The organism is Aliiruegeria lutimaris (assembly GCF_900099935.1).
Classification (GTDB): domain Bacteria; phylum Pseudomonadota; class Alphaproteobacteria; order Rhodobacterales; family Rhodobacteraceae; genus Tropicimonas; species Tropicimonas lutimaris.
This window is the reverse complement of record NZ_FNEK01000003.1, coordinates 1-56,723: the sequence shown is the minus strand read 5'-3', so window position 1 is coordinate 56,723 and position 56,723 is coordinate 1. Positions and strand designations below refer to the sequence as shown.

Genomic DNA, 56,723 nt, shown 5'->3' with positions numbered 1-56,723 from the left:
AACAACAGCCCTGCCCCCACCAGCATTGCGACCTCGCGCGGGGTAACCTTCGGCAGGGCCGGCGCCGCGGGCGCGTCAACCTCCAGCCGCGCCCCTTCGAGGCGCGCGGTTTCCACCTTGCCGCTGTCGGTATTGAACCAGTCGAGGGCGATCGCCTGCAGATCCACCGCCCCGCCATATTGCGCGACATAGGTTTCCACCTCGGTCCGGCTGCCGGACAGCACGCCGCGCTCCTCCGTCTCCCGCACGACGGGATCCCTGGGATAGGCTTTGACTGCATCGCTCTGCACACCCGGTAACAGGGGCGGAATGAACAGCGGCGAGGTGCCCTCGATCCGGGCAGTAACGGTGCGGGTTGCCGCCTCTCCCTGCCCCAGCGGACCATCCGCGCCCTCGATGCTCTGCTCCAGCGTGAAGCCGCTGGCCAGGATCAGCGGGTCCAGCCCCTCCGCGCCCTCCGGCACACGCACCTGGAAGCGGATCGGCTCCAGCGGCGCCTCATATGTCACGGGCTGGGTGGTGTCGGGGTCGGCATAGGTCACGGTGATGCTTTGCGCCGGAAGGCTCACCTCGCCCGGCAGCATCGGGTAGAGGCGATAGGCGCGGCTGACGCCCGACCACGTCTCGCCATTTACGCTTTCGCTGATCGGCCCCGAGGCGCGTTCGGGCAAGCGGGTGATGACATTGGGCGCCTCCATGCTCGGGAAGGCGGGCGGCTGCGGCAGCCAGGTCGGCACGAGGATCGAGATACGCAGCACCATCGGTTGGCCCACCACGCCGGTTTCCGGCTCCAGCGAAACCCGGACGAGCGGTTCGACCGCCGATTGCGTGGCTGCGTTCTCTGTCTGGGCAAGGAGACCGAGAGGGAGCAGCAGAAGGCTAAGAGCGAGGACGAACACTCTCATGGCTGCCCCCCGTTCGCATTCTCCTGCAGGAAGCGCGTGCGCAGGAAATCCCCCATATCGGTATCAACCGAGCGCATCCATTGCTCGGCGGTCTGGAAGCCCTGCCCCTCCTCCTGCTCCGAGTAGTCTTTCTGCGTCTCCGCGCCCCGCTCCGCCTCGTTGTCGAAGACGACATCGTCGGCCCCGATCCCCTGTTCCTCGCCGGTATCGCCCGCCTCCCGCGCGTCCTCGACATAGGTCAGGATCGCCTTGGTGACTTCCAGGTTCCACTCCGCCTCCGGGAAATCCGGCTGCAATTCAAGCGCCTTTTCATAGGCCGCGATGGCGGGGCGGTATTCGCGGTTGCGCGTCCGCGCCATGCCCTCGCCAAAGGCGGCCTCGGGCGTGTCCAGCCGGGAATAGAGGTCCACCGCATCCGGGTACTGCCCCGAGCGGAACAGTGCGAGGCCGCGCCACATCGGGTCCTGGAAATGCTCTGCGGCGCGGGCAAAGTCCTTTTGCCGATAGGCGCGCATCCCTTGCTGATCGGGGGTAAAGAACCAGTCCACCACATCGGCGCGTGCTGTCCCCGGTGCGGAGACCCCAAGTCCAAGCGTCAGCAGCACAGCCCATCGCATCGTCCAGCCACGGCGGAACCACATCAGCAGAAGCGGCAGGGCGAGCCAGCCGAGCAGCCAGCCGCGATCATCCCAGTCGAGCCGTTCATCGCCCAGAAGTGCGGCGCGATAGGCCGAGGCGGCGGCGCGGTCGATGGCGCGGATGTCGGTGTCGTCCGCCGTGAGTTGGATCACCTGCGCGCCGGGCAGCGCATCCAGCGCCCCGCGCGGGCTGCCTTCGGGGGCGGCAAGAAGGAAGATCATCGGGATCTCGCCCAGATCGGCAAACGCCGCGACATCGGACTGGTTCAACGCGTCCAGCACGAAGAGGATCGCACCGGGCGTCTCCGATTTCGCCAGTTCTTCCTTTGCCAGTTCCAGCGCGGCGGTGGCATTGTCGCCTGTCTGAGGCATGACGGCGGGTGTGAGCGCCTCCAGCATGGAGCGCAGGATATTCGGGTCCTCGGTCAGCGGGGCGACGCGGTGGGCGGTGCCAGCATAGGCGATGAGCGCAGTGCGCGCGCCGGCGCGGTCCTCCACGAGGTCGAGGATCTTGAACTTCGCCCGGTCGAGCCGGTTCGGCGGCAGGTCCGGCGCCTCAATGCTCTCGGAGACCTCCAGCGCCACCACGAGCGGCGCGCTCTGCGCAAGGAGCGGGTTGGGCACGCGGCTCCATGTCGGCCCGGACGCGGCCAGCACCAGCAGGATCACCGTTGCCATCACCAGGTCGATGGGTTGCAGGCGACGCTCCCCCCCCTGCCCGACTGTCAGGGCCTCGGCCAGATGCGGCGCGATGCCGGTGGCAGGTTTGCCGTAATCACCGCGCAAGGCCCGGATGCGCCACCACAGCAACGCCAGCGGGAGCAGCGCCAGCAAAGCCCACGGCCTGAGCAGGTGGAATGCACCGAGCGCGTCGAGGAAGCCGCCCATCATGCTTCCCTCCTGCGGCTTGTCATCTGCATCCATCCGCTCGCCAGTATCATGATCACCGCGGCCAGCGCGAAGGGGATCCAGGCCAGCGGCTGTTTTGGCTGGAAGCTGACGGTTTCGGTGATGCGCGGATTGAGCCGTTCGATCTCGGCATAGATCGCCTGCAAGCCCTCGCCATCGGTTGCGTAGTAGAACTGGCCACCCGCACGGTTGGCGATGTCTTCGAGCGCCTTGAGATCGACCTTGTCATCGCCTGCCCCCGTCGGGTCGCCCACGCCGATGGTGTAGATCGTGACGCCTTCCTGCGCGGCGATCTCGGCGGCGTTGACGGGAGACATGCGGCTCGACGTGTCCGCGCCATCGGAGAGCAGCACGAGCAGCCGCTGCTCCACCTCCGAGGTTTCGAATGTGCGAATGGCCAGCCCGATGGCGTCGCCAATGGCAGTATCCGGCCCGGCCATGCCGACCTGCGTGCCGTCGAGCAATTCGCGCACGGAGTCGAGATCCTCGGTAAAGGGCGTCTGCACGAAGGCGCGGGTGCCAAAGACGATGAGCGCGATGCGGTCGCCGTCGCGCGCCTCGATGAAGCCGCCCACGACGTCCTTGACCAATTGCAGGCGCTGCTGGCGCTCGCCCGCCTCGTCCTGCATATCGCGCGCATCCATCGAGCCGGAAATATCGACCGCCAGCACCATGTCGCGCGCGGCCTTTTCCACCACCACTTTTTGGCCGAGCAGTTCCGGCCGCGCGAGGCCCAGCACCAGCAACAGCCAGCACAGAATAGCGGCAAGCATCTGTACCTTTCGGCGTTGAAGGATGACGGAACCGGGGCGTGGCTCCAGCCCGGCAGCCTCCGTGATCTGGCGGAAGAAAGGAATGCGCAGCGCGCGGGTGCGGTCGCGATGGGGCGACGCGAAACGCCAGACCAGCAGCGGTGCGGGCAGCAGCAGGAGCGCCCAGGGGAAGGCCAGCGACAGCGTCATGTCACGCGCCTCGCCGGTTTGTGGCTCTTGAGCCAGCGCCGTGCCAGTGCGGTCACGGCCGGATCCGTCGGCACCTCCCGCCACGGGGCGCGGGTGAGCGCGGCGCCGAGGTCGCCCGAGAACCCGTCCCCGCCGTAGCTCTTGTCGAGAAAGGCGCACCAGTCCGGGCCAGTCAGGCTGGCCACATCGGCACGCGGATAGGCCACGAGCGCGGCACGGCGCAGGATGGCGGCAATCGCCTCCGGCTTGTCGCCCGCCCGTGCCAGCTCGGCAAGTGCGGCGCGTCGATAGGCATTCGCGTTCCAATACCGCCGCGCGCGGTAGCCGGCAAAACACAGCAGGCCGATCACCGCGAGGCCGAGCCAGATCCAGCCCGACGTGGCTGGGATCATCGAGATCGGCTCGGGTTCCGGGATCGGCTTGAGCATGTCGAGCATCTCGACGAGGTTCTTGCCATCCGTCTCGGGAAGGTCCGCCATCAGCGCCCTCCCCGCAGGCCCATCAGCTCCATCAGCTGCGGCAGCGTCTCGCGCCCGGCCGAGAGCGGCAGCACCGGCACGCCGTATTTCCGCGTCCAGCCAATGGCACGGGCGATGCGGGAGCCGACGACTTCCTCGACCCGTCGCATCGTCTCGGCCTCGCGCGCATCAAGCTCGACCTGCAAGGTGCCATCCGAGGCAACGATGCGGAAATCTTCCGGCAAGCTGAGGCCGGACGGGTCGGAGACCGGGAAGAGGATCACGTCATTATGCTGCGCGAGCCGGCGGACAAGACGCTCGGTCTTGTCGTCCACTTCGGCGAAATCGGAAAAGACAAGGATCAGGTTGCCGGTTGTGGCGATCCGCGCGGCGGCCTCCAGCGGTCGGTTGAGCGGCATGGAGCGGGCGACTTCGCGCTCGGCATGGAGCGCGCAATTGGCATCGGCAATGCAGGTGAGCAGCCGGTTCAGTGCGACATTCGACGCCTTGGGGCGCAGCTCGGCCAGGGTGTCGTCGGTAAAGACGATGCCGCCGACGCGATCCCCCTGCGCGCGGATGCGGAAGGCCGCGAGCGCGGCGGCCTCGGCGGCGGTAACCGATTTCATGTTGCGCTGGCTGCCATAGAACATCGACATGCGCTGATCGACCAGCAGCAGCGCCGGGCGGTCGCGCTCCTCGGTATAGACACGCACATAAGGCTCGCCGGTGCGCGCGGTTACCTTCCAGTCGATGGTGCGCGGGTCGTCCCCCACCTGGTAGTTGCGCAGCTCCTCGAAATTGAGGCCCCGGCCCCGGAGCCGGCTGGCATGGCGGCCATTGAGCGCCGAACGCGCGGGCTGGCGCGGCAGGAATGAGAGAGCGCGTGCGGAACCTGCCAGCTTGCGCAGATGGGCAAGATCGGTGTGGATGCGCGGGTCGCGCGGTGTGGTGGGCTCCGGCATCGCCCGCGCCTCAGGGCAGTGCGACGAGGCTGACGATCTCGTCGATCACCCGGTCAATCGAAACGGCGTCGCCCTGTGCCTCGTAGGAGAGCGCGATCCTGTGGCGAAAGACGTCATGGACGATGGCGCGCACATCGGCCGGATCCACGTAGTCGCGCCCCTTGAGCCAGGCGTGCGCGCGGGAACATTTGTCCAGCGCGAGGCTGCCGCGCGGCGAAGCGCCGATCTCGATCCAGCGGGCGAGATCCTCGGAGAGCGCCCCCGGCGTGCGGCTGGCCTGCACCAGGTCGGCCATGTAGCGATCCATCGCGTCGGCGACATGGATCTGGCCGATCTCAGCGCGGGCATCGAAGACGGCTTGTTGCGGGATCGCGGGCGGAGCCTTACCTCTACCGCCGGAATGGGTGTCCTGCTCCTCGCCGCGCACCAGCCGGATCACTTCCACCTCGTCTTCGACCGGCGGATAGAGCACCTGCACATGCATCAGGAACCGGTCCATCTGCGCCTCGGGCAGCGGATAGGTGCCCTCCTGCTCGATCGGGTTCTGGGTCGCCATGACGATGAAGAGCGGCGGCATCTTGTGCGTAGTGCCCGCAACCGTCACCTGTCGCTCCTCCATCGCTTCCAGTAGCGCCGCCTGCACCTTGGCGGGCGCCCGGTTGATCTCGTCGGCCAGCACGATATTGGCAAATATCGGCCCCGCCTCGAAACGGAACTGCGCGCCTTCAGCGGTCTGGTGATAGACCTCCGTGCCCGTCACGTCCGATGGCAACAGGTCCGGCGTGAACTGGATGCGCGAGAAATCGGCTTCGAGATTTTTCGACATCGCCTTGACTGCGCGCGTCTTGGCCAACCCGGGGAGACCCTCGATCAGCAGGTTGCCATTGGCCAGAAGCCCGATGACAAGCCGCTCGATCACGTCCGTCTGGCCGATGATGGACTGGCCCATGCGCTCCTGAAGCGCGGTGATCTGCTCATGTGCGGTCATGGAAACCTCTCCTCAACGGACATTCCGGTCGCAATCGTCTTGATCGGGGGCGCTGCCCCCGTCGCGGCAGGCCGCGACTCCCCCGGGATATTTCCGGAAAGAGGAAGCCCGGTCCCACGCACCGAATTCATCTTTCCTCCAAATATCCCCGCCGGAGGCACGATCCGAAGGATCGTTCTGAACTCGCGGACCATGGTCTCATTCCGTGGCGGGGAAAATCACGGCCCAGTCCTTCGCCATGTCGGCGAAATGCCAACCGTGCTCGGCGCCCTCGTCCAGCCCCCGGTTCAGCACGCCGATATGGCCCTCGCGGTCATAGGCCCATTCGCGATCTGCGTCGGTATGGTGGACATAAAGGCCGAAGCCCGGCGCCTCTCCCGACGTGGTCCATTCCAGCATCTGGAAATCGCCATCCGAATTGCCGCCGGCAAAAATAGGGCGCTTGCCGATATGGTGATTGATCGCCACCGGCTTGCCGGCCTTGTCATCGTTGAAGAAGAGATCGGGCATCTTCATCAGGACCGGCCCGGCCTCGCCCAGCACGTATTCGGTGACGAGCGAGGAGCCCACCACCTGCGCCTCGTCGATGCCATAGGCATCCGGCGCCAGCACCCGGATGAAATCAATACCGCCGCCGGAGACGATATAGGTGTCGAAGCCTTCGTCTCGCAGATAGACCAGCAACTCCAGCATCGGCTGGTAGACCATCGCGTCATAGGGCCTGCCGGTGGTGGGGTGGCGGGCCTCGTCCAGCCACGCGGCAACGGAGGCCTGGAAGTCGGCCACCGACATGCCGGTATGGGAGGCGGCCAGCACTTCCAGCAAGCCTTCCTTGCCAGTCGCAAGCAACGCCTCGACATCGCCCGCCGCAGCCGCCTTGAGGGCATCGGAGGTAAGCGCAGAGGCGTCGAGTTTCTTTACCTGGTCGATGGCGAAGAAGAGCTGGAAATAGGCCGGCTGCTCGGCCCAGAGCGTACCGTCATTGTCGAAGACGGCTATGCGGTCGGCGGGGGTGACATAGGTTTCGGAGGCCGGGTCGGTGACCGCCTCGACGAAGGAAATGATCGCGGACTTGGTCTCGCCCGCATTCCAGGAGGGCAGCGGGTCGGCCCAGAGGGCGGTTGCGGCCAGGCTCAGGGCGGAAGCGGAAAGAAGGGGCCGGATCATCGGGAAACTCGCTGGTTCAAAATCTGGTAAAGAAGGAAGAACGACGGGGGCGCGACTGCACCGCGCCCCCGATTGGCTTCGATCAGTTGCTCGACGTGCCGCCGGTCTGCAGCGATTGCAGTACCTGGTCGATGGAGAAGCTCGCCGGCTTCTGGCGCGGCGGGAATTTCTCGAAGGTCGACAGGAACTGCGCCACGAAGGCCTGCGCCGGCACCAGCAGATAGGCCCGCTCCAGACGCCACTGCGAATAGCCGATGCTCTCGTGCTCGGCCCGCTCGAACGGATCGCTGTAGAGGTTCATGACCTTGGGCAGCCGCAGGAAGGTGAGCGGCTCCTGCCAGACGTTGAAGCCGTGCTCGCGTTGCTCGGCAAAGACCACTTTCCACTGGTTGTAACGCAGGTTCATCAGGTCCCCGCCATCGGAGAAATAGAAGAACTCCTTGCGCGGGCCTTCCTCGGTCTCGCCTTTGAAGAAGGGCATGAAGTCATAGCCGTCCAGGTGCACCGGCTCGTTGCCCTCGCCAAAGGGCGCCTCGGAGAGCATCCGCTCCTTCATGTCGGTATCGCCAAGGGCGGACATGAAGGTTGGGAACCAGTCGAGATGGCTGATGATCTGGTTGGACTTGCGGCCCGGCTCGATGACGCCCGGCCACTTGATCATCATCGGAACGCGGAAGCCGCCTTCCCAGTTGTCATTCTTTTCGCCCCGGAACGGCGTGGTACCGCCATCGGGCCAGCTGAACACCTCGGCGCCATTGTCGGTGGAGTACATCACCACGGTGTTGTCGGCGATGCCCAACTCGTCGAGCTTGTCGAGCATCTGGCCGACCATCTTGTCATGCTCGACCATGCCGTCGGGATAGACACCCAGGCCCGTGACGCCCTGGCTCTCTTCCTTCAGGTGGGTAAAGATGTGCATCCGCGTGGTGTTGTACCACAGGAAAAAGGGCTTCTCCTGCGCGACCGCGCGGTCGATGAAATCGAGCGCTCCGGCGGTGACCTCCTCGTCGATCGTCTCCATGCGCTTGCGGGTGAGCGGGCCTGTATCCTCGATCGCGCCGTCGGCGGAAGACTTGATCACGCCGCGCGGGCCGAAATTCTCACGGAAGGCCGGATCTTTCGGATAGTCGGCGTTCTCGGGCTCCTCTTCGGCATTGAGGTGATAGAGATTGCCGAAGAACTCGTCGAAACCGTGGTTCGTCGGCAGGTGCTCGTCGCGGTCGCCGAGGTGGTTCTTGCCATACTGGCCGGTCATGTAGCCCTTGGACTTCATGTATTCGGCAATGGTCGGGTCCTTCTCGGACATGCCTTCCGGCGCGCCCGGCAGGCCGACCTTGAGCAGGCCGGTACGGAAACCCGACTGGCCGGTGACAAAGGACGCGCGGCCGGCGGTGCAACTCTGCTCGCCATAGCCATGGGTAAAGAGCATGCCCTCATTGGCGATGCGGTCGATATTGGGCGTCTGGTAGCCCATCATGCCCTGGTTGTAGGCGCTGACATTCCAGTAGCCGACGTCGTCGCCCCAGATGATCAGAAAATTGGGCTGGTCGCTGTCCTGCGCCAGCGCGGCGCCGCTTCCCAGCCCCGACAGCACGGCGGCGGCAGCGAGGCTGCGCCATGGTGCGGAGATACGATTGGTCATGTAATCCTCCCTGATTATCCCGCGCAATTCCTCGCGGGCATAAGTCAGTAGATTGGCGTGAAATCGAGTCGTTTCAAAAAGAATCTTCAGCACGATCTTTTATTTCCAAAGAAGGCCGCCAGCGGGCGGCCTTCCTCGGTGTTTCTATGCCCGGAGCTTACTGGGCGCCGCCCGGCTGCGACAGCGTCTCCATCACCTTGTCAAGGCTGAAGGAGGCTGCTTCCTGACGCGGCGGGTATTCCTTGAAGGTCTCAAGGAAGCTGGCCACGTAGGCCTGTGCCGGTACCAGCATGTAGGCGCGGTCGAGCATCCAGTCGTAGAAGGTGTTGGAGGTCCGGTAACCGCGCTCATACGGATCGCGGCGCAGGTTGAAGATCAGCGGAACGCGCAGCGGTGTCAGCGGCTCCATCCATGCACGGAAAGTTCCCCAGGCCTTCTGCTCCAGGAAGGTGATCTTCCAGTCCATGTAGCGCAGCGCGGCAAGGTCGCCGTCATCGGTGAAGTAGAAGATCTCCTTGCGCGGGCTCTCCTCGGCCTCTCCGGTCAGCAGCGGAAGGATATTGTATCCGTCCAGATGCACCCGGTAGTCGCGACCGCCGCCCACTTCGGCAACGGTGACGCCTTCCAGCAGGTCTTCCTTGATGGTTTCGTTGCCGGCAGCGGCCAGGAAGGTCGGCAGCCAGTCCATGTGATGGACGATCTCGTTGATCACCTCGCCCTCGGCGATCTTGCCAGGCCAGCGGACCATCGACGGAACGCGCCACGCGCCTTCCCAGTTGGTGTTTTTCTCACCCCAGAACGGCGTCATGCCTGCATCCGGCCACGTGTTCATGTGGACGCCATTGTCGGTGGAGTAGAAGACGATGGTGTTGTCGGCGATGCCAAGCTCGTCCAGCTTGTCGAGGAAAATGCCGATGTGCATATCATGCTCGATCATGCCGGCTTGGTACTCGTCGACATGCTTGCCGACGATCTCGTCGGCCATCTCGCGGCGCTCTTCGCTGACATGGGTGCGGAAATGCATCCGGGTGCCGGACCACCAGACAAACCACGGCGTGTCGGCGTCTTCCGAGCGCTGGATGAAATCAATCGCGGCGGCGACGGTTTCATCATCGACGGTTTCCTGCCGCTTGATGGTCAGCGGCCCGGTATCCTCGATGGTCCCGTCGGCGGAGGATTTGATCACACCGCGCGGCCCCCATTTGTCGCGGAAGGTGGAGCCATCGGGCAGAACCATTTCGCCCGGGTAATCCTCGTTCTCCGGCTCTTCCTCGGCGTTGAGGTGATAGAGATTGCCGAAGAACTCGTCGAACCCGTGGTTGGTCGGCAGATGCTCGTCGCGGTCGCCGAGGTGATTTTTGCCGAACTGACCGGTAGCGTAGCCTTCGGCCTTGAGCAGGCCGGCAATGGTCGGATCCTCGACCATCATGCCTTCCTTGGCACCCGGCAGGCCGACCTTGGAAAGCCCGGTGCGGAAGACCGACTGCCCCATGATGAAGGAGGAGCGGCCGGCGGTGCAGGATTGTTCACCGTAATAGTCGGTGAAGATGACCCCCTCCTCGGCGATCCGGTCGATATTGGGCGTCCGGTATCCCATCAGGCCCATTGTGTAGGCCGAGATGTTGGACTGGCCAACGTCATCCCCCCAGATCACCAGGATGTTGGGCTTGTCGGCGTCTTGTGCCCAGGCGCCTGTCGCGCTCAGCGCAAGCCCCATGAACGACGCGCCGAGCACGGCTCGTAATGAAAGTCTTGATCGCATTCAATTTCTCCCTGGATAGCGGTTTCTGACGAACCGCCTTCTTTGAACAAACCATCTCTGCATGACCGGGTCATCACCGCGCCGGCCCACTCGAACAAAAACACTGCACGCCCATCAGCGGCGTCGACAGGCGCACAAAGCAACTCTAAGCTCTCCATGCTCGTTATTTCTAGTCCGATATCATTTTGGCTATCCCATCAAATGAATGTTTCCCAAAAGAAAGTCGCCAAACCTCCACCGCTTGACGAAGCCAGGTCCGTCCTTTTCGAACGTGGATGGCTGGCCGAGCGGGATAACGCAACGCGCGAGGCCCTGTTTGGCATCGGGCGTTTGGCCAGTTTCGAATCCGACCAGCCGCTTTACAACCTGAGCGATCAGCCCAACGGCCTGTTCGGTATCGTTTCCGGCGTGGTCCAGATCCTGATCCCGGGCGAGAACAAGGAGATGCTCACCCCCCATCGCGCCGAGGCGGGGTTCTGGGTGGGAGACCTGGCGCTGTTCTCGGACCAGCGGCGGCTGGTGAGCGTCGTGGCGCGCGGGCCGGTTCAGGCGTTGTTCCTGCCGAGTAAAAAGCTGCGGGAACTCGTGCGGAAACATCCGGAGATGATGCGCGACTTCTATGCGCTGACCCATGCGAACATGCAGACCGCGCTGCGGCTGCTGGCCAACCTGTCGGTCACGCGCGCAAACAGCCGCATCGCGCTGCGCCTTCTGCATATCGCCGAATCCATCAGCAGCCCCGACGGCTGGATCGAGCTGTCGCAGGAGGAACTGGCCGAGCACACGGCCGTTTCGCTGCCGACGGTGCAGCGATGCCTGCGCGCGCTCTCGGAAATAAACGCGATCGAACTCGGCTATGGCCGGTTGCGGTTGCTGGACCGCGATGAACTTTTTCGTTTCGCCTGTGACTGAGACGCGTCTACCCCGTGACGAAACGGCAGCCACTTTCGCAACTTCGCCTCTGGCCGATTCAGCCCCCGCGGGGATAGCGTGGCCGAAGACAACAGGAGAATCCCCATGTCAGCCGCCGCATCCCCCCGCTCCCTTGCCAAGGCCGCAGGCCTTTTCGGGCGCGTCTTCGCGGCCGGGCTCCTGTTCGCGGCCAGCCTTGTTTCCGGTCCGGCACCGGCCGAGGAGTCTTCCGAGCCGCCCGAATATGTCGGCAGCCCCGCCTGTGCGGAATGCCACGCGCCGGAGTGGGAGGACTGGCAAGGTTCGCATCACGACCTGGCCTGGACGGAAACCAGCGAAGGTGTGCTGGCCGATTTCGACGACGCGAGCTTCACCCATCGCGGTGTGACCACCCAATTCAGCCGCGAGGGGGAACAGCTTTTCATAGAAAGCGACGGCCCCGACGGCGCCATGACGCGCTGGCCCGTTGCCGGCGTGATCGGCATTACACCGCTGCAGCAATATTTCGTCGAGACCGAGCCGGGACGGTTCCAGACATTCGACATCCCCTGGGATACCGTGCGCAACGAGTGGTTCCACATGTATCCCGACCAGCATCTGCCGGCTTCGGAGGCCTTCCACTGGACCGGCCCCTACAAGACATGGAACAACCGCTGTGCGGAGTGCCATTCCACGAACTACCAGCGCAATTACGATGCGCAGGAGAAACGCTACAACTCCACCTATTCCGAGATCGGCGTCGGCTGCGAGGCCTGCCACGGCCCCGGCTCCCTGCATCTGGACTGGGCCGCGGCGGAAGGCGATCTGCCCGGCTGGCCAATCGAAGGGCTGAGCCCGACCGGCTTCTCCGCCGATTTTACCTCGGGCGACGCCGAGACCGAGATCCAGCAATGCGCCGCCTGCCACGCCCGGCGCGGCCCGCTGGAGGCCGCCTCCCCCCTGCCCGGCACGCCCTTCCACGACGCCTATCGCCTCTCGACCCTGCGCGATCCACTCTACGAAGCCGACGGGCAGATCCTCGACGAGGTCTATGTCTACGGTTCCTTCCTGCAATCAAAGATGTATGCCGCCGGCGTGCAATGCTCCGATTGCCACGACGTGCATAGCGCCACCCATTACAACGAAGGCAACGGCATCTGCCTGAGCTGCCATTCGCCGGCCGGCAACCCGGATTTCCCCAGCTTGAAGCTGGCCGAGTATGACAGTGTCGAGCACCACTTCCACGAACCCGACAGCGAGGGCGCGCAATGCGTCTCCTGCCACATGATCGAGCGCGTCTACATGGGCGTGGACGGACGCCACGACCATTCCTTTCGCGTACCGCGGCCGGACCTGTCGGTGAGCACGGGCGCGCCGAATGCCTGCACCGATTGCCACGCCACCGAGGGACCGTTCTGGGCACAGCAGGAGCTGGAAAAGCGTTTCCCCGACTCCCAATATCGCGGACCGCATTTCGCCACCACTTTCGCCGCGATCCGCAAGGGCGACGCTTCGGAATTGGAGAACCTCGCGGAAATTGCGCTGTCGAACCTGCCAGCGATTGTCCGCGCCACCGCGCTCGAGATGCTGCTGCCCCTTGGCACTCCCGAGCTGGCCGACCGGATGCAGGGCCTGCTATCGGACCCAGACCCGGTGGTGCGCGCCAACGCGGCCGGCCTTCAACGCGCCGCCGCTCCCACCGACATGACCCTGCGGCTGCTGCGCCTGCTGGAAGACGACACGCGCCTGGTGCGCAATTCCGCGGTGCGTGAGCTGCTCGCCGCGTCGATCGCCCACCTGCCCACGAAACAGGCCGAAGCCATGCAGGCGGCGATGGGCGAATGGCAGCAAACCCTCGCAGCGACCGCCGATTTCCCCGAAACGCAGCTTGTTCTTGGCGGCATCGCCTTGACCACCCGCAACCTCGAAGGGGCACTGGCATCCTTCGGCGAAGCGGTTCGGCTAGACCCGCAGATGACCAGTGCCTGGTCCATGATCGTGCGCCTTCAAGCCGCCTCCGACCGGATGGATGAAGCACGGCAGACCCTCGACGCGGCACTGGCCCGCAACCCGAAGGCACCGGACCTGCTGGCCCTGCGCGATCAGCTTCCCTAGGTTCAGGCGAAAAACCGTCGGCCGGAACGCGCGGCGGTTTCCGAAACATTAGGACTTGTATGTTCTAGCTGGTGCCAGAACCCCTGTCACAAGCAACGGAACAGTTCGCGATGTCGCTCAAGAAGACCAACCTGGCCTGGAATGGCTGGAGCATCCGCACGCAGATCAATTTTGCGATGGGCAGTGTGGGAATATTGCTGCTGGTTATCTCGGTCACCTCGACGCTTCTAACCTACAAGATCGGCGGGATACCGCACTGAACCAGCATCATGTTGGCGGCCATCGCGCCGACCACGGACCGAAGCATGAACCCGAGGGAGATCTGTTAAAGAAGGGCTGGCGAGAAACGCCACAACGGACAAAAAATACAGATGATCGGCGCTCAAAGGAGAGCGTCGGACGATCGTGTGTGGGCAATCCCCATTGACAGAGCCCGCCCCGTTACCGAAGTCTGGAGCCTAGCGGCTGAAGGCGCTCGAGGATGAGAACGCGAAGCTGAAGAAGCTGCAGGCCGAGCAGATGCTGGATCTGGCGGCGATGAAGGACCTGGATTCAAAAAAGTGGCAGGGCCCGCCGTGAAGCGGGAAGTCGTTGCGTATCTTCGTGCCGAGCATGGCCTATCGGAACGGCGGGTCTGCCACATCGTCGGCGCGGATCGAGCGATGATCCGCTATCGGACTCAACGCGCGCCGGACACGGTGCTGCGCGGTCGCTTGCGGAACCTGGCCAATGAGCGAAGGCGGTTCGGTTACCGGCGCCTGTTCGTCTTGCTGCGCCGCGAGGGTGTTCCCTCGGGGATCAGTCGCATCTACCGGCTCTACCGCGAAGAGGGGCTGACGGTGCGAAAACGGAAGGTGCGGCGGAAGGCTGTCGGGACTCGGGCTCAGCTTCTGGTCGCGGCGCGACCCAATGCACGCTGGTCTTTGGATTTCGTCCACGACCAGTTCGCCAACGGCCAGCGCTTCCGGGTTCTCGACGTGGTCGACGATGTCACCCGGGAATGCATCCCGGCGGATCCGGAAAGCTCGATCTCGGGGCGTCGTTTGGCACGCGAGCTGACCGCCCTGATCGAGCGCCGCGGAAAGCCCGGCATGATTGTCAGCGACAACGTGACCGAGCTAACCAGTAACGCCATCCCGCGCTGATGTTCCGGTCACCGGATCGAATGGCACTACATCGCACCGGGCAAGCCGATGCAGAACGGCTTTGTCGAGAGTTTCAACGGTCGGATGCGGGCATTTTGTTTATGGTTGCGGGAAGTTTGCGGACAGGATGTCGCCCCTGTCGAGCAAAGGGGCGAGCTCCATGGAAGCCAATTCTCCCCGACAAGACGAGCCCGATCAGGTGACTTCGAAAGCCCATGGCGTTGCACCGCGTGCAACACGGGTATTTTTTATATTTTTCAATATATTAAACCAAATTCATCCAAGCAGGTACCTTTTGACCTCACAACGCATTATGGTCGCATTGATCGCATCATCGTAATGGGCATAAGGCACGGGTACAGCGCTCCAATTTGGTAGTTTGCAGAGCATGAACGCCACTTGAGAGCGAATTCCGGCCGATGACGAGGCCTGTCGTCGTGCGTAAAAATAGCTGAAACCGTTGTCGATAACGGATCAGAATAAGGAGACACCAATCGTGGCCACGACAGATCGTATCCAGAACTCCTATCTTCGCTCAAAGGTCATGAGCGCCGATGACGCGGCTTCACTGATCAAATCCGGCGACACAGTCGGCATGAGCGGCTTTACCGGCTCCGGCTACCCCAAGGCTCTGCCGCAGGCCCTTGCCGGGCAGATCGAGGCCGCGCATAAAGCTGGCGATCCGTTCAAGATCGGCCTCTGGACCGGCGCCTCCACCGGCCCCGAACTCGACGGCGCCCTCGCCAAGGCCGACGCGATCAAATACCGCCTGCCCTACAATTCCGATCCGATCGAGCGCGAGAAGATCAACCGCGGCGAGATGGAATATTTCGATCTGCACCTTTCCCACGTCGCCCCGATGGTCTGGGAAGGCTTCTTCGGCAACCTGGACGTCGCCGTGATCGAAGTCACCGGCGTCAAGGAAGACGGCTCGCTGATCCCCGCCACCTCCATCGGCAACAACAAGACCTGGATCGATTGCGCCGACAAGGTGATCCTGGAGGTGAACGACTGGCATGACGAGCGCATGGAGGGGATGCACGACATCTACTACGGCACGGCACTGCCGCCGAACCGGGTGCCGATCCCGATGGTCCATGCCAATGATCGCATCGGCCAACGGACCCTGCGTTGCGACCCGCACAAGGTGGTCGGCATCATCAAGACCGACCTTCCCGATAAGAACGCCCCCTTCCCGCCGCTCGACGATGTCTCCAAGACGATCGCCGGCCACCTGATGGAGTTCCTGAAGTGGGAAGTGCAAAAAGGCCGCTTGACCAACAAGCTTCTGCCGCTGCAATCGGGTGTAGGCAACGTCGCCAACGCCGTGCTCGCCGGCCTGCGGGATTCGCCCTTCCATGACCTGATGGCCTATACCGAGGTCATCCAGGACGGGATGATGGACCTGATCGATGACGGCAAGATGCTCTGCGCTTCCTCGACCGCCTTCGGTATGTCCGACAAGGCCGCAATCCGGTTCCGGGAAAAGCTCGATTTCTACCGTGACAAGATCATCCTGCGCCCGCAGGAGATTTCGAACCACCCGGAGGTCATCCGCCGCCTGGGCACGATCTCCATGAACGGCATGATCGAGGCCGACATCTTCGGCAATATCAACTCGACCCACGTCATGGGCTCGCGGATCATGAACGGCATCGGTGGCTCGGGCGACTTCACCCGCAATGCCTACCTGTCCTGCTTCGTGTCGCCGTCGATCGCCAAGAAAGGCGATATCTCGACAATCGTGCCGCATGTCAGCCATGCCGACCACATCACTCAGGACGTTCAGGTGATCGTGACCGAGCAGGGCCTTGCCGACCTGCGTGGACTTTCGCCGAAAAGGCGTGCGGAACTGATCATCGCGAATTGCTCTCACCCGGACTACAAACCGCAGCTCGAAGACTATTACGAGCGCGCCAAGAAAAACGCACTCGGCCTGCACACGCCGATGCTGCCCAGCGAAGCGCTGTCCTGGCATCAGCGCTTCCTTGAAAAGAAGACGATGCGCGCCTGATCCAGCTGCGCGAACGTGGAAAGAAAACAGCCGGAGCGGCATGTCCGCCCCGGCTTTTTCATGCCGAATCCGTGGATCTCGGGATATATTGGGGGAACACCGCGCGGCACCGACGCATCACGGCGCCGCGAAGTGACCTAAACGCCCTCCAAAAATCCCGGGAAAGTCCATTCCGCGCCGCCGCGTCGAGTGAACGGTGCTCATCCCAAAAACATTCGCTTCTGGCCCAAACCCGCCATTCAGAGCGCTCCCGCCTGATATCTGCTCAACGCTCGCCGTGATCGCGGGTCTTTTTCAGAATGCCGCCTTCGCCTCGTGTGGCAGCAAAATCGGTCAGGCTACTGCGATACGTCGATCAGCCTTGCCGTTTCCGGCAGATCTTGGAGGCCATGCCACAGGAGCGCGCGAGGATCGATTGATCTACTCCCTAGCCGAGCAACCTTGCGGATCGCATGCCGTCCCTTGCGACGATCGCTCCGTCGACATCTTTCAAACTTGCAGGCATATTTTGGTCGATGTCACTTATGGTCAGACTCCTCTCTGCCTGCATGTTTGTCGCGTTCATCCTGGGCACGGTGGTTCAGGGCGCGGCCGGTGGAACGATGCCCATTGACATGCCCGAAGTGGTGCACACCCATATGGGTGCCCTCGATTGTGCCGACTGCGATGAGCACAGTCCGGAAGGTTCGTCGGAATGCGGCGGGCTCTGTTTCGCGGCTCAATTGGCAGCACTGCCCGTCGAATGGGCGGACCCCGTGACCGGCAACGCCGACGCCTTTGGCTATGCCGACGCAGCGTTTCGCAACCGGGCAGAACCACCGGCGCAGACACCACCGCGACCCCGTTTTCTGATGTGAACCGCCGCGCCGGATCCCGGCGCAAGTGACGAGATCGATTGCGCGCCAGCGCCGACGTCTCTCCATCTCCATCCATGGACAACGGAAAATGACATATTTCAAAGAACTTCGGCTCAACAGGCGCGCCTTCATGGGGGGTGTCATGGGGGCCTCGATCCTGGGAATAACGCCGGCATTGGGGGCCGCGACACCGGCCGGGGCTCACGCAGTCGCGTTCACGGGCAGCGGCGCGGTCGCCGTTGGCGACGTCTTTCTGATCAGCGAGGACGGTGGTGCCAGCTGGCGCCAGGGCACCCGACCGGACCGCAAACCGGTGGCGCTCACGACGCATCCCGAGCGGCCGAACCGCCTGATCGTCGCACTCGAAGGCGGCGGCGTGGCGGTTTCGTACAACCAGGGCGAACCTCTCGTCCCAGGCGGCCGGGGTTTGCCTGCGACCGAGATCGCGGCACTCGCCACCGCCGCACGGCTGCCGGACACGCTTTACGCCGCCATCCCCGGTGACGGACTCTGGCGCAGCGAGGATGCTGGAGAAAACTGGGAATTCGTGATGGATCGCCCCTTCATCGCCGGAGAGGAGCGAGACGTGCTCAGCCTGGCGTCGGTCGACCTCGCCAGCGGGATGGGCGGCATATGGCTCTATGGCGGCTCGACCGCTGGGCTGCAACGCGTCCCCGACTGTTTCTGCCGGTGGCAAGACGTGCAGCCAGAACACGCGCTGGACGCCCTACTGGAGGGCGCCAAGGCGCCCGATATGGTCCCGCTCCCGGCCGGAGAGCCCGTTTGGGCCCTCGTATCTTCGCCCGCGGCACCGAACCGTCTCTGGGCCGCCCTGCCCTCCGGGATCTGGGCCAGCATCGATGCCGGCCTGATCTGGAGCAAGGCAAATTCGCTCGGTGCCGCGGCCCTCGCCAGCGACCCGACCAATCCCGACACCCTCGTCGCGGCAGCCGAAGGCAGGCTTTTGCACAGCCGAGACGCCGGCCTGTCCTGGACGGCCTCCACGATCCTCTGAAGGAAATTCCCAATGAAAAAACCCACCCTTGCAATCCTCGCCCTGATCGCAACGCCCGCCCTTGCTGCCGAACCGGTCACCGTCTACCGCGACCCGAGCTGTGGCTGCTGCAGTCTCTGGGCGGAATACATGGAAGACCGTGGCTACGACGTGGAGATTGTCGACGACACCAATGTCGCCCGGCGGGCGATGGCGGCTGGCGTTCCCGAGCAGGGGCTGTCCTGCCACCATTCAAAAATCGGCGGTTACGAGGTTCACGGCCATGTGCCCGAGGAAGTCATCGCGCGGCTGCTGACGGAACGGCCGGCGATCACCGGGTTGATCCTGCCCGGCATGCCGCAGAATTCTCCCGGCATGGCGCGTGAGAAATACGGGACGCTCAAGGTCTATTCCTACGGACCGGAGGGGATAGAGGTCTTTTCGAATGAGTAAGACCCATCCTGCGAAAGGGTCGGAAGAGCGGAAGGCGGCGTGTCTGCTGGCCGCCGCCACCCTGGCCGTGGCGAGCGCCTCGGGTGCCGCGGCCGGCAGCCCTGCGGAGGTGACCTTTCTCGGCGCCCCTTCCAGCGCCGAGACGATTGCCGCCGGCGAAGTGCTCTATGCGGAGCATTGCGCCGCCTGTCATGGCGAGAACCGGGAGGGCCAGCCGGACTGGCGCAGGCGCCTCGACACGGGGCGCATGCCAGCACCGCCGCAGGACGGCTCCGGCCATTCCTTCACACATTCCGACGCGCATCTCTTCGCGATGACGAAATCGGGGATCGAGGCGGTGGTGCCCGGTTACGAGAGCGACATGCCGGCCTTCGGGGACATCCTCGAGGATGGCGAGATCATCGCCATCCTGTCTTTCGTCAAGGCGAACTGGCCCGAGGCGAAACGCATCTTCCAGGCAGGTCTGCCCGGCATGGACACGGGGATGTCCGGGCAATGATGCGCGCGGGCGCCCATCTCCCCGGCATGGCTTTCGATGCCGTTGCCCTGCACCACCGGAACGCAGGTCGATATCGAACACACCCTCTTGTCGCGAATTCGCTGTTGACCTTCCAGCACTGGAGGGATGGCAAATGCGGGATGGCTGCGGGAGATACTTGAACTGGTGAATAGACTGTTTGCATTCCCGATCGTGACCGCCGGTCTGATCGCCATCGCGATTCTGATGTCGCAGGCCCGGGTGCCGTCGGAAAGGATATCCGATGGACAGGAGCTCATTGCCGGTGGCGCGCCGATGGTCGAGGTGCGGCTTCCAGCGGAGCTGTCAGCAGATGCCCAACACGGAAGAACCGCATTCGACGCGAAATGCGCCGGCTGCCACGGAACCCATGCAGCCGGCCAGCAAGGGGTCGCCCCGCCGCTGGTCCACAAGATCTACGAGCCGGGCCACCATGGCGACATGGCATTTCTCCTCGCGGCAAAGACGGGGGTGCGGGCCCATCACTGGAGCTTCGGGAGCATGCCCCCGGTCGAGGGCATCTCTGATACCGAGATCGCACGGGTTACGCTCTATATCCGGGAATTGCAGCGGGAGAACGGGATCAGGTGATGAAGCGCGACCGGAACATGACACTCTGGTACCGCGCCGTGGCGCTGGTGCTTGTGTTCGTCCTGATCGCGCCGCCGGCATTTCCTCCGGCCCTCTCGCATGCCGCCGACCATCGGGTTGCGGCACCTTTCGAACAGGCCCGGGAAGATTCCCATCATCATCCGGCCTCCACCGAGGGCGAACTGGCCGGACAGTGTCATCCGGGGATCGACTGCCATTTCCAGGCCATCGTCGAGATCCACGCGATGCCATTTCCGCCTGCCGAGCTCGACGGGCAGGAGTTCCTGCCACACGGGCGCATCGAGCCAGGCATCAAGCACGGCTTTGATCCCCCACCACCGCGCGTCGCGTCCTGACCCAAGACCGATTTGAGGACAGGACAAGACAGGAGCAGATCCATGAAACTGAAACGAAATCTGAGCGCCGCGACCGGCATCACTCTCATCGCGGCCACGGCCTTTGCCCACAGTGGGGCGATGGGCATTGTCAAGGAACGCATGGATGGGATGGCCGCCATGGCGGAGGTCGTGAAAGCGCTTGCGCCGATGATGCAGGGCACCGCGCCCTATGATCCGGATGCCGTGCGGTCAGGAGCAGCAAGGATCGCCGCCCATGCCGGCGAGGCCATGACATCCAAGTTCCCCGAAGGGACCGGTGGTGCCCCCTCGGAGGCCAGGCCCGAGATCTGGCAGGATTGGGAGACCTTCACTGGGCTTGCGCAACAACTTGAGATCTTTGCCGAGGGCCTGGAACGCGCCGCGGAGAACGGTGTCGGCGGGATGCCGACGCAAGGTGGCATGATGGGCGGCCAGGGAATGATGGGTGGACAGGGCATGATGGGCGGTGGTGCGCCGATGATGAGTGCCGAACATATTGGCCAGATGCCCGCCGGCATGGCCTTTGCCATGGTCAGTCAGGCCTGCACGGCTTGCCATACAAGGTTCCGCGCCGAGGAGAAGTGACATGCTGGCTCTGCTGCGCACTGCGGCAATCCTCGCGATGGCAGGCGGGGCAATTGTGCTCGGCCTGATGTTCCGGCCGGTCGGAAGCCCTCCCGCCCCGATCGAATTGACCGGAGACGTGAACCGCGGCGCCTATCTCGCACGGGCCAGCGGTTGTATCGCCTGCCATACCGACATCGCGGGCGGCGCCGCGCCGCTGGCGGGAGGGGCACCGCTGAAGACACCGTTCGGCGCCTTCTATCCACCCAACCTGACCACAGACCCCGACCTCGGCATTGGCGACTGGACGGTCGAAGACTTCGCAAAGGCGGTGCGGCAGGGAATTTCGCCGACAGGCGAGCCCTACTTCCCCACCTTCCCCTACCCGTTCTACGCGAATTTCTCCGATCAGGAGATCGCCGATCTGTGGGCGGCCTTTCAGACCGTTCCGGCGGTGCCCGAGCCAAGTCCAGAGCATGAGGCACCGTTTCCGGTCAACCAAAGATGGGCTCTCAAGCTCTGGCGGGCCATGTTCCTGACTCGCCCGGAAACGGATCCCGTCGACGGCAGGAGCGCCGCCTGGAACCGGGGACGTGAACTGGTGAGGGGCGCCGCGCATTGCGGGGCCTGTCATACACCCCGAAACCTTGCAGGCGCACGTTCGAGAGGCGCGACATTCTCCGGCAACGAGGACCTCCCCGGGGGAGACAACGCGCCCTCCCTCCGACCGGCCGATCTCCGCGCCAGAAGCTGGACGGTTGAAAACCTTGCCTTCGCGCTCCGCACGGGCCTCATGCCAGACGGAGACTCGTTCGGCGGCAGCATGGGCGAGGTGGTTCAGGGGGGAACAGCCTTTCTGAGCGACGCAGACCTAACCGCGATGGCAACCTATGTGCTTGACGCCGAGTAACAGCGTCCGCGGGCCGCTACTGACCCGCGGACACCGATCCGGGAAGGCTCATTCGCCTGCCTTGTGCCAAACCCGGTCTGCCTTCCGTGCTCTACGGAACCTTCTGGCAAACGTCCCTTCCACGCGCTGATCGCGAGAATGTATATTGTCCGATCAGCCAGCCCGAGATAGACGCGTCTCGTGACAAAGATGACAGTCCAGACCGCCACAAGGCGCCTCATTACCCTGCTCACCTGCTTGACGCTGGTGATCGGAAGCCTGTCCTTTGTCTACGGCGGGGCGCAGCACACCGCTCACGCGGCCGGCGCGGTCGCACAGGAAACGGCAGCACCGGCAGAAACCCATACGGGACACGCAACGCCTCATGCGGCGGCAACGAATGCCGCCTCCGAGCACTGCCCTTCCGACACGGTGCAGTCATCGGGTTGCCATTTCGCGGGATGTTGCCCTGCGGAGCTGCAACCTGCGTATCTTTTGGCGCCCGAATCCTTCGCACGCCGCGCCAGCCAGCGCCCATTGGCGACATCTTCCATAAAGTTGCAGGCAGCCTCTCTGCCCGAACGTCCTCCCCGGTCCCTCTGACATCGCACCTGCGACCCTGAACACAGGGTTCGTGGCCAAATCGTTGTCTTTGGGTTGATCGAACAGGGATCGGCCGTCTGGAGGTCGTCATGCGCGGACGTTATGCGGCGCTTAGTATTCTTGCCCTCGCCGGGGGCATGGCCGGTGGGATCTATCTTGAGCGGCTCTACCTCAATCCCGTGGTCCCCAACGGCTCAGACGAGCCGGAAATCCTCTATTGGGTTGCGCCAATGGATGCGAATTTCCGCCGCGACGGGCCGGGCAAGTCCCCGATGGGAATGGACCTGATCCCGGTCTATGCCGGGCAGGAACCCTCGGGCGACCCCGGGGAGGTCACGCTGAGCGCGGCCGAGATCAATGCGATCGGTGTCCGAACCGCGCTGGCCCAGGTGACCGATGTCGCGCAGCGCATCGAGACCGTGGGCTTCGTCGGCTATGACGAGCACCGGACGAGCCATGTCCATACCCGCGTGGAAGGCTGGATCGAGCGCCTTGAAGTGCGAGCCGTGGGAGACCGGGTTGAACAAGGCCAGGTCCTGTTCGACCTGTTCTCGCCGTTGGTCGCGGCAGCGACCGGCGATCTGATCCGGGCGCTCGATGACTCCGACCCCCGCATCCTCGACTCCGCGCGCAACAAGCTGCTGAGCCACGGGATGTCTTCCCGCCAACTGGCGGAGATCGAACGGACCCGGGAGCTTGCGCGCAATATCGAGATCGAGGCGCCGCAGGATGGCGTCGTGATCTCGCTCGAAGCGGCAGACGGCATGTATCTCCAGCCCGGAATCCGCGCTTTCTCCGTTGCTGACCTGAGCAGCGTCTGGCTGATCGTGGATGTGTTCGAGCGTGATATCGCCCGCCTTTCCAACGAGATGCGCGCCGTGGCCCGGTTCGAGCATCTTCCGGGCCGCAGCTTCGAGGGCGAGATCGACTACGTCTATCCGGAGCTCGACCCGCGCACCCGCACCCTGCCCGTGCGCTTGAGCTTCGACAACGCCGAGGGCCTGCTGCGCCCGGGCATGTTCGGAAGCGTGAGCCTCCTGCCGGAGACCAGCCAACAGGTTCTGACCGTCCCCTCCGAGGCCGTCATCCGCACCGGCGCGGCCGAACGCGTGATCCTGAAGACAGGCAAGGGTACCTTTCGCCCGCGCCTCGTCACAACCGGGCTGCGCGACAGTTTCGGCGAGGGTGGACGCACCGAGATCCTTCAGGGGCTGACCCCGGGCGAGGAGGTTGTTGCCTCGGCGCAGTTCCTCATCGACAGCGAAAGCGCCCTGAGCGCCGGTTTCATGCGGATGGCGCCGACCGATCAGGAACCGGCGCGCGGCACCGGAACACTGGTCGCACTTGACAGCGAAAACCGCCTGGCAACCGTGAGCCACGACGCACTGGAGAGCCTCGACTGGCCCGCCATAACCTCACGGTTCCCGGTGCGGGCAGACGTGCCGCTCGACCGGCTTGAAGAGGGCGAGAAGGTTGCATTCACGGCCGCACGCGGCGCGGACGGGCTTCTTGGGCTGCTGGAACTCGTGCCCGACAATGGCGTCGCGGCCACCGGTACCGGAATGGCGCTGGCGGTCACGCCGGACGGCAAACTGACGCTCAAACACGATCCGATACCGGAGCTCGGCTGGCCGGCGATGCAGATGGACCTGTCCGTATCCGGTCTGGATCCGGACACGGTTCGGCTCGAGACGCCCATCGCGTTCGACCTGGCAAAGGACGAGGGCGGAATGTTCTCGGTCATCGCTGTCCGTGCCGTCGGCGACCCGGCGCCCGCGTCCACCGACCCCGCCCAACCCGAGGCAGCACCGCCCATCGTCGTCGCCGGCACAATCGTCTCCGTCGACAGCGCAGCCCGCATGGCCACCGTCACACATGGGCCGATGAAGGAAATCGGCATGCCCGGCATGACCATGGATTTCGCCATCGATCCGGCGCTCGACCCTGCCGGGCTCGTCACCGGCACCGAGATGACGCTCACCTTCGCCCGGCCGGACGGCATGACGATGGTGCTGGCTGAAGTCGCGCCTCTCACGCCTCCCATGAAAGTGTCGGGTCAGATCAACTCGGTCGACCCGGACGCGCGGATGGCGAACGTCACGCATGGCCCGATGACCGAGATCGGCATGCCCGGCATGACCATGGATTTCGCCATCGCCGAACGCGTCGATCCGGCCGATCTGCCTGTCGGCGCGGAGTTGACACTCCTGCTGGATCGCAACCCCGATTTCTCCATGACGCTTGTCGGCGTCGCTGCCCCGGAAGGCCTGACGCAATGATCCCTGCAATCATCCGCGCGTCGATCGCAAACCGGTTCGTCATCGTGGCGCTGGCCTTCATGATGGCCGCCGCCGGGATATGGGCAATCCGCGAGACACCGGTCGACGCGATCCCCGACCTTTCGGACGTGCAGGTCATCGTCCGCACGCCCTATCCAGGGCAGGCGCCGCAGGTCGTCGAGAACCAGATCACCTACCCGCTCGCCACCGCGATGCTGGCCGTGCCGGGCGCGAAGGACGTGCGCGGCTTCTCTTTCTTTGGCGACAGCTTCGTCTACGTCGTGTTCGAGGATGGAACGGACCTCTACTGGGCGCGATCCCGCGTTCTGGAGTATCTCGGCCAGATCACCGGCAGCCTGCCTGAGGGGGTCTCGCCGCAACTCGGGCCGGATGCAACCGGCGTCGGCTGGATCTACCAATACGCGCTGATCGACCGGACGGGGACGCACGACCTCGCACAGCTTCGGACACTGCAGGACTGGTTCCTGAAATACGAGCTCCAGGCCGTCGAAGGTGTGTCGGAGGTCGCCACGATCGGCGGCATGGTCAAGCAGTACCAGGTGGTCGTCGATCCCAACAAGCTGCGCGCCTACGACATCACGCTCGACCAGCTCGCAAACGCCATTCGGTCGGCCAACCGGGAGACCGGCGGCAGCGTGATCGAAATGGGCGAGGCCGAGTTCATGGTGCGGTCGTCGGGCTACATCGACGAGCTGGCCGATCTCGCCAGTGCTCCCCTGATGGTCAACGAGCGGGGCGCGGCGCTCACCCTGGGGGACGTGGCCGATATACGGCTCGGGCCCGAGATGCGCCGTGGCGTCGGCGAATTCGACGGCGAGGGGGATGCCGTTGGCGGCGTTGTCATCCTTCGCTGGGGCGGCAATGCACTCGCCACGATCAAGGCGGTGGAGGCCCGCATCGAGGAACTGCGCCCGAACCTGCCCGAAGGCGTCGAACTCGTCACGACCTATGATCGCTCCGGCGTCATCGAACGCGCGATCGAGAACCTGCAGAAGAAGCTGACGGAGGAATTCATCGTCGTCGTGCTCGTCTGCGCGGCGTTCCTGCTGCATCTGCGCTCGTCGCTGGTGATCCTGCTGTCACTTCCGCTCGGGATTTTCGCGGCCTTCATCCTGATGAGGGCGCAAGGAGTGAACGCCAACATCATGTCGCTGGGCGGGATCGCCATCGCAATCGGCGCGATGGTCGATGCCTCGATCGTCATGATCGAGGCAATGCACCGGCGTCTCGAAAAGGAGAAGCTGACCGCCGAGAACCGTTGGCAGATCGTGCAGGAATGCGCCTCCGAGGTCGGGCCGGCGCTCTTCTATTCGCTGGCGATCATCACCGTCAGCTTCCTGCCGGTCTTTGTCCTGGAGAACCAGGAAGGCCGCCTGTTCCAGCCACTCGCCTATACCAAGACCTATGCCATGGCCGCCGCGGCGATCCTGTCGATCACGCTCGTGCCGGTTCTGATGGGGTATTTCGTGCGCGGGCGCATCGTTCCCGAGCGCAAGAACCCGCTGAACCGCGTTGTCGTGTTCCTCTACCGCCCGTTCCTCGATGCGGCCATCGCCTGGCCCTGGGCGACGACCGTGCTCGCGGCCGCCGTGGTCGGCTCGATGTGGTACCCGCTGCAACGCCTTGGATCGGAATTCATGCCCGAACTGAACGAGGGCGATTTCCTCTACATGCCGTCGCTCTATCCCGGGGTCTCGATCGGCAAGGCGCGCGAAGTGCTCCAGCAGACCGACCGCCTGATTGCCACCGTCCCCGAGGTCGAGACCGTCCACGGGAAGCTTGGCCGCGCCGATAGCGCGACAGACCCCGCGCCGCTGACGATGATCGAGACGACGATCCAGCTGAAGCCGGAAAGCGAATGGCGCCCCGGTATGACGATGGAAAGGATCCGTGACGAGCTGGACCGGGTCGTGCAGGTGCCCGGCGTGACCAATGTCTGGATCCAGCCGATCAAGAACCGGATCGACATGCTGGCGACCGGCATCAAGACGCCGGTCGGCGTCAAGATCACCGGGGCGGACCTGAAACAGATCGAACGGATCGGCATTGCCGTGGAGGAGGCCGTGCGCGGCATTGACGGCACCGCTTCTGCCTATGCCGAGCGGCCCGTGGGCGGGCGGTTCATCGAGATCGACGTCAACCGCGCGGCCGCGGCCCGCTACATGATGAGCGTGCAGGACGTGCAGAACGTCGTGCAAACTGCCATCGGCGGCATGCAGGTCTCGGAATCCGTCGAAGGGCTCGAACGGTTCCCGATCAACCTGCGCTATCCGCAATCGTGGCGCGACAGCCCCGAACGGCTGAAGACACTGCCGGTGGTCACGCCTTCGGGCGCCCATGTACCGCTCGCCGCGCTGGCGGAAATCCGCATCGTCGATGGCCCGGGCATGATCCGTTCCGAGAATGCGCGGCGCACCGGCTTCGTCTTCATCGACATCGCCGGGCGGGACCTCGGCAGCTACGTCGCCGAAGCACGTGCACGGGTCGCCGAACAGGTCACCTTGCCACCCGGCTATGCGCTGAACTGGTCCGGCCAATACGAGTATATCGAACGAATGCAGGAGCGGCTCACGATCGTCGCGCCGGCGACCCTGCTGATCATCACGCTGATGCTGTTCATGGCCTTCAACCGCGTGATCGAGGTGGGGATCATCCTCGCCGCGCTGCCGGTGGCACTGTCGGGAGGCGTCTGGTTCTTGTGGTATCTTGGTTTCGATACCTCGGTGGCGGTGCTGGTCGGCTTTATCGCGCTGGCGGGGGTCGCGGTCGAGACGGCCATCGTGATGCTCCTCTACCTGAATCTCTCATGGGAAAAGAGGCGCAAGCTTGCGCAGGGTGAAGGGCGCAGGCTCGACAGGAACGATATCGAGGAGGCCGTCTTCGAAGGCGCCGTGCTGCGCGTGCGCCCGAAGGTTATGACGGTTGCCACGATCTTCGCGGCGCTGATTCCGATCATGTACGGCACCGGCACCGGGTCGGAGATCATGCAGAGGATCGCGGCCCCCATGATCGGCGGCATGGTCACGGCGACGATCCTGACCCTGTTCGTGATCCCCGCGATCTTCGTGATCTGGAAACAGCTCGCGCTCCCCCGTGTCAATCGGGAGATCGCCTCTTCCACTCCAACCCAACCCTCCGGCCAGGCGCCTGTCCCGGCGGAGTAACCATCCATAAACCTGAAAGGACGCTCATGAAGACTCTTTTTCAAACCCTGACCATCCTCGCCCTCTCGACAGGCGCCGCGCTCGCACAAGCGTCGCACGGAATGGACCACGCCAACATGCCGATGTCCGACCAGCAGATGGAGGGCGCGGTTCACGCCACGGCCACTATCAATGAAATCGGAGACGGCACGGCAAATGTCAGCCACGGCCCGATCCCCGAGATCGGATGGCCGGCAATGACGATGGACCTGCCGCTTCTGGAAAATGCCGAGATGATGGGGGAGTTCTCACCCGGCGACGAGGTCACGTTGATGCTCCTCAAGGGCGATGACGGCATGTACGCCATCGGAGCGATCATGCCGAACTGACGACAAGGCGCGGCGGCCGTTACGCTGGTAAAAGCCGCCGCGCCATTTCCTGGAACTCGCCGAGCGGACCTTCGTGCATGATTTTGCGACCGCGAAACGACCGGGATCGGCATCGCGACGAGGATCGCGAAAAGCGCCGAATCCATTTCATCACCACCTTCATTTGCACCGGGGATGCAAGGGCGCGGAACCGAGGGCTTGCATGAACATAGTCAAGCCGCACGCAGGACGGGTGCCGGAATGGGCGTTGACCTCTCGGGGCTGTTCGGTATTTGCTGGACGGCACTCCGGTCGCTGCCAGATCAGCCACGCTCCCTCCGGTAACCTTCCAGCTTATCGAGGACAGATCCCTTGCCTTACGAGAAACGCAGAAATATTGCCCGCGAGTCCTTGTTGATGCAGAGCCTTCCAGACGAGCATGTCGAACAACTGATCGCGAAATCGACCTGGCACAAGCATGAACGTGGCGAAACGCTGTTCCTTCATGGAGAAACCGCGCGGTCTATCCACATTGTCATCGACGGGTGGGTCAAACTGTTTCGTGTCGCGCCGAACGGCGGCGAGACTGTCGTTTCGGTCTTCACAAAAGGCGAAAGCTTTGGCGAGGCCGTTGCCTTTCGCAACAAGAAATACCCCGTTTCCGCCGAAGCCGTCACGGATTGCCATCTGCTCCAGATCCCGACCAGTGCATTGCTCGAAACGATGCGGAAGGATCCGGAGGTGAGCATTTCGATCCTTGCCTCCACATTCACCCACCTCCATTCGCTCGTCGATCAGCTCGAACAGCTCAAGGCCCAGACGGGTGCCCAACGCCTTGCGGAATTCCTGCTCGAAATCTCCGACAGTGACGAGAATAGCTGCGTGGTAACGCTTCCCTATGACAAGGTGCTGATTGCCGGTCGTCTGGGGATGAAGCCGGAAAGCCTGTCACGGGCGTTTGCAAAGCTCAGAACCTTCGGGGTCAAGGTGAACCGTTACGATGCGGCGATCGAGAACATCGAACGGTTGCGGGAGTTCGCGATGTCGGATCCCGCGGACTCCTGGAACAGGTAGGTCTGACCTGCCGGCGTTCGGCGCGCGTGCCGGGGACCTCTGTCGGGCCAATGGCCACGCCGTCAGCCGGCAATCTCGTTTCTTGCGAGAGACGCGATCCGCGCCGCGACGATCCAGAAGGCCAGCCGCACGACCATCGCCACAAGCGTGCGCGCCTCCCAGGCGGAACCTGCCAGGATCAGGATAACGAATACCCCCAGCACGATGGCAATCGCTGTGGCGATCACGCGGGAAAGCGTCACAGCCCAGGCACGCCGGAAGACAATTCCGACGCCGGCTGCCACATATGCCGGTCCGGAAAAAGCATTGAACCAGAGCACGGGCAGAACGATGTCACCCGCCCCCTCTCGAACGGCCTGCGGTCCCCAGAGCACCATACCGCCGGACAGAATGGTCAATGTTCCGAACACAATCGCAGCGCCTCCGATGAGAATGTGCCAACGCATTTTCTTTCCTCCCTTCTCGTCCCGAAATTCGTTGCTCCCCGACAGAAGATGTCAGCTCGCGAGCACCGGGATCACGTAGAGCCCGAGCAAAAGCAGGCAGTACCCCCCAAGAACCCCGTTGAAGCCCGCTCTCCATGAGGGCGCCCGCCAGAGACCCAGGTAGCGCGACAGGATCACGCGCATCTTCATCCAGGCGACCAACAGGGTGGCGGCGCCGGTCATGGTGGGCACCGCGTTCTGGCAAACCATTACGGCAATTGCCGCCGAGGCACCGCTCAACAGGATCAGGGAGAGCCAGGCGTATGTAAGTGATTTCAGGGGCATGGAGACTCACGCAAGCAGGTAGACGACGGGGAAGAGCAGCACCCAGACAAGATCGACCATGTGCCAGAAAGCGGCGCCGACCTCGATGATGTGCGCCTCGTCCCAGATCGCAACGAGACCGAGAATGACGATTCCGGCGACGACATGCGCGGCATGAAACCCGGTCAGCAGATAGTAGAACATGAAGAACGGATGGGTTTCGACCCCGATCCCCTGTTCTGCCTTCTCGGCAAATTCGATCCCCTTGATCCAGAGGAACACCCCGCCAAGAAGCATCGCGGCTATCAGGTGCCAGCGGGCCATGGTCCTCTGTCCGTTCCGCCGCAATTGAACCGCGCGCGCGGCCAGGAAGCCGCTTGTGATCAGAACCACAGTATTAAGAGCGGCTCCGGTGCGGTGAAGGTGGTCCTGCGCCTCGGCGAAACCGAAGGGATCGGAGATCCGCACCCCCAGAAAGGCCGCAAGCCCGGCACCGAACACCAGCAATTCGCTGACGATGAGCACCCACATGAGAAGCTCGCCGGGAAGCTCGTCCAGCGCATTGCGCGGCTCGGACCGGGCTTGCGTTTCGGTCATGGTCAGGCTCCGACCAGGTGCCGGTATATCTGCGGCAGCGCCTGGGTGAGCTTGTCCGGGTCGGGAACGACCTCGAACCCACCCTGCCCGAAAAGACGCGGGAACCAGCTCTTGGCCGTCCTGTCGACCGTGACGCCAAAAACGGATTGACCAGCGCGGCGTGCTTCGCGCACCGCCATGCGCGTGTCTTCAATGCCGTGGCGGCCTTCGTAGTGGTCCAGATCGTTCGGTTTGCCGTCGGTGATGACCAGAAGCAGCTTGCGTTTTCGGGTCTGCGTGGCGAGCCCGGCGCTTGCGTGCCGAATGGCCGCGCCGAGCCTTGTGTAGAAACCGGGCCTCAGCCCACCGATCCGTTCCTCGACGATGCGGGACATCGGTTCGTCGAAACGCTTGCAGTTCTGCACGTAGACGCGGTGGCGCTTGAGCGAGGAGAAGGCATTGATGGCAAAATCGTCGCCGCAGGCGTCGAGCCCCCAGGCCATCGCGTCCAGCGCCTCGCGTTCGATGTCGATCACCGCGCGCCCCGAAACAGCGCTCTCGGTGGAGCGGGACACGTCGAGCAGGATCGACACCGCCAGATCGCGCGCTTCCGGCCGCGTCTGTGTCCAGATCCGTTCTGTGCCCTGCCCGGTCGCCTTCCAGTCGACCTGGGCCCGCACGGTGGCGTCGAGGTCGAGCGCGTCGCCATCCAGATGCCCTCGGGTCACGACCCTGCCCGGCCTTAGCGCTTCGAACTGCCGCCTGACCGAGCGGATCCGTCGCGCCGTGCGCGGGTCTTTGGCATAACCTTCGTATTCCTCCCGCGCTTCCGCGGTGCTGGCCAGCACACGGACATGGTCCGGCAGGTAGCTGCCCGAGCGGGCGTCCCATTCGGGATAGGTCAGCTTCGCGGAGAGCCGCTCCCGGTCCACATCCTCCGGCGCGAGGTCCAGATGCAGCTTCAGCCGCGTCGCGGGCGCCTTGGAGATCTGCCCCAGACCGATCTCGTCCTGATCCTCGGCCGCCTTCTTCGCATCGTCATTGTCGTCGTCATCGACACGCCGATTGAGGTTCAGGAACTCCGCCCAGCTCAGGATCGCTTCGAACTTGTGCAGGATCAGGCTGTCGGCCCGTTCGGCCTGATCTGCCTGCCGCCGCCGGGCACGGAATGTCTTGTCGCCCGCCTCTTCCGGGGTACCATCGGTTTCGCGCGTTTCCACCTCGTCGCCCGCCGAGAAGACGACCTCACGCAGGTCCGGCCAGAGGGGCACGGGGCGGAAGGGCCGGTAGCCGCGCGGCGCGGAAATGGCAAAGAGCTCCCCCGAGGCCATGGCGTCTTGCAGCGCCTTCACCTCGGGCGAGAGAGCCGCCCGATCGCCGAGCATGTGCCGCAGGAGCGCCTCCATGCGGGCTTCGACAACCGGCAACGTGGGAGTCGGTCTTTGATGAAGCGTGCCCTCGCACAGGGCCGCATAGAGATCGCGCAAGCCGGGCGCGTTCTCCAGCGCGGCAGAGACCATCGCCTGAGCCGCCATCAGTGCGCGCAGATCCGAGCGCAGCGGATCGTCCTCCGCGATCCGGTCGGGCGCATGGGCCACAGCCGCCGTCAACCACAGATAGAGCGCCGCATTTGCTTCGCGTTTCGGGAACACCGCCAGACGCGCGGGGAGACGGAGGATCTCGCCGTCGAAACTCGCTCTAGGGGCGGTTTCGACCTCAGTTCCCAGGCGACGCAGGAAACTCAGCCGGTGGCGGGAGATCTCGTCGGAGATCGGGCGCAGCTCGACCGAATGGCCGCCCCCCAATCCGCGGAACAGGACCGCCAACCGCCCCGCGACCTCCGAAAGGTCGACCGCGGCGCCATGATGCACCTCCGGCGCATCCAGACGGCTGGCAAAGGCGTGCCACAGTTTTCCGACGGTTTCCTCGGGTTCCCACGGCTCGAATTCGATCCTGCTCATCTGGATGACCTTATCCGAAGACCGCCGTGACAAGATCGAGAAGACCGCGCTTCACGTCCTCATCATCGGTGAGCGGTTCGATCATCGCCGCGAGAATGGCCCGTTCAATGCCCATACCCTGCCGGATCAAAGTTGCTGCATAGACGACCAGACGGGTCGAGACACCCTCTTCGATGTCCTGCCCCTTGAGCGCACGCAGCTTGCCGGCGAGGCGCACGAGTACGCGAACACGGTCTTCGTCAAGCCCGCTCTCCTGCGCGACCACGCGAATTTCCAGGTCCGGCCTGGGGAACCCGAATTCGACAGAGATGAAACGCTGTCGCGTGGACGGCTTCAAGGTCTTCAGGATGTTCTGGTAGCCGGGGTTGTAGGAGGCCACGAGCATGAAGCCCGCCGCCGCAACCAGTTCTTCACCCGTGCGGTCGATAGGAAGGATGCGACGGTCGTCCGTGAGTGGGTGCAGCACGACCGTCACATCTTTGCGCGCTTCCACCACTTCGTCGAGATAGCAGATCGCGCCCTCCCTGACCGCACGGGTCAACGGGCCATCCACCCAGACGGTCTCGCCGCCCTTCAACAGATAGCGTCCGATCAGGTCCGCCGCTGCCAGGTCGTCATGGCAGGCGACGGTGTAGAGCTGTCGGCCCAGACGTTCCGCCATGTGGCTGACGAAGCGTGTCTTGCCGCAGCCGGTCGGCCCCTTGAGCAGGACCGGAAGGCCGTTTTCATGGGCTGCCTCGAAGACCGTGCATTCGTCGGACTGGGGCAGGTAGAAGGGGGCGTCGGCCGCCCCTTTCGCATGTGTCATGGATCCATCCATTTCGATTACTCTGCCGGAACTTCGGCGGTCTTGCCGGGTTCAATGATCTCCTTGCGGGGCATGGCCACGGCGTAGATGAAGAGCAACGCCCCGAGCACCACGGCGATACCGGCCCCGAAGCGCATCCAGTAGAACAATGCCAGCTGGTCCTGCACGTCCATGAAGTATTCCCCGAGGACGCGCTGCAGATGCGTCTGCAGGGTGCCGGCGAAGGTCAGCACGAAGGTCATGAAGGTCATGCCACCGGCCATCAGCCAGAAGGACGCCATGTTGATCACCTGGTTATAGGGGTCGCGTCCTTTCAGGATCGGCATGGCATAGGTGAAGATGGCGAGGTTGAGCGAGACGTAGGCGCCGAAGAAGGCCAGGTGCCCGTGCGCGGCAGTGATCTGCGTGCCGTGAGTGTAGTAGTTCACCCCGTGCAGCGTGTGCAGGAAACCCCAGACGCCGGCGCCGAAGAAGGCCAGCGTGGCGCAGCCGAGCGACCAGAGGAGCGCGGCCTTGTTCGGGTGGTCCCGGCGGCCTTTCCAGACCATGACGAAGGCAAAGGCCATCATGGCAAAGAACGGGATGACTTCCAGCGCGCTGAAGATCGAGCCGATCCACTGCCAGTAACCCGGCGTGCCGATCCAGTAATAGTGGTGGCCGGTGCCCAGAATGCCGGAGAAGAGCGCGGCGGCGACGATGACATAGAGCCATTTCTCGACGATCTCGCGATCGACGCCGGTCAGCTTCAGCATCAGGTAGGCCAGGATCGACGCCATGATCAGCTCCCAGACGCCCTCGACCCACAGATGCACGATGTACCACCAGTACTGCTTGTCGAGGCTGAGGTTCTCCGGGTTGTAGAAGGAGAACAGGAACAGCAGCGCCAGCCCCCAGAGGCCCAGCAGCAGGATATTGGTTATGGCGGTCTTCTTGCCCTTCAGCACCGTCATCGTGACGTTGTAGAGGAAGATCAGCGCCGCAACGACGATGCCCATCTTGACCCATTTGGGCTGTTCGATGAATTCGCGGCCCTCCTTGCCGAGCAGCCAGTTGCCCTCGAAGAGGTTGAACGTGTAGGTCAGCACCACGCCCAGCGTGCCCACGACCAGGATGATCAGTTGCAGATAGGCGAGCTTGGTGGAGTGGATCTCGCGCTCCGCCTCCTCCGGGATCAGGAAATAGGCCGCTCCGAAGAAGCCGCAGATCAACCAGACGATCAGCGAATTGGTGTGCAGCATCCGCAGGATGTTGAATGGGAGCAACTCGCTCAGGAAATTGGGCGAGACATAGACCCAGCCCAGCACGAGCCCCATCGTCACCTGCACCGCGAAAAGCCCCATTGCGACGGCGAAGTAGGCCAGGGCTATCTTCTGTGATTGGTATTTCATATCTCTGTTCTCTCTTTCCTTCAGCCGGCGTCGTTCGGCGGCCAGTCCTGCGCGTCGATCTTGTCGGTCCAGATCAGGAAATTGGTGAGGTCGCGGATCTCGTCATCCGTCAAGTGGAAGTTCGGCATCTGGCGGCGGCCCTCGATGCCGGTCGGCATGGATTCCATCCAGCCCTTGAGGGTTTCGAATGCGGCCTCGGGATCGTCCAGAACGCCCCAGCGGGTCATCACGTTGCCCACTTCCGGAGCGTAATAAGCGCCCTCGCCAAGAATGGTGTGGCAGTTGATGCAGGCGTTGTGTTCCCAGACACGTTTGCCCGCGGCCACGCTCTCGTTGAGCGTATTCGCGTCGGTCGACTGGTTGACGATGTAGCGATGTGAGTGGACCGAAAGGCCCAGGAAGATGAGAATGAAGAACAATGACCCGCCATAGAAGGTATTGCGGGCCATGCTTTTTGTCATGACTTCGCGCATTGCGCGCTCCTTTGCGAAGCGTTGGTGATGAAAGAAGGATGAAAGGTGCAAGCCCGACTCGCCTTAACGAAAGTCAAGTATGTGAAAATGCTTGTGGCACGCGAGATTGGGCTCGTCAGAGGGCTTTCGGCACACCGAAGGACCGCGCTGCAGGATGCAAGGCGCGGGCGATGCGTGGATCCCGGAGCTTCAACCCACCCTGGGCAGGCGCGGGGCAGTCACCAGCGGAAGAACGGAGACGGTATAAAGCGCAAAGGCAAGCACCCAGCAAAGACCGGAGCCGACCACCAGCGGGAAATACAAGTCCCCGGACAGTTCCGAACCGATCCAGCGCAGAACGGCGCTCGCCGCGATGAGAAGATAGCTCGCCGCGACCGGCCCCGGAGCGATCAGTTCCCGACCGGTGTGGCCGAGCACCGCGCGGCTCATGACAGCGAGCGTCATACCGCCGACGGCCCCGATTCCAAGCAGGTGCAGCGCCGCGACTTCATCGCCGGACCCCAGCCACGCCAGTCCCCAGAGAACCAGGCCAAGGCCAAGCATGGCCATCCCGAGATGCAGGGCCAGCAGGATGGGTTGGTTCAGGGTCCAACGCCCGCTCCAGCGCGAGAGCCGGACAAGTTGCACGCCCCCAGACAGGATCGCGAGCCCGCCGACCGGGACTGCTGGCACCCCGACCAGCAAGGCAAGCGGCAGTATGACCGCCAGGACTAGCCCGGCCTTGTCCAACATCTCCGTTGACCGGGGCCAGGCCTGCTCGGGCAGGTCCGCGCGTTTCATGGCATTGCGTGTGAATCCCGGCGTGACCCTGCCACCGAGCACTCCGATCATCGAACACGGCCCCAGCAGCCCGACGCGCATCCCGGTGTCGAGCGTGTCAGCCGTGATCCCCATCCACTCAAGATGCACCATCAGGTTCCCGGCCCACACGATGGAAAGAAACAGCACGAACAGAACGTTCTGCGGTTTGGGCCGTTTCATCAGTTGCTGGGCGATCTTGACGATAAGGATGGGCAGGAAGGCAAGATCCAGCAATGCCACCAGCCCTGCGGGCAGCACCACCGCAAACCAAACGGCCAAACGCCCGGCCAGCCAGATGCTGGATGTAAGGATGACGAACAGGTGGCGCGCAGCCTGGGTACCGGTCCAGTTGGGCACGGCCGTCAGAAGGAAACCGCCGAGCGCCGTGCTGGCATAGCCGAAAATCATCTCATGCGCGTGCCATTGCTGCGGCGGAACGGCAAAGTGCGGAGCACCGAGCACGCCGCCCGGAAAAGGGTCTGTCAGCCAGATCACCCAGATGACCCCCGCGAAAACAGCATAGAGCCCCGCCAACAGGAAAAAGACCCGAAAGCCCTCCGAGAAGAAGATGTTCATGCGGGGAGTCATGGCGGTTCAGTCCTCGTGGTGCCTGCGAAAGGTGAAACTCCGGACCGCACGGCAAGCGGTATACGGATCATGCTGCGGGAATAGACTTCCGGCGGGCCCGGCACCTTAACGAAAGTCAAGGAAACCAGGCAGGCGCCGTGGCATTTTGAGGCATCACCACCAATCGGGGCGGAGCAACCGAAATGCCAGGCACGAAAGCCAGTCGCGCAGAGGCCGGCAAGCAGGTCAGCACAAGCGGTGCAGATGGCCATTGGTCGATCCGAAAGCTTGCCGTCCTGCTTTATCCGTTTGCCGCCGCCACCGTGGCGATCAACCTCTTCATGCTGGGCCTGATGGGACAGGCGATCGGCCTGCCCGCGATCTCGCCGGCCCTGGCGATCTGGGCAAGCCTGCCACTGGGAATACCCGCCGGCTGGATGGCCGCGCGATGGGTGCGCGGGCTGATGGACGAGGCCGAGCGGAGGCCACGTCGGGAGGGATAGGCCCGGACAACCCGGTTCAGGCGATCACCTCCAGGCGCGCATCCGGAAATGCAGTAACAGCGGTCGCGGCCCCTTCCGCGCTCAGCAGGCAGCAGGCGGTCGACAGGCCATCGGCAAGCGCCGCGCGTGGCGCGCTTACCGAGACCACCCCCTGCCCCATCGCCGGCAGGCCCGTCTCGGGATGGAGGATGTGGCCAACCTCGCCCCGCGGATCCAGCAGCGTGCCCGATGGGGACGAGGTCGCAAGCGCCCGATCGCGCAGCTGCACCTTGTGGATAACGCGACCGTCCGGCCGCGCGACACCGGACACCCAGGCAGCCCCGTCGGAGCGCGTCCCGCTTGCCACGATCTCGCCCATGTCGATCAGGATATTATGCAGGCCCCGCGCATGCAGCAGCGATGCAACCCAATCCGTGATGTAGCCTTGCGCGATGCCGTTGAGCGTCAGCGCCATGGCGGGACGGGCGAAGGCAATCTGCCGTGTATCCATCCGCAGGTGCCGCCACCCCGTTCGTTTCAACGCTTCCGATAGCTCCCCGGCCTTGGCCGGATATCCGGAGACCGCGCGCGCCGCTTGGAGTTCCCAGAGCGGCTGGATCGTGGGATCGAAGGCGCCGCCGGAAACGTCGTGCAGGCGTCCTGCCAGAGTCAGGACTTCCAGGAGTTCGGCGGGGGGGTGATCCAGCCGGCCATCGCGGTTCAACCTGTCGATGGCCGAGCCGCGCCGGTGGAGGCTGAAGATCGCTTCCAGCCGGCGCAGTTCCGCCTCCACCGCGGAGAAGACGGGCGCGGCCCGATCTGTCGCGAGCCCTGCAAGCTGCATGCTTGCCCCGGCACCAAGCGCCAGCCCGCGCCAGTACGCTGCCGGTTGGCTGGCCAGTGCCGGCGCGGCGGCGGCGCTGGCCGAGATTGCAAGGAAACGCCGGCGCGTCAGGGACGAGATCATGAGGGTTGCTCCAACGGCTGGTTCAGGTCGACCGCGCCCAGGGCGGCCTCGTCCGGGATAGTACCCAGCGGCATCGCGGCGCCACCATATCGATCGATGAAGGCCTGCGCCTTGGCGGGTTGTGCGAATGGCACGATTTCAGGTGCGCCCATACCGCCCGCGACCCCGGCACCCACGACGAAATGCGCGGTATCGGCGGCGATCCAGTTCTCGGCGCCGGGCTCCGCCCAGGAGGGCGCCGCGCCCATGTCGCTGACATAAATCGCGAGGATATCGGCGTCACGTTCCGGGCTCTTGAGATAGGCGACCATGTCCCGCACCTGCGCGAAGAAGATCGGCGCCGGGTAGCCTTCGAGATGGATCTGTCCCTTAGGACCACCATGTTCGGCCACGTTCATCTGGCAGAAATAGCTGAGCGCGCTATCGGTCATGGGGGTCGGATCCGGGGCCTCTGCGACCTCTTGCTTGCAGGCGGTCAGCAGCAACAGCAGGCAGGGCAGCAGAACGCGCTTCATGGCTCCAGCCTCCGCAACGCGGTGCGGGCCATGGCAAAGCCGGCTACCAGCCAAAAAACGATCGAGGCGGGGGCGGCCCAGACCGGCAGGCTCCCGGAAACGCCGGTCATACCCGTGGCAAGCGCCACATCCGACGAGGAGGTGACATTCCAGAGCCGGAACGCGTCGGCAGGATTGGCGGTCAACACCCAGGGGAAGACATTCTGCGTGAAATAGCCCCCCGCATCGGCCACAACAGCGCCCAGCAGTCCAAGATCATAGAGAACCACGACGACAAGCCACAATGCTGCGGAGAGCCCTGCGGCCGCGGCCGGGCTGCCCGCGAGGCTGGACAGCAGGTAGCCGAATACCAGAAAGACGGCCCCGAGCAGGATCGACGTGCCGATCAGGCGCCCAACCGCCAGCGCGCTTTCCAACGACGCCCCGCCGGTGGCCGCGACGACGAGACCGGACGTGCCGAAGCCGACACTCATGGCAAAACCGAGCGCCGCCAGATGGGCGAGAAATTTTCCCCCGAGGATCTCGCCCCGCCCGGCCGGGTAGGAGAGCAACAGCGCGAGGCTGCCGCGATCGGCCTCTCCGGCGATGGAGTCAAAGCTCATCATCAGCGCCAGAAGCGGCGCGAGATAGACGGAGAGCGTGGTCATCGAAGCCACGGCCACGGTCAGCCGGTCGACGCCGAGCGTTCCTGTCGGCGCGGAGCCGGCGAAGGTCAGCGCCAGGGCGAAGAGCAGCATGATGAGCGTGGCCAGAAACAGCCAGCGGTTGCGGCGAACAATGAGCCATTCGGTGCGAGCGACGGCAAGAACACGACCGATCATGCGCCTTCCTCCTGTGCAAAGTGGCGATAAAGGTCCTCCAACCGTGGCGGAGTCATCTCGATATCCTCCACCGTGTCGGTCATGGCGGCGAAACGGCGGAGCTGCTCCATCTTGGCCTCGGGCGCGCAGGAAAGCTCAATGGAAGCGCCATTTACGCGCCGCCCGCCGGTATCCGCGGCGAACCGGTCGGCCGCACCCTGGCGGGCCCGAATGCGCAGTTTCGTTGGCAGGCCCGCCTTGTGCGACAGGCTCGCCAGCGTGTCGTTGGCCACCAGGCGCCCCTTGCGCAGGATCGCAATGCGGTCGGTCCGCGCCTCGACCTCGGTCAGCGCGTGCGAGGCCACCAACACTGCGGTCCCCTGTTCGGCCAACTCGTCGATGATCGTGTAAAGCTCCTGGCGCGAAAGCGGATCCAGCCCGCTTGTCGGTTCATCCAGCAGCGCCACGGCCGGTTTGCCGAGCAGAACCTGCGCCAGCCCAAGCCGCTGGCGCATCCCCTTGGAATAGGTGCCGATGCGCCGGTCCGCCGCATCGGCAAGGCCGACCCGCTCCAGCAGGCCGGCCACCGGCGCGGTTCCGACGCCGGCGAGACGCGCGAACAGCGAAAGCTGGTCACGTCCCGTGAGTGACTTGTGAAAGCTCACCGCTTCCGGAAGGAAGGCAGTGGCAAGGCGGGCGGCATTGCTCCCGGGCCTGGCGCCGGCGATACGGATCGCGCCGCCATCCAGCCGCGTCAGCCCGAGGATCAGCTTCATCAGCGTGGATTTTCCGGCGCCGTTATGGCCAAGAAGCGCCACGCGCTCACCTGGGGCCAGCGCCAGGCTCACGGCGTCGAGCGTCAGCTGTCCGGCACGCCGCTTGCTGGCGCTGTCGATTGTCAGGATATCAGTCATTCAGTCCCTCCCATCCGGTCAGGTCGATCTTTCGCGGCTGCATAAGCGGGTGGCTGTCGATCACCCCGCCCGGCAAGAGCGCCGGGAAGGCAGATTGTGACCATCGCACGAGCTGCACCGCCGGGGAGCCGAGCAGCAGCTTGGCCGCAGGCTGGGTCCAGAGCACGTGATCCATGCTGTCATTGGGTCGGTAGGGCGCATCGGCAATGCCGTCGCCATTCAGGTCATAGGCGGCAAAATCGGACCAGTAGTTGCCCCTGCCCTCCTCGGACCACTCCACCCAGCGGGAGGAGACGTATTTCACCTGGGTCCGGTTGGCGACGAAGGCATTGCCTAGGATCCGGTTTCCCTCGGAGCCGGCGGTGAAGTGGATGCCGATGCCGCAACCTTCGAAATGGTTGTCGGAAAACAGGTTCTTGTTGGAGTTGTAGAGGAAGGCGCATTTCTGCTCCGTCCCCTTCACGTAATTGCCGGTGATCTCGCTGTGGTTGGCATAGTTCATCATCACGCCATGCTCGCGGTCATCGATGGAGACGTTGTTTGCCACCCTGACCTGCTTCGAGAACATCACCGCGTAGCCGAGATCGTTGCCGATGGAGACATTGCCCGTCACCTCGGACTGGTTGGCATACATGTAATGCACGGCAAAGCGCAGGTCGCGGAAGGTGTTGTTCCTGAAGATGTTCTTCTTGGAGGAATTCACGAAGATCCCGTCGCGCCCCAGCCGGATGTCATTGTTCTCGACCACCGCACCGGGTGCGTTCCAGACATAGACACCATTGCCGCGGTCGTTCATCCGCTGGTCGGTGCGTCCGGTGATGGTGTTTCCGGCAACCACGGCGTCGCGCGCGCCGTGGATGTCGACCCCGTAGAGATTGCCCTCCAGCACGTTGCCGACGACACGGGCGCGAGTGGCCCCCTTGGTCAGCTTGATGCCGGAATCGATCTCCTCATGGGCGGACCCCGATCCGATGACCGTGATCCCGGTCACCGTGACGTCCGCGCCAGTCACGGTGAGCACGCTTCCCCGGTCCTGTCCGTCGAGGATCGCGTGGCCCTGTCCGTCGAGCGTGACCGGGAAAGCCAGTTCGACGGTTTCGGGATAGGTCCCGGGCCGCAAGCGAAGCACGTCGCCCTCCGCGGCCCGGGCCAGTGTCTCGGCAATCGCCCCAGGCCGTGCTGGCACGTCCCACTCGGCCGCGGCAAGCGGCGAGGCGATCAGCAGCAGGATAGCCCGGAGCAGACGCATGGCTTACGCGCCCTTCGGTTCGACGAACATCCGGCCGCGCATCTCCATGTGGAGCGCGTGACAGAACCACTGGCAATAGTACCAGTGCACGCCCGGGCGGTCGGCAACGAAGGTGACCGAGGCCGTGGCCTGCGGCGCGACCTCCATCGCGACGCCGAAATTGGCCATGCAGAAGCCGTGGGTCAGGTCGTCGATATCGTCCATGTTGGTGACATAAATGGTGACCTCGTCGCCCTGCTTGACGGTGAATTTCTCCATCGAGAATTCCGGCGCCACGGAGGAGAGGTAGACCCGCACCTTGTTGCCGTCCCGAATGAGCTCCTCGTGCCCCCAGTCCAGATCGACGCCATCGGCCTCGGCCTGTTTGCGGGCATCTTCCCACATCGGGTCGTTGCGGTCCCACTCGTTGCGCGGATTGACGATGTCGCGGCGCACGATGATCGAGTCGTGCGGCTCGGCAAAGGTCGGCCCGTCATGCACAAGCTTCATGCCGCTGCCCGAGATGTCGATGAGCTGTTCGTTCTCCGGCTTGAGCGGGCCGGTGTTGAGGAACCGGTCCTTGGAGAACTTGTTCATCGAGACCAGCCACTTGCCGTCGGCCTCCTTGGTCTCGCCCATGGAGGTCGAGTTGTGGCCCGGCTGGTAGTGCACGTCGATCTTCTCGATGATCGGGTCCACGTCGGCGCCGTTATACTGCTCGATCGCCTTCTCGATGTTCCACTTCACGGCCTGGCTGTCGAGGAAGAGCGTGGTGAAGGCATTGCCCTTGCCGTCATAGGCGGTGTGGAGCGGCCCGAGGCCCAGCTGCGGCTCGGCCACGATGCAGGAGCGCGGATCGGCGTCGGAGTCGAACAACGCATCGAGCTTGGTCACATCCATCACCGAAACGGTCGGGGACAGCTTGCCGTTGATGCAGACATGCTTGCCGTCCGGTGCGGTGTTGACACCGTGCGGCGAGTTCGGGATCGGTACGTAACGGGTGTATTTCTTGTTCTGACCCTTTCGGCCGTCGATCACCTTGACGCCGTTCAGTTCCTGGTAGTCGCCAGCGGCGACACCGGCCTCGATCTCCTTGAGGTTGAACACGACGACGTGGTCCATCTCGTTCTCGGTCATCTCGGCCAGGTTCATGCCCATTTCCGAGTTGTAGGAGGTCGAGAAGGCGTATTTGCCCTGGTAATCGCAATCGGTGTTGTCGAGGTTGCCCGAGACGATCACCTGCCAGGCGATCTCCATCGTGTCGCCGTCGATCGCGGTGAAGATGTTCACGTATTGCGACGGATCGTCGAGGATCTTGCCGTCATTGACCAGCGGCGCCTCGTGCTCGCCATTGGCAAAGACATAGCCCGTGCGCGGGTATTTCTGCGGCCGCATGCCGTGGATGTCATGCGCGTTCGGGATCTCGACGATCTTGTCGCATTTCATCACGTCGCAGCGCACGCGAGCCACGCGGGTGTTTGCCTTGTCGTTCATGAACAGGTAACGGCCGTCATAGGTACCGTCGGTGAACGACATGTGCGGGTGGTGCAGGTCGCCATTGTCGTAGGTTTTCTTGCCGTTCGAGGCCAGAAACTTCTTCGTCTCCTCGGTCAGGCCCTCGGTCAGCACCTTGAGGCTCTCGTTGGTCTGGCCCCAGCCGGTGGCCGAGCAGCGGTTGAAAACCGGGATCCGCATCAGCTCGCGCATGGACGGCACGCCCAGGATGCGCAGCTCGCCGGTCTGGCCCGAGGACCAGAAGCCGTAATAGTCGTCCAGCTCGCCCGGCTCGAGGCTGGCATTTCCGGCCGCGGCCCTCGCGGGGGTGGCAGCCATCATCGTTCCGCCGAAGCCGGCAGAGGCGAGCACTGCCCCCGTGGCCGTGGCACCGAGCATTCCGCGGCGTGTCATCGCCAGTTGCTTCATTTTATCAGACACGTGCGTTCCCTCCTTCAGGTTTCATTTTCTTTGCGTTGGGGTGGTTGGTGGGCGGCATTTCCAGCGGGTTTCCGACCTTCTCGCGCCGCCTTATCTGCCGGATGACAACGGGGCACTTGGCCTTGGACTGGTACAGGACCTGGCAATGCAGGCAGTCGACGCATTCATTCGGGTTGATCTCGCCGGTTGGGTGGATCGCCTGCACCGGGCATTCGTTCGCGCAGATCTGGCAGGGCGATCCGCATTCCTTGTAGCGGCGCAGCCAGTCGAACATCCGCATCCGCGCCGGGATCGCCAGCGCGCCGCCGAGCGGGCAGAGATAGCGGCAGTAGAACCGCTCCACGAACAGGCCGGCGACCAGCAACGACACGGCGAAGACGACGAAGGGCCAGTCGCGCACGAATTTCAGGATGATCGCGGTCTTGAACGGCTCCACCTCGGCCAGATGTTCCGCGGTCGGGATCGAGGCCAGCGAGACGCCGAACAGCCCCAGGAAGATCATGTACTTGATCGGCCAGAGCCGTTCATGCAGCCCCCACGGCAGTTCCCATTGCGGCAGCCTGAAGAACCGCGCGATCTGGTTTGTGAGTTCCTGAAGTGCGCCGAACGGACAGAGCCAGCCGCAATAGGCCCCGCGCCCCCAGAAGAGCAGCGCGGCGGCGACAGCGAACCACTGGATGAAGACCAGCGGGTCCATCAGGAAGGCGTCCCAGGTGAAGCCCGCGCGCATCTGCCCGGCCAGTGCCATCAGGTTGACGACCGAGAGCTGCGCATTTGCGTACCAGCCGACGAACACCAGCGTCATCGTCAGGTACCCGATGCGGAACCAGTAGAAGACGCGGGCATTCACCGTCGCCTGGAACTGGAAGAAGAAGGTCGCTGTCAGAACAAGCAACATCACGCACAGAACAGCGATCTCGACCGTCTTGTCCTTCCAGATCCGCTGCCAGAGCGCGGCCTTGGCGGCGGCTTCATCCCCGGGCGCATCAACCGCTTTCGGCGTCGCCGCCGGCAGCAGGTAGCGCTCAGGCAAGTTGTAGCCGAGATCGAATGTCAGGAAGCTTTTCTCGATGGCCCCGACGGCTCGCTGGACCAGCAGTTGCAGGCGGAACGGCTCGGCGGGATCGAACCCGGCATCGGCGGGGATCCGGAACAGGTCCATCTCGGAGAATGTCGGAGCATCGCCGGTTGCCAGATCGCCAAGTCGCCGGTGTTGCTTGTCGAAGAAGCGCACGGAACTGTCGCCCTGGATCAACTGGATTCGGTCGAAGATGCCGCCGCGCACATAGCCGGACCCCTTGAAGGAATAGGTGCCACGCCCGAGTACGAGGATCGCGTGCTCGCCTTCCTCCAGCCATTCCGTGAGGTTGCGGTATTCGTTGTCGCCCAGAAGCGACCGGCCGATAGAGGGCACCGAAACCAGCGCCATGTGCATATCGATGAAGGTATCGCCCGGCTCGCCCGCTTCTGGCCGCTTGATGGCGCGTTCGTCGCCCGTCTCCTCGAAGGCCGCGTTGACTTTTCCGACATCGAGTGTCAGGCGCCGAATCGAGCCGTCGCCCGACAGAAACTTCCAATTCTCCGTGCCGGTGATGGACAGGTCCAGTTCGCGCTTCGGCCCGGTCGTTTCCAGCGCCAGCCCGCCAAGGCCGAGTGCGCGGGCAACCTTCAAACCGCCACGAACGATGGAATCGTCGATCACGATGATCGTGACTGTCGCGCCCGAGATGATGTCGAGATCATGCGCAGAGCCGCCCGCCTCGGCCTCGGCCTTCAGATCCAGCCCGGCATAGGACTCGGTAAGCGCCTTCACCTTGCGGTCGGGGATGCCGATCAGAACAATGGGTTCCGAGTGCTTGACCAGTTGCACGCCGGTCAGCACGGCATCGTCATCGACTGCCGCGACGACGTGAATCGGCTTGCCGGAATATCCTGTCGTGCTGACGAAATCCGATGTGAGAAACGCCCATGCAACCCGTTCACCGCCTTTCAGCAAGGGGGCGACGGAGATGTCGTCCCGCACAGGACCGAAGGAATCGGCCTCGGGATGAAAATCGGAAGCTGTCAGGTTGGGAAGGAAGCTGGCGAGGGTTTCGGCGGCTGCGCGGTCTGCCTGAGTACCGATAACGGCGAGCGTGAGGCCGAAAACCCAAAGCCAGAAGGTGAAGGCGCGTTTCATATCCATCGCGCCCTCCCCTCGGTAAGGGGCGGCCCCATGAACGGAATTATAGACAAGTCTGTTGCCTTTTCGCTGCGGAGCGGGGGAGCGCGGTTGTCTGCCCAGAACTGGGCCGGATTGTCTTTGACCGGCTGTGTAGCAATCCAATCGGGCCGGACTGCATGGCCAGTTTCCCGGATTGTCCGGAACTGAGCCGGCTGATCACCGAGAGCGACGTTCGCACAGAGCTGACAATCGTCACACTCCGGACAAGGAGCATCTTCGGGATCGATCACGTTCCCATCGGCATCGATGCGAAGCACCAAGACACCGGATTCGGAACAGATCTCGACCAGGTCGCCACCGGCATAGGCTGCGGCCGGTACAGGCAACATTGCCTGCATGACCACAAGCATGCAGAGCAAGACGGCAAGGAGTTTCCGCTTGCTCCTTTGCAGCCGCTGCTGCGTTCCGGGGATATGCGAGTGTTGCTGCATCCTGACCCAAATCGAGTGCTTCACTTTTCAACAACACTGAATCCGAGGCGGCATCCTTGACTTTTGTTAAGATCCTTCTTGCAAGAAATATCTGATTGCGTTGTGCCTTGGCGAAGCGGTCGGCACAGGTCCGCCTTCAGGAACTAGGGTGCGATCAGGCCCTGGTCCCCACGACAGCCCCCAAACGGCACCGACTTTCCAAGGTCGGATTGTGACGATCCGCGAAGAAGAGCGGTCATGTCGGAGGTTGATACAGTAGAGCCGGGTCTGGCGAAGAAAGTGCCTCAGGCTCTTTGGGCTGGCGCGCCGGGGCCGGCGGCGCTGCAAAAGAAGTTGAGACGGACCAGATTCTACTGCTTTTTCGAGCAGTTATGTCGTTGCGTCGCCACGAAGGTGTGAGCCTCCCCTCGGCAGCCCCACTTGAGTGGTCTGACAGCTGATGTGGATGGCGCTTGTGGAAGCCAGCAGCTTAATTTGCGTTTGCCCCGAAAACCTAGGCCGCAAGTCATTGAAATTGATTGGTGCCCGAGGAGAGATTCGAACTCTCACGCCCGCTAGGACGGGGGATTTTGAATCCTTCGAAGAGCTATTGAACGCAAAGGACTTTTCTAGGGGAAATTTGGCAAATACCATTCAAAATAAAGCCTATTGTGTGTCTACTAGGATTTCAGTATCAGTTGAGTGCCAGCCATATATCAGGCTGGTTTGTCTACTGGTTGTCTACTGGAATCGAGAATGCCCACTGTCAGCATCACCCAGGCGCTCCGCGCCGATACTCCGCGCAAGGTATCCCTCCCCGAGGGCGCCGACACGCTTATCCTGTCCGATACGAGCCTGAGGGGGTTCCGCCTGCGGGTGAACCGTACAGGCTGCGCCTGGGCGTTCTACGGGCGCGTAAAAGGTGGGAAGCAGCGCTACATCACGATCGGCGATGCAGGCGTGATGCCCGCGAAGGCCGCTCGCATCCGCGCCGAGGAGCTGCGATCCCTGTTCCGTCAGGGGATCGACCCTGTCGCAGAGGAGGAGACGCGCAAGGCCCAGGAGGTAACGGTCGCCAAGATCGCCGACGAGTATCTCCGGCTGTTCGAGGCCGGCGGATTGTCAAAGCAGCGAAAGATCCCCCGTCCGGATTCCATCAAGAGCGAGAAGAAGGACGCGCGGCGGGCGATCGGGCTCCTGGGTGCCGATACGCCCATCTCGAGCATCACCCCCGTGACGATCCGCAAGGCGCACCTGAAACTGGCAGACCTGGCGCCCAGCTCCAGGAAGAAGATCCACGGAGTCATCCACCGGATGCTCCGGCTTGCTGTCACGCTGGGCCTGCTCGAGTCCAACCCCGCCGATGCCGTCGAGGCGCCACTTGGAAGCATCCAGCGTGAGCGGTTCCTCTCGCCCGAGGAGATCAAGGCAGTCTGGGAAACATGCGACCAGATGGGCCGCTACGGGCGCCTGGTGCGGTTCCTGATCGCGATGCCCGTTCGAACCTCCATCGCCCGTGAGTTGCATTACTCCAACGTCGATCTCGGCAAGCAGTTGATCCGCGTGGGCGCCGATGCACGCGGCAACAAGAGCCGCAGGCCCTGGGCCCTGCCACTCAACGACATCGCCTTCGGGGTGGTGGGCGAGGGCGAGGGCTACGTCTTCGACGGCGACCGAGGCCCGATGGTCAGCCTGTCATCAGCCGCCAAGGCGAAACTCGATCACCTCTCAGGTGTGACAGGCTGGCAGCTTCATGACTTGCGCCGCACCGCCTCGACGCTGACGGGCGAGGAGGTCGAGACGATCGACGAGGATGCCTTCGACCTGTGGCTGATGCACGTCCGGTCAGGGATCAAGGGCACATACCAGAGTTCTGCGCGGGTCGCTGCGATGCGGACTGCCGCGCGCCAATGGGGGCAGGTCCTGGGCGACATCATCGGGCACGAGACCGCCGACAATGTCGTGAGGCTCGCTCATGGATAGGATCGAGGCCAGCCGACGCGTCTGGGAAGCCTGCCGTCAGGACCCGCTCCTGCGCGACGCGATCAATATCCTGCTCGCCGAGGCGCGCGATGCCAGGACGGAACTGGACGCGATGGCCGCCCAATACCATGCCCGCGACCTGGGCAAGACGGGCGGGCGCCCACGCGTGATCGATTGGGCCCGCGTCTTCGCGCTCGACGCCACGCTCGACTCGGGCATCCACCGAAAGAGCGAACGGGCAGCCAGGATCCGCCGGAAGATGAAGGAAGAGGGCCTCTCACCCGTTCCAAGTCATGACGAACTGCAACGGCGCCTGCCCACCAGGCGCTGATTTTGCCGCGCGCGGCAAAGAACATACCATGAACAAAAAAGATTGGGGCTAAGGCTCCTTACTCCCAAAAAATTTGATTTATCCATGCCTCCATGACGATTCGGAGGCACGTACAATGACGACAACACGCCCCCTGCTGAAGCAGGACCAGGCCGCTGCCTATCTGCTCGAGACGTGGAATTTCGAGATGAAGGTCTCGACACTCCAGACCAAGCGAACCAGCGGCGAGGGCCCGCGTTACACACGCAATGGCCGCACCCCCCTCTACGATCCCGACGACCTTGATGCCTGGGTGAAAGCCCAGCCGAAATACGAGGCCGTCATTGATGAACCCTGGAGCGAGACGCAGAAGGCGGCCCGCGCAAACGAAGAAAGGAAAGCAGGATGACCCACCGCGTAGTCATAGTGCATCCGCACGTTGGGGACTCGTCCTGGCACGAAGGCGAGCGTGACGTGCTCAAGCTCAACGAGGAGGGAGCGGTCTATCTCCGCGATTTCGCGACCCAGGCGGAGGCCGACGCCTACCGCGCGGGCATCTATGATGGCAACGGCGGAGACGAGCCGTTCGAGGTCAATCCGGATGAGATGACCCACCTCGACCAGATCGTTGCAGCCCAGGACCTGTACCGAGAGTCTAACGCGTTGCAGGCCCGCGCATGGGCCATCCTGAAAGGCATGGATCCCGAAAGGTAGAACGCCGCCCACGAGGGGCGGCGGTCATGAGCCGTCGTCGGACCACTACCAATAGCCTGGACGCAGACCGTTTATACAACAGTTTGCGTCTGGCTCCAACATCGAGGGACAGACGCAATGGATGCGCAGGCGACCCACATAGGAGAATCAACCTTCCCGATAGGATTTGGTAGCGGCGACACGCACGCCACCACCCTCGGCGACGGGAGCAAGAACACCCGCGAGGCCGCCGGGACACCCTACGAGACCATCGGTTGGAGCGATATCGTCTGCTGGGCGATGGATCCTCCCTCGGTTCCGAAGATCAACGGTCCATGGATGCTATGTGGCTCCTACGCAGGTCCCGAGGCGCGCAACCATGCGACCCAGCGCGAGCAGGGAATGTTTGGCGTTTTGGCGGCGGACATCGACGCGGGGGACCCCCCGGTGGGGCGCGTCATCGCCGCGGCGCAGGCCTGCGTAGGGCGCGGCGTCGAGGCCCTCGTCTACGCCTCGCGCGGCGCGAAACCCACCGAGCGGAAGTGGCGGGTGCTGATCCCGCTGGCCCAGCCCCTCGACGGTGACACCTGGGCCAAGGCGCAGTGGAACTTCTTCGACAGGCTGATGGACAAGGGCCTGATAATCGACCCCGTCCTCGCAAGGCCAGGGCAGCTCTGCTTTTTGCCGAATAAGGGCGACTACTATCACTACGAGTGGATTTCGGGCGACTTCCTCACCCTCGACGAGGGGCACTCGCTCCTGAAGGAGCGCGAGGTCGAGGTCGAGGACACGAAGAAGTGGATCACGTCGCGTTCCGCCATCGTGATGATCGACATCTTCAATAGGCGGAACCCGATCGAGGACCTGCTGGCCAGGTATGGCTATGTACAGGAAGTCCGCAACGGCACCACTACGGACAACTGGCGCTCGCCGATGCAGACGAGCGAGTCCTTCGCGACGAGGAACTTCCACACACACTGGGTCAGCATGAGTTGGGCCGACCGCGACGCGAAGATCGGCGCGAAGCACAAGATCGACTACGTCTGGGGCGACAGCTTCGATTTGTTCGTGTTCTTCGAGCACAAGAACGAAATGGGCGCCGCGATGAAGGAGCTGCGGGCCCGCCAGCGGCTCACGAACCCAGCGCAAGCCCTCGACGTGGATGCGCTCCGCGCATTCCTTGCACGGAGGGAAGTGTGATGGAGTTCGATTACGACGAGGAGCTGGTGCAGATCGTGATCCAGCCCCGCCGGTTCTGGGAGCCGCTCGCGGCTGACCTGGCCCAGAAGAGCCGCGAGGCCGGGCACAGCCGATCGAAGGCCAGCGTCATGGGTGACTTGAAGCGGCTACACAAGCAGTCCAACGGGGGGATCCCCGACGATGGTCACAGGGTGGCGACAGCGACGCTGAGCGAGGTCTGGCAGAGCGACGAGCTGATGTTCTGCCACGACGGCCGTTTTTGGGAATGGAGCGGACGCGTCTGGATGACCAGGTCCTGGGAGCAGGTGGATTCGAGTATCTCTGCCGTCGCCGAGGGGATGCACGCTAGCCTCGACCTGGAGCGGTTCACCTTCGACTCCGTCGTCCAGCAGGCGAGCAAGCTTTTGCGGAAGATGGTCACCCAACACGGTGATCCCCTCGGGATCGATGCCAAGCCGCCGTCGGTGTTGAACCTGCTGAACGGCGAGTTGGACATGGAGACGATGGAGTTCCACGAGGGCCACCGGAAAGAGAGCTACATGACCCGTGCGGTGGATGTCGCCTTCGATCCGAAGGCGGAGGCACCAGTCTTCCAGCAGGCTCTCATAGAGATGATGGGCGGCGACCGGGAAATGGCGCGGCACTTGGAGGAGTTGCTCTCCATCGTGGTCTCCCCCCGGAAGCTCTTCCCAGCGTTCTTGTTGTTCGTCGGCGACGGGAGCAACGGGAAGACGAAGCTGTCGGAGATCATGATCAAGTTCCTTGGTTCGGCGGCCAGGTGCGCGCCGATATCGAGCCTGACAGTGAACCAGTTCAGCCTGGGTGTGCTCCTGGGAAAGATCGCCTTCGTTGATGACGATCTCGATCATGGCGCGCCTTTCCCCATCGCCACCGTCAAGAAGATTAGCGAGCCGAAGCGGCTTGGATCCGAGGCCAAGCGTGGGGCGCAGTTCGACTTCTGGTGCGAGGTCACGCCGATGGTTCTGGCCAACGACTTCCCCCCGGTCAGGGATACATCGTTCGGGTTTGAGCGCCGCGCGTATGTCGTGCGGTTCGACGAGACGTTCTACCTGCCCCACCAGATCGCCGAGGCGGCCGAGAAGCTGGATGTTGATCCGGCAACGTTGAGAGTCGCGGATGAGCAGCTACCCGCGAAGTTGGAAGCGGAAATGAGCGGGATCCTCAACGTCCTGATCGCAGCGCGCCAGCGGGTCGTCGATCGGGGCGGCCTGGACGAGCCCCTGCGAGGGAAGCTCGCGCGCCAGGAGTGGAGGGAAGCTGCGGACTCGGTCCTCGCCTTCGTGCGTTCGGAGATGGTCCAGAAGCCGGACGCCCGCATCAAGATGACGACGTTCCGGGAGCGGTACACGGACTGGTGCAAGGAGAACAAATACGAGCCCAAATCAACCAGGAAGATCACGGCCGCGCTCAGGCACGCTGGGTACAGGATCACCACCCCGCAAGGCAGCCAATACCTGAAAGGCTACCAGTTCAAGATCACGCTGGAGGCCGACAAAATGGAGGCCAGGAGGGCGCGAAACCGACGGGTGGTGGCCGATGCCGTCGCGCGGAAGGCAAATGGTTCGAAATCCACGAATAACCCCACTTAACCCCACCTATGTCCCACCTACTAAAGGTCAATAACATGCTGTTATTAATAGTGAAATTTTTAGTAGGTGGGATAGGTGGGCTTGTTCACTATTCAATTATTCTCACACCACCATCACACACCCTTATACCTGAAGTACAATGGGATACACGATTTCTAATAGGCTGTATATCACCCCCCAAAATGCCCACTTAGCCCACCTATTCCGGTTAGTCTTTTAATTTCAATTAGATAACAGGTTGGCCTACGGCCCGTCTGTAGCAGCCAAAAAACACGGAGGAAACGCCCCCCGCATAGGAGACCAGACACCAAACGGAGACCAAAATGAACGACCAGACTACCCGCCGCAGGCCGATTTTGACCCTGAAACTCCCCTCCACCACGACGGAGGCCAGGCTCCAGGAGGTCGCCCAACAAGCTGCCAGGCAGAAGCGCCTGGGCGCCTGGAAGGCAAGCCGTGACGACATCATGGCGGACCTGGCAGCCCGCTTCCCCGCCGCCTTCGGCAAGCGTTCCAAGATCCTACCGCTCGCGCGCGGCATCCATCGTGCCCTCGCCGAGGCCTGCCCGGATCTCGACCTCTGGACCATCAAACAAGCCTGCCAGCGCCGCACCACCTGGGCGCCCTACCTCGAGGCCCTCGCTGCTGACGGCTCCACCCGTTACCTCCTCGACGGATCCCCGGCTCCAGGCGACCGCGGAACCGTGACCGATGACGAGCGCCAGCACGCCCAGCGCCTCCTGAAGCGGAGGGTGAAGAAATGACCCTCCGCATCCTTTTTGCCTGCGAATATTCAGGCACCGTCGGCGATGCCTTCACCCGCGCAGGCCACGATGTACTGACGTGCGACGTCCTGCCGACCGAAAGCGCCATCACCCCGCATCACCAGGGTGACGTACTGCCATTCCTCCGCGAGCGCTGGGACCTCGTGATCGCCCACCCTCCATGCACCTATCTGGCCAACAGCGGCGTGCGGTGGCGGGTAGAGCGGCAAGAATGGGCCGAGGTCCGCGCGGGCGCGGAGTTCTTCACCGCCTGTCTCAACGCGAACGCGTACTGCGTGGCTGTCGAGAATCCGGTTCACCACAAATACGCGCGCGAGATCATCGGACGCGGGCCCGATTTCACCCTCCAGCCATGGCAGCATGGCGACGACGAGAGGAAGCGTACATGCTTCTGGCTCAGAGGCGGGCTGTCGCCTCTTGTGCCTACAAGCGATCTCGACGGCTCCACAGCGGAGGTCCGCGTGCATCGCATGCCGCCATCCGCCGACCGCCAGAAAGAGCGCTCGCGGTTCTTTCCGGGTGTTGCGGCAGCGATGGCCAACCAGTGGGCCGACCAGGCCCTGTTCCTGAAGGATCTGCGTTCATGAACCGCCCTCAAGACAACTTCCAGCTCCGCGAGGCGATGGCCCGTCGCTTCTCCAGCGACGTGCTCAGCCTGGTCCAGACATCGAGTAAGCGCGACCTCGACAAGATCTCGAAGGACATTGACAAGATGGGCAAGCGCCGGTCGCTCAAGGCGCTCCAGCGTTTTGCCCGACGGATCCGATCGGTGACAACCCTGGCCCTGGTATCCAGGTCTCGCAACTCGCTGTTGATCTATCAGTTGTCAGACGTTGGGGTTGATCACCTGGTAGGCCTGTCAGCCGCTGAACGATGACCAGCGGCGCCTGCTCGATCGGGCGAAAACAGACGGCCTTGTCGCAGCCTGGCTGGCCTATTTCGGAGTGCGGACGGATGACTGAAGACGACCTGAGGGGTTTGATGGAGCGGGAAGACCGCGCGATCGCTCGCCGTCACAAGGCCCACCGCAGGCGTGGCGAGGCCCTCGTCGAGGACGCGGTTCTCCTGCATCGCGGGAGCGTGGGACAGACGCGGGCGCGTCAGGCAACAATGCGACCTGTGCCACCGCCTGCACCCGTCCGCGAAACGCCAGAAAGAGCCCAACAAGTCCTGTTCTCCCCCTCCACCGGCAGTAGGGGCAAAGTCATTGATCGCAGGGGGGGTATTTCAGAAATGAGAGCTTGGGGACCCCAGCACCGCGCAGGGGTGCTTTCTACGCAGAAAACTTTCCAAATTATCACTCAAATTGTGCTATATAGCGAAAGAAACGGCGACTTGATGATAGATAATGGAAACTTACGATTGGAGTTGACCGCCGATGACCACTTCCAAACGCCGCAAGATCGCCGCTCTCCCGAGTTCTGGCTGGCCGGCCCCAACTGTCCGGCTCGACACCGAGGGCCTGAACTACCGCAACGCCCTTATCGCCACCCTGAGCGCCATGCGTTCGCTCCTCCCATCGGATTTCCGGGTTATAGACGCAACGGCGCGGATGGATCAGAACTATCGCATGTGGGAGGGCTTGATCGACGAGGCCCATCTGTTGTCGCTCTCAATTGCCGATCTAGCCAAGGCGCAACAGAAGGCCGAGAGCGCCAGCCGTGCTCACCGCGCCCATCTCGAATCCCTTGACCTGGCCGGCAAACGTATCGGCGTCCGGCGGGCTCAGCACGTCGCTTCGCAAGTCGGCGCAGCGGATCCTGAGGATGAATGGGACGCGATCCTCAACGCTGATGTCAGTGAATTTGGACCGGGCGGCCGCTTCCACGGCCACTAATCGCCGGCCACCGGCTTTCGGCCTTTCGCGCCGTCGCCGCCAAACTTCTGGTTCCGCTCGACAGCCAACTGCCGCCGCCCGATGGCGTAGCTTTCCGCCAGCATCAGGTCCCCGAGCCGCTCCTCCCAGCCTTTTCTCATCCATCCGATACGCATCGTTTGGCCAGAGTGGTCTGTAATCATCTCATCGGACCTTCTGGCTCATAACCTGAAGGTCGTAGGTTCAAACCCTACCCCCGCAACCAGAAATCCTACACGATATCAAATACTTGAATTCGGCTTCGCCCGATCAAGTTTTTGATGTCGCGTTTTACATCAACGCCACCTCAACGTTTGACGAGTCCACTATTCGGAACCGTAGGAATTGTCGCTTAGCAGGTGCAAATGTGCTGTTGCAGGCCTGTTCGGACGCCGATGCTATCACTTAAACGTTGGTAGGATGCTCGGCCCTTCGACCGACCGACTGGATCCCGTCCGAACGACTCGAAGCGGACTCCCGGGGCTACAGATCGCTCGGACAAAGTCCGTTTTGGTTGCGACGCGACCGGCCGAGGCTGTGTGGAAACTCAGGTCTTGTTGTTGGTTCTTGGGCGTGAGGTAGGAATTTTGGCCAATGATGCCGATTTGGCGGCTCTGACCTTTTGGAGCGACCTCTGACGGCTCCCGGTGGGCATTGTGTGCGGGTTTTCCTGCGAGATGGGAACCTATGGCCCCTCAGGTCGCCATCGCCTTCAATAGCTGGCCCACGCCGATCATGTTGATCACGCGCTTTATGTTGTAGGCGAGAACGTGGAGCGCCATTTCAGTGCGGACGTTCCTGAGCCTTCGCGTCTGGAAGTGGGTGGCACCCATCCAGGCCTTGATCGTGCCGAAGGGATGCTCGACGGTGCATCGCCGCTTTCTCATCAGGTCCGGTGTCTCGTCCATTCGGGCAAACATCGCCTCGATCAGATGCTCATGTTCCCACCGGGTGATCCGGCGCTCCTTGCCCGTCGTGCAGCGCTCTTTCAGCAGGCAATACTGGCAGTCGTTCTGCCAATAGCGGCGATACGAGAGCCCGTTTTCCTCACGGCTGTAGCGATAAGTCAGCGCCTTGCCTGCCGGGCAGATGTAGGTGTCGGTCGCAGTGTCGTAGGTGAAGTCCAGCTTCACGAACATGCCCTTCTTGCGGTTGCCGGAAGTCTCGGGACGCGGCACAGTCGGGGTGATCCCTTCTTCATGGCATGCGAGAAACTCGGCGCTGCTGAAGTAGCCACGGTCGGCGATGACATGGAGTTCATCGGCTTTCAGGGCCGTCTTGGTAACCTTCGCCATTGGGGTGAGCTGGGTTCGGTCGTGGACGACATTGGTCACTTCGTGAGCAACGATGATATGGGTCTCGGTGTCGACCGCGGTCTGGACGTTGTAGCCCACGACCCCGGTACCCTTGCCGTAGGTCGCCATCGACCGAGCATCTGGATCGGTCAGCGAGATCTGACCGTCCGGTGTCTCCTTGAGCCGCCTGGCGATCCCGTTCAGCCGCTGTACCTCCTGGCGGACCCGGGCCAGCTTCTCCTTCAGGCGATCGATCTTGCGAAGCGTCGACTCGGATTGCTCCTTCCGGTCGGTCCGTTTCATCTCCTCCAGATACCGCGACGCGCTCTGCTCGAGATGGCTGATCCGAAGCTTCACCTTTCCTGCCGTGAAGTTCCGGTCCCGGTGGTTGACCGCCTTCATCTTGCTGCCATCAATGGCGACAGTTCCGGCCGACAAAACGCCGATCCGCCGGCATAGCTCCACAAACTTGGCGCAAGTCTTGCGAATAGCTGGACCGTTGCCTTTCCGGAAGTCCGCAATCGTCTTGTGATCCGGCACCAGCCTGCCGGTCAGCCACATCACTTCCACGTTGCGCCCTGCTTCCCGTTCAAGACGCCGGCTCGACGCAACCCGGTTCATGTAGCCATAGACGAAGAGCTTCAGCAGAACCGAAGGATGATAGCCAGGACGGCCCGTCTGCGCCGGTACCATCCGTACAAAACCAGCTTCCACCAGATCCAACGCGTCGACAAATGCATCAATCACTCGAACCGGATGGTCGTCTCCGATCCAGTCCTCCAACCGCTCCGGGAAAAACGTCACCTGCTCGCGGTCAACGCCCTCAATATAGCCCGACATGCCCGCCTCCGATTGTTGAAGACGAGTATACCCAAGGTTCGGGTTTTCACACAGCCTCGGCCCAAT

At 63.3% G+C, this 56,723-nt stretch carries 54 protein-coding genes and 1 pseudogene (1 of these 55 running past the window's edge); 29 read left to right on the top strand and 26 right to left on the bottom strand.

The features are described from left to right. The 9 genes from BLR85_RS02435 to BLR85_RS02395 form a co-directional block, all read right to left on the bottom strand. A protein-coding gene (locus BLR85_RS02435) for a BatD family protein (RefSeq protein ID WP_093148725.1) crosses the window boundary here: on the bottom strand, positions 1-905 show its 5' portion. The gene continues 367 nt to the left of window position 1, outside the view; 905 of the gene's 1,272 nt are visible here — the first part of the coding sequence; the start codon lies at positions 903-905; the stop codon falls past the left edge of the window. Then, on the bottom strand, positions 902-2,434 hold the full coding sequence (locus BLR85_RS02430) for a VWA domain-containing protein (RefSeq protein ID WP_244520585.1): 1,533 nt from the start codon (positions 2,432-2,434) through the stop codon (positions 902-904). Before BLR85_RS02430 ends, BLR85_RS02435 begins: the two co-directional genes overlap by 4 nt. Further along, positions 2,431-3,414 (bottom strand): VWA domain-containing protein, encoded by a 984-nt coding sequence (locus BLR85_RS02425; protein ID WP_093148721.1) that lies wholly within the window; start codon positions 3,412-3,414, stop codon positions 2,431-2,433. Before BLR85_RS02425 ends, BLR85_RS02430 begins: the two co-directional genes overlap by 4 nt. Further along, entirely contained in the window at positions 3,411-3,893 is a 483-nt protein-coding gene (locus BLR85_RS02420) for a DUF4381 domain-containing protein (RefSeq protein ID WP_093148717.1), read from the bottom strand. Before BLR85_RS02420 ends, BLR85_RS02425 begins: the two co-directional genes overlap by 4 nt. Continuing rightward, complete coding sequence (locus BLR85_RS02415) at positions 3,893-4,834, bottom strand: DUF58 domain-containing protein (RefSeq protein WP_093148713.1); 942 nt, start codon at positions 4,832-4,834, stop codon at positions 3,893-3,895. The genes BLR85_RS02420 and BLR85_RS02415 overlap by 1 nt, the downstream gene beginning before the upstream one ends. 10 nt (positions 4,835-4,844) lie before the next feature. After that, entirely contained in the window at positions 4,845-5,822 is a 978-nt protein-coding gene (locus BLR85_RS02410) for an AAA family ATPase (RefSeq protein ID WP_093148710.1), read from the bottom strand. Between the two features lie 198 nt (positions 5,823-6,020). Next, positions 6,021-6,986, bottom strand: coding sequence for an HAD family hydrolase (locus BLR85_RS02405; protein ID WP_093149166.1), 966 nt, complete (start codon positions 6,984-6,986; stop codon positions 6,021-6,023). An 85-nt stretch (positions 6,987-7,071) separates the two neighbouring features. Beyond that, on the bottom strand, positions 7,072-8,631 hold the full coding sequence (locus BLR85_RS02400; protein ID WP_093148707.1) for an arylsulfatase: 1,560 nt from the start codon (positions 8,629-8,631) through the stop codon (positions 7,072-7,074). A gap of 157 nt (positions 8,632-8,788) precedes the next feature. After that, positions 8,789-10,348: an arylsulfatase gene (locus BLR85_RS02395; protein ID WP_068309848.1), complete on the bottom strand. Its 1,560-nt coding sequence runs from the start codon at positions 10,346-10,348 to the stop codon at positions 8,789-8,791. A gap of 246 nt (positions 10,349-10,594) precedes the next feature. Between BLR85_RS02395 and BLR85_RS02390 the strand changes: the two genes are divergently transcribed. The 17 genes and pseudogenes from BLR85_RS02390 (at position 10,595) to BLR85_RS02315 (ending at position 29,288) form a co-directional block, all read left to right on the top strand. Continuing rightward, positions 10,595-11,305 carry a Crp/Fnr family transcriptional regulator gene (locus tag BLR85_RS02390; RefSeq protein ID WP_170844431.1) on the top strand — a complete coding sequence of 237 codons (711 nt, stop codon included), beginning with the start codon at positions 10,595-10,597 and terminating at the stop codon, positions 11,303-11,305. Positions 11,306-11,410: 105 nt separating this feature from the next. Next, positions 11,411-13,399, top strand: coding sequence for a multiheme c-type cytochrome (locus BLR85_RS02385; RefSeq protein WP_093148695.1), 1,989 nt, complete (start codon positions 11,411-11,413; stop codon positions 13,397-13,399). A 110-nt stretch (positions 13,400-13,509) separates the two neighbouring features. Beyond that, positions 13,510-13,659, top strand: coding sequence for a hypothetical protein (locus BLR85_RS28995; RefSeq protein ID WP_170844430.1), 150 nt, complete (start codon positions 13,510-13,512; stop codon positions 13,657-13,659). A 202-nt stretch (positions 13,660-13,861) separates the two neighbouring features. Continuing rightward, a pseudogene (locus BLR85_RS02380) lies at positions 13,862-14,634 on the top strand (IS3 family transposase); the annotation flags it as partial. Positions 14,635-15,040: 406 nt separating this feature from the next. Beyond that, positions 15,041-16,558, top strand: coding sequence for an acetyl-CoA hydrolase/transferase family protein (locus BLR85_RS02375; protein ID WP_212635006.1), 1,518 nt, complete (start codon positions 15,041-15,043; stop codon positions 16,556-16,558). A gap of 452 nt (positions 16,559-17,010) precedes the next feature. Continuing rightward, positions 17,011-17,415, top strand: a complete 405-nt coding sequence (locus tag BLR85_RS02370) for a hypothetical protein (protein WP_139188289.1) — start codon at positions 17,011-17,013, stop codon at positions 17,413-17,415. 88 nt (positions 17,416-17,503) lie between these two features. Continuing rightward, the gene (locus BLR85_RS02365) at positions 17,504-18,430 is read left to right on the top strand and encodes a WD40/YVTN/BNR-like repeat-containing protein (RefSeq protein ID WP_093148687.1); all 927 of its coding nucleotides are present in this window, start codon (positions 17,504-17,506) and stop codon (positions 18,428-18,430) included. Positions 18,431-18,442: 12 nt separating this feature from the next. Continuing rightward, the gene (locus BLR85_RS02360; RefSeq protein WP_093148683.1) at positions 18,443-18,862 is read left to right on the top strand and encodes a DUF411 domain-containing protein; all 420 of its coding nucleotides are present in this window, start codon (positions 18,443-18,445) and stop codon (positions 18,860-18,862) included. Then, complete coding sequence (locus tag BLR85_RS02355) at positions 18,855-19,361, top strand: c-type cytochrome (protein ID WP_093148681.1); 507 nt, start codon at positions 18,855-18,857, stop codon at positions 19,359-19,361. Before BLR85_RS02360 ends, BLR85_RS02355 begins: the two co-directional genes overlap by 8 nt. Positions 19,362-19,586: 225 nt before the next feature. Beyond that, on the top strand, positions 19,587-19,970 hold the full coding sequence (locus tag BLR85_RS02350) for a c-type cytochrome (RefSeq protein WP_093149158.1): 384 nt from the start codon (positions 19,587-19,589) through the stop codon (positions 19,968-19,970). Then, entirely contained in the window at positions 19,970-20,326 is a 357-nt protein-coding gene (locus BLR85_RS02345) for a hypothetical protein (RefSeq protein ID WP_093148677.1), read from the top strand. The genes BLR85_RS02350 and BLR85_RS02345 overlap by 1 nt, the downstream gene beginning before the upstream one ends. Before the next feature lie 42 nt (positions 20,327-20,368). Next, positions 20,369-20,932 carry a c-type cytochrome gene (locus tag BLR85_RS02340; protein WP_093148673.1) on the top strand — a complete coding sequence of 188 codons (564 nt, stop codon included), beginning with the start codon at positions 20,369-20,371 and terminating at the stop codon, positions 20,930-20,932. Between the two features lies 1 nt (position 20,933). Then, positions 20,934-21,821: a c-type cytochrome gene (locus BLR85_RS02335; RefSeq protein ID WP_093148670.1), complete on the top strand. Its 888-nt coding sequence runs from the start codon at positions 20,934-20,936 to the stop codon at positions 21,819-21,821. 671 nt (positions 21,822-22,492) lie between these two features. After that, on the top strand, positions 22,493-24,682 hold the full coding sequence (locus BLR85_RS02330) for an efflux RND transporter periplasmic adaptor subunit (protein WP_093148666.1): 2,190 nt from the start codon (positions 22,493-22,495) through the stop codon (positions 24,680-24,682). Further along, entirely contained in the window at positions 24,679-27,867 is a 3,189-nt protein-coding gene (locus BLR85_RS02325) for an efflux RND transporter permease subunit (protein ID WP_093148663.1), read from the top strand. The genes BLR85_RS02330 and BLR85_RS02325 overlap by 4 nt, the downstream gene beginning before the upstream one ends. A 26-nt stretch (positions 27,868-27,893) precedes the next feature. Continuing rightward, positions 27,894-28,235 carry a copper-binding protein gene (locus tag BLR85_RS02320; RefSeq protein ID WP_093148660.1) on the top strand — a complete coding sequence of 114 codons (342 nt, stop codon included), beginning with the start codon at positions 27,894-27,896 and terminating at the stop codon, positions 28,233-28,235. 396 nt (positions 28,236-28,631) lie between these two features. Next, positions 28,632-29,288 (top strand): Crp/Fnr family transcriptional regulator, encoded by a 657-nt coding sequence (locus tag BLR85_RS02315; RefSeq protein ID WP_212635005.1) that lies wholly within the window; start codon positions 28,632-28,634, stop codon positions 29,286-29,288. Between the two features lie 62 nt (positions 29,289-29,350). Here the strand turns inward: BLR85_RS02315 and BLR85_RS02310 are convergent, their stop codons facing one another. From BLR85_RS02310 to BLR85_RS02275, 8 genes are all read right to left on the bottom strand, one after another. Beyond that, positions 29,351-29,734 (bottom strand): hypothetical protein, encoded by a 384-nt coding sequence (locus BLR85_RS02310; protein WP_093148652.1) that lies wholly within the window; start codon positions 29,732-29,734, stop codon positions 29,351-29,353. A gap of 51 nt (positions 29,735-29,785) precedes the next feature. After that, complete coding sequence (locus BLR85_RS02305; RefSeq protein ID WP_093148648.1) at positions 29,786-30,058, bottom strand: hypothetical protein; 273 nt, start codon at positions 30,056-30,058, stop codon at positions 29,786-29,788. Positions 30,059-30,064: 6 nt separating this feature from the next. Beyond that, positions 30,065-30,634: a cytochrome c oxidase subunit 3 gene (locus tag BLR85_RS02300; RefSeq protein WP_244520584.1), complete on the bottom strand. Its 570-nt coding sequence runs from the start codon at positions 30,632-30,634 to the stop codon at positions 30,065-30,067. 2 nt (positions 30,635-30,636) lie between these two features. Next, positions 30,637-32,574: a nitric oxide reductase activation protein NorD gene (locus tag BLR85_RS02295; RefSeq protein WP_093148644.1), complete on the bottom strand. Its 1,938-nt coding sequence runs from the start codon at positions 32,572-32,574 to the stop codon at positions 30,637-30,639. Between the two features lie 10 nt (positions 32,575-32,584). Then, a complete protein-coding gene (locus tag BLR85_RS02290; protein WP_093148639.1) occupies positions 32,585-33,394 on the bottom strand; it encodes a CbbQ/NirQ/NorQ/GpvN family protein in 810 nt (269 codons plus the stop codon). A 5-nt stretch (positions 33,395-33,399) separates the two neighbouring features. Next, positions 33,400-34,770 (bottom strand): cbb3-type cytochrome c oxidase subunit I, encoded by a 1,371-nt coding sequence (locus BLR85_RS02285; protein ID WP_093148635.1) that lies wholly within the window; start codon positions 34,768-34,770, stop codon positions 33,400-33,402. 20 nt (positions 34,771-34,790) lie between these two features. Then, on the bottom strand, positions 34,791-35,243 hold the full coding sequence (locus tag BLR85_RS02280) for a c-type cytochrome (RefSeq protein ID WP_093148632.1): 453 nt from the start codon (positions 35,241-35,243) through the stop codon (positions 34,791-34,793). A gap of 189 nt (positions 35,244-35,432) precedes the next feature. Further along, the gene (locus BLR85_RS02275; RefSeq protein ID WP_093148628.1) at positions 35,433-36,632 is read right to left on the bottom strand and encodes an NnrS family protein; all 1,200 of its coding nucleotides are present in this window, start codon (positions 36,630-36,632) and stop codon (positions 35,433-35,435) included. 182 nt (positions 36,633-36,814) lie between these two features. Between BLR85_RS02275 and BLR85_RS02270 the strand changes: the two genes are divergently transcribed. Next, positions 36,815-37,114: a hypothetical protein gene (locus BLR85_RS02270; protein ID WP_244520583.1), complete on the top strand. Its 300-nt coding sequence runs from the start codon at positions 36,815-36,817 to the stop codon at positions 37,112-37,114. A gap of 16 nt (positions 37,115-37,130) precedes the next feature. Here the strand turns inward: BLR85_RS02270 and BLR85_RS02265 are convergent, their stop codons facing one another. From BLR85_RS02265 to BLR85_RS02235, 7 genes are read right to left on the bottom strand one after another with little or no spacing between them, the layout of a single operon-like run. Next, the gene (locus BLR85_RS02265) at positions 37,131-38,060 is read right to left on the bottom strand and encodes an FAD:protein FMN transferase (RefSeq protein WP_244520582.1); all 930 of its coding nucleotides are present in this window, start codon (positions 38,058-38,060) and stop codon (positions 37,131-37,133) included. Then, the gene (locus tag BLR85_RS02260; protein ID WP_093148625.1) at positions 38,057-38,575 is read right to left on the bottom strand and encodes a nitrous oxide reductase accessory protein NosL; all 519 of its coding nucleotides are present in this window, start codon (positions 38,573-38,575) and stop codon (positions 38,057-38,059) included. Before BLR85_RS02260 ends, BLR85_RS02265 begins: the two co-directional genes overlap by 4 nt. Further along, the gene (locus tag BLR85_RS02255; protein ID WP_093149141.1) at positions 38,572-39,393 is read right to left on the bottom strand and encodes an ABC transporter permease; all 822 of its coding nucleotides are present in this window, start codon (positions 39,391-39,393) and stop codon (positions 38,572-38,574) included. The genes BLR85_RS02260 and BLR85_RS02255 overlap by 4 nt, the downstream gene beginning before the upstream one ends. Next, positions 39,393-40,289, bottom strand: coding sequence for an ABC transporter ATP-binding protein (locus BLR85_RS02250; protein ID WP_093148621.1), 897 nt, complete (start codon positions 40,287-40,289; stop codon positions 39,393-39,395). The genes BLR85_RS02255 and BLR85_RS02250 overlap by 1 nt, the downstream gene beginning before the upstream one ends. After that, positions 40,282-41,538: a nitrous oxide reductase family maturation protein NosD gene (locus tag BLR85_RS02245; RefSeq protein WP_093148617.1), complete on the bottom strand. Its 1,257-nt coding sequence runs from the start codon at positions 41,536-41,538 to the stop codon at positions 40,282-40,284. The genes BLR85_RS02250 and BLR85_RS02245 overlap by 8 nt, the downstream gene beginning before the upstream one ends. 3 nt (positions 41,539-41,541) lie before the next feature. After that, on the bottom strand, positions 41,542-43,440 hold the full coding sequence (nosZ, locus tag BLR85_RS02240; protein WP_425284461.1) for a TAT-dependent nitrous-oxide reductase: 1,899 nt from the start codon (positions 43,438-43,440) through the stop codon (positions 41,542-41,544). 4 nt (positions 43,441-43,444) lie between these two features. After that, the gene (locus BLR85_RS02235; protein WP_093148610.1) at positions 43,445-45,637 is read right to left on the bottom strand and encodes a NosR/NirI family protein; all 2,193 of its coding nucleotides are present in this window, start codon (positions 45,635-45,637) and stop codon (positions 43,445-43,447) included. A 155-nt stretch (positions 45,638-45,792) separates the two neighbouring features. Here BLR85_RS02235 and BLR85_RS28375 point away from each other — a divergent pair, with 155 nt between their 5' ends. The 11 genes from BLR85_RS28375 (at position 45,793) to BLR85_RS02180 (ending at position 54,504) form a co-directional block, all read left to right on the top strand. Beyond that, positions 45,793-46,167 carry a hypothetical protein gene (locus BLR85_RS28375; RefSeq protein WP_139188288.1) on the top strand — a complete coding sequence of 125 codons (375 nt, stop codon included), beginning with the start codon at positions 45,793-45,795 and terminating at the stop codon, positions 46,165-46,167. Between the two features lie 675 nt (positions 46,168-46,842). Further along, positions 46,843-48,069, top strand: a complete 1,227-nt coding sequence (locus BLR85_RS02225) for a tyrosine-type recombinase/integrase (protein WP_093148603.1) — start codon at positions 46,843-46,845, stop codon at positions 48,067-48,069. After that, positions 48,062-48,400 carry a hypothetical protein gene (locus BLR85_RS02220; RefSeq protein ID WP_093148600.1) on the top strand — a complete coding sequence of 113 codons (339 nt, stop codon included), beginning with the start codon at positions 48,062-48,064 and terminating at the stop codon, positions 48,398-48,400. The genes BLR85_RS02225 and BLR85_RS02220 overlap by 8 nt, the downstream gene beginning before the upstream one ends. A 115-nt stretch (positions 48,401-48,515) precedes the next feature. Next, a complete protein-coding gene (locus tag BLR85_RS02215) occupies positions 48,516-48,788 on the top strand; it encodes a hypothetical protein (RefSeq protein WP_093148595.1) in 273 nt (90 codons plus the stop codon). Beyond that, positions 48,785-49,093, top strand: a complete 309-nt coding sequence (locus BLR85_RS02210; protein ID WP_093148591.1) for a hypothetical protein — start codon at positions 48,785-48,787, stop codon at positions 49,091-49,093. The genes BLR85_RS02215 and BLR85_RS02210 overlap by 4 nt, the downstream gene beginning before the upstream one ends. A 117-nt stretch (positions 49,094-49,210) precedes the next feature. After that, positions 49,211-50,272 (top strand): hypothetical protein, encoded by a 1,062-nt coding sequence (locus BLR85_RS02205; protein WP_093148586.1) that lies wholly within the window; start codon positions 49,211-49,213, stop codon positions 50,270-50,272. Further along, positions 50,272-51,882, top strand: coding sequence for a DNA primase family protein (locus BLR85_RS02200; RefSeq protein WP_093148581.1), 1,611 nt, complete (start codon positions 50,272-50,274; stop codon positions 51,880-51,882). The genes BLR85_RS02205 and BLR85_RS02200 overlap by 1 nt, the downstream gene beginning before the upstream one ends. A 323-nt stretch (positions 51,883-52,205) precedes the next feature. Continuing rightward, positions 52,206-52,646 (top strand): ProQ/FINO family protein, encoded by a 441-nt coding sequence (locus tag BLR85_RS02195; protein WP_093148578.1) that lies wholly within the window; start codon positions 52,206-52,208, stop codon positions 52,644-52,646. Beyond that, entirely contained in the window at positions 52,643-53,254 is a 612-nt protein-coding gene (locus tag BLR85_RS02190) for a hypothetical protein (protein WP_093148574.1), read from the top strand. Before BLR85_RS02195 ends, BLR85_RS02190 begins: the two co-directional genes overlap by 4 nt. Next, the gene (locus BLR85_RS02185) at positions 53,251-53,544 is read left to right on the top strand and encodes a hypothetical protein (RefSeq protein ID WP_093148570.1); all 294 of its coding nucleotides are present in this window, start codon (positions 53,251-53,253) and stop codon (positions 53,542-53,544) included. The genes BLR85_RS02190 and BLR85_RS02185 overlap by 4 nt, the downstream gene beginning before the upstream one ends. 501 nt (positions 53,545-54,045) lie before the next feature. Further along, positions 54,046-54,504, top strand: coding sequence for a hypothetical protein (locus BLR85_RS02180; RefSeq protein ID WP_093148566.1), 459 nt, complete (start codon positions 54,046-54,048; stop codon positions 54,502-54,504). On the opposite strand, the gene BLR85_RS28990 is transcribed toward BLR85_RS02180, so the two are convergent. Together BLR85_RS28990 and BLR85_RS02175 are read right to left on the bottom strand one after the other, a co-directional pair. Continuing rightward, on the bottom strand, positions 54,501-54,644 hold the full coding sequence (locus BLR85_RS28990; RefSeq protein ID WP_170844429.1) for a hypothetical protein: 144 nt from the start codon (positions 54,642-54,644) through the stop codon (positions 54,501-54,503). The genes BLR85_RS02180 and BLR85_RS28990 overlap by 4 nt on opposite strands. Before the next feature lie 573 nt (positions 54,645-55,217). Next, positions 55,218-56,657, bottom strand: coding sequence for an IS1182 family transposase (locus tag BLR85_RS02175; RefSeq protein ID WP_093148562.1), 1,440 nt, complete (start codon positions 56,655-56,657; stop codon positions 55,218-55,220). Positions 56,658-56,723: the final 66 nt, after the last annotated feature.

Bases quoted from the DNA above. Each gene is read 5' to 3' on its own strand.
- BLR85_RS02430 (WP_244520585.1), bottom strand. From the start codon at position 2,434: ATGATGGGCGGCTTCCTCGACGCGCTCGGTGCATTCCACCTGCTCAGG.
- BLR85_RS02425 (WP_093148721.1), bottom strand. From the start codon at position 3,414: ATGACGCTGTCGCTGGCCTTCCCCTGGGCGCTCCTGCTGCTGCCCGCA.
- BLR85_RS02420 (WP_093148717.1), bottom strand. From the start codon at position 3,893: ATGGCGGACCTTCCCGAGACGGATGGCAAGAACCTCGTCGAGATGCTC.
- BLR85_RS02415 (WP_093148713.1), bottom strand. From the start codon at position 4,834: ATGCCGGAGCCCACCACACCGCGCGACCCGCGCATCCACACCGATCTT.
- BLR85_RS02410 (WP_093148710.1), bottom strand. From the start codon at position 5,822: ATGACCGCACATGAGCAGATCACCGCGCTTCAGGAGCGCATGGGCCAG.
- BLR85_RS02400 (WP_093148707.1), bottom strand. From the start codon at position 8,631: ATGACCAATCGTATCTCCGCACCATGGCGCAGCCTCGCTGCCGCCGCC.
- BLR85_RS02395 (WP_068309848.1), bottom strand. From the start codon at position 10,348: ATGGGGCTTGCGCTGAGCGCGACAGGCGCCTGGGCACAAGACGCCGAC.
- BLR85_RS02390 (WP_170844431.1), top strand. From the start codon at position 10,595: ATGAATGTTTCCCAAAAGAAAGTCGCCAAACCTCCACCGCTTGACGAA.
- BLR85_RS02385 (WP_093148695.1), top strand. From the start codon at position 11,411: ATGTCAGCCGCCGCATCCCCCCGCTCCCTTGCCAAGGCCGCAGGCCTT.
- BLR85_RS28995 (WP_170844430.1), top strand. From the start codon at position 13,510: ATGTCGCTCAAGAAGACCAACCTGGCCTGGAATGGCTGGAGCATCCGC.
- BLR85_RS02370 (WP_139188289.1), top strand. From the start codon at position 17,011: ATGCCGTCCCTTGCGACGATCGCTCCGTCGACATCTTTCAAACTTGCA.
- BLR85_RS02365 (WP_093148687.1), top strand. From the start codon at position 17,504: ATGACATATTTCAAAGAACTTCGGCTCAACAGGCGCGCCTTCATGGGG.
- BLR85_RS02360 (WP_093148683.1), top strand. From the start codon at position 18,443: ATGAAAAAACCCACCCTTGCAATCCTCGCCCTGATCGCAACGCCCGCC.
- BLR85_RS02355 (WP_093148681.1), top strand. From the start codon at position 18,855: ATGAGTAAGACCCATCCTGCGAAAGGGTCGGAAGAGCGGAAGGCGGCG.
- BLR85_RS02350 (WP_093149158.1), top strand. From the start codon at position 19,587: ATGTCGCAGGCCCGGGTGCCGTCGGAAAGGATATCCGATGGACAGGAG.
- BLR85_RS02345 (WP_093148677.1), top strand. From the start codon at position 19,970: ATGAAGCGCGACCGGAACATGACACTCTGGTACCGCGCCGTGGCGCTG.
- BLR85_RS02340 (WP_093148673.1), top strand. From the start codon at position 20,369: ATGAAACTGAAACGAAATCTGAGCGCCGCGACCGGCATCACTCTCATC.
- BLR85_RS02335 (WP_093148670.1), top strand. From the start codon at position 20,934: ATGCTGGCTCTGCTGCGCACTGCGGCAATCCTCGCGATGGCAGGCGGG.
- BLR85_RS02330 (WP_093148666.1), top strand. From the start codon at position 22,493: ATGCGCGGACGTTATGCGGCGCTTAGTATTCTTGCCCTCGCCGGGGGC.
- BLR85_RS02325 (WP_093148663.1), top strand. From the start codon at position 24,679: ATGATCCCTGCAATCATCCGCGCGTCGATCGCAAACCGGTTCGTCATC.
- BLR85_RS02320 (WP_093148660.1), top strand. From the start codon at position 27,894: ATGAAGACTCTTTTTCAAACCCTGACCATCCTCGCCCTCTCGACAGGC.
- BLR85_RS02315 (WP_212635005.1), top strand. From the start codon at position 28,632: ATGCAGAGCCTTCCAGACGAGCATGTCGAACAACTGATCGCGAAATCG.
- BLR85_RS02310 (WP_093148652.1), bottom strand. From the start codon at position 29,734: ATGCGTTGGCACATTCTCATCGGAGGCGCTGCGATTGTGTTCGGAACA.
- BLR85_RS02305 (WP_093148648.1), bottom strand. From the start codon at position 30,058: ATGCCCCTGAAATCACTTACATACGCCTGGCTCTCCCTGATCCTGTTG.
- BLR85_RS02300 (WP_244520584.1), bottom strand. From the start codon at position 30,634: ATGACCGAAACGCAAGCCCGGTCCGAGCCGCGCAATGCGCTGGACGAG.
- BLR85_RS02295 (WP_093148644.1), bottom strand. From the start codon at position 32,574: ATGAGCAGGATCGAATTCGAGCCGTGGGAACCCGAGGAAACCGTCGGA.
- BLR85_RS02290 (WP_093148639.1), bottom strand. From the start codon at position 33,394: ATGGATGGATCCATGACACATGCGAAAGGGGCGGCCGACGCCCCCTTC.
- BLR85_RS02285 (WP_093148635.1), bottom strand. From the start codon at position 34,770: ATGAAATACCAATCACAGAAGATAGCCCTGGCCTACTTCGCCGTCGCA.
- BLR85_RS02280 (WP_093148632.1), bottom strand. From the start codon at position 35,243: ATGCGCGAAGTCATGACAAAAAGCATGGCCCGCAATACCTTCTATGGC.
- BLR85_RS02275 (WP_093148628.1), bottom strand. From the start codon at position 36,632: ATGACTCCCCGCATGAACATCTTCTTCTCGGAGGGCTTTCGGGTCTTT.
- BLR85_RS02270 (WP_244520583.1), top strand. From the start codon at position 36,815: ATGCCAGGCACGAAAGCCAGTCGCGCAGAGGCCGGCAAGCAGGTCAGC.
- BLR85_RS02265 (WP_244520582.1), bottom strand. From the start codon at position 38,060: ATGATCTCGTCCCTGACGCGCCGGCGTTTCCTTGCAATCTCGGCCAGC.
- BLR85_RS02260 (WP_093148625.1), bottom strand. From the start codon at position 38,575: ATGAAGCGCGTTCTGCTGCCCTGCCTGCTGTTGCTGCTGACCGCCTGC.
- BLR85_RS02250 (WP_093148621.1), bottom strand. From the start codon at position 40,289: ATGACTGATATCCTGACAATCGACAGCGCCAGCAAGCGGCGTGCCGGA.
- BLR85_RS02245 (WP_093148617.1), bottom strand. From the start codon at position 41,538: ATGCGTCTGCTCCGGGCTATCCTGCTGCTGATCGCCTCGCCGCTTGCC.
- nosZ (WP_425284461.1), bottom strand. From the start codon at position 43,440: ATGAAGCAACTGGCGATGACACGCCGCGGAATGCTCGGTGCCACGGCC.
- BLR85_RS02235 (WP_093148610.1), bottom strand. From the start codon at position 45,637: ATGGATATGAAACGCGCCTTCACCTTCTGGCTTTGGGTTTTCGGCCTC.
- BLR85_RS28375 (WP_139188288.1), top strand. From the start codon at position 45,793: ATGGCCAGTTTCCCGGATTGTCCGGAACTGAGCCGGCTGATCACCGAG.
- BLR85_RS02225 (WP_093148603.1), top strand. From the start codon at position 46,843: ATGCCCACTGTCAGCATCACCCAGGCGCTCCGCGCCGATACTCCGCGC.
- BLR85_RS02220 (WP_093148600.1), top strand. From the start codon at position 48,062: ATGGATAGGATCGAGGCCAGCCGACGCGTCTGGGAAGCCTGCCGTCAG.
- BLR85_RS02215 (WP_093148595.1), top strand. From the start codon at position 48,516: ATGACGACAACACGCCCCCTGCTGAAGCAGGACCAGGCCGCTGCCTAT.
- BLR85_RS02210 (WP_093148591.1), top strand. From the start codon at position 48,785: ATGACCCACCGCGTAGTCATAGTGCATCCGCACGTTGGGGACTCGTCC.
- BLR85_RS02205 (WP_093148586.1), top strand. From the start codon at position 49,211: ATGGATGCGCAGGCGACCCACATAGGAGAATCAACCTTCCCGATAGGA.
- BLR85_RS02200 (WP_093148581.1), top strand. From the start codon at position 50,272: ATGGAGTTCGATTACGACGAGGAGCTGGTGCAGATCGTGATCCAGCCC.
- BLR85_RS02195 (WP_093148578.1), top strand. From the start codon at position 52,206: ATGAACGACCAGACTACCCGCCGCAGGCCGATTTTGACCCTGAAACTC.
- BLR85_RS02190 (WP_093148574.1), top strand. From the start codon at position 52,643: ATGACCCTCCGCATCCTTTTTGCCTGCGAATATTCAGGCACCGTCGGC.
- BLR85_RS02185 (WP_093148570.1), top strand. From the start codon at position 53,251: ATGAACCGCCCTCAAGACAACTTCCAGCTCCGCGAGGCGATGGCCCGT.
- BLR85_RS02180 (WP_093148566.1), top strand. From the start codon at position 54,046: ATGACCACTTCCAAACGCCGCAAGATCGCCGCTCTCCCGAGTTCTGGC.
- BLR85_RS28990 (WP_170844429.1), bottom strand. From the start codon at position 54,644: ATGAGAAAAGGCTGGGAGGAGCGGCTCGGGGACCTGATGCTGGCGGAA.
- BLR85_RS02175 (WP_093148562.1), bottom strand. From the start codon at position 56,657: ATGTCGGGCTATATTGAGGGCGTTGACCGCGAGCAGGTGACGTTTTTC.